Annotated in this window: 48 protein-coding genes, 2 tRNA genes and 1 pseudogene (1 of these 51 only partly in view); 16 read left to right on the top strand and 35 right to left on the bottom strand. The window is 65.1% G+C overall.

The window, feature by feature from the left end; translation table 11 throughout:
- From AXK11_RS03190 to AXK11_RS03170, 5 genes are all read right to left on the bottom strand, one after another.
- Positions 1-775 carry the 5' portion of an NAD(+)/NADH kinase gene (locus tag AXK11_RS03190; protein WP_068629251.1) on the bottom strand. Its footprint begins 68 nt before the window's first position, so 775 of the gene's 843 nt are visible here — the first part of the coding sequence; the start codon lies at positions 773-775; the stop codon falls past the left edge of the window.
- A gap of 144 nt (positions 776-919) precedes the next feature.
- The gene (locus AXK11_RS03185; RefSeq protein ID WP_231865741.1) at positions 920-1753 is read right to left on the bottom strand and encodes a TlyA family RNA methyltransferase; all 834 of its coding nucleotides are present in this window, start codon (positions 1751-1753) and stop codon (positions 920-922) included.
- Positions 1754-1797: 44 nt separating this feature from the next.
- Positions 1798-2367, bottom strand: coding sequence for a D-glycero-alpha-D-manno-heptose-1,7-bisphosphate 7-phosphatase (locus tag AXK11_RS03180; RefSeq protein WP_197456776.1), 570 nt, complete (start codon positions 2365-2367; stop codon positions 1798-1800).
- Between the two features lie 17 nt (positions 2368-2384).
- Positions 2385-3362 carry a bifunctional heptose 7-phosphate kinase/heptose 1-phosphate adenyltransferase gene (locus AXK11_RS03175; RefSeq protein ID WP_068629246.1) on the bottom strand — a complete coding sequence of 326 codons (978 nt, stop codon included), beginning with the start codon at positions 3360-3362 and terminating at the stop codon, positions 2385-2387.
- Positions 3359-4579 (bottom strand): M24 family metallopeptidase, encoded by a 1221-nt coding sequence (locus AXK11_RS03170; protein WP_231865740.1) that lies wholly within the window; start codon positions 4577-4579, stop codon positions 3359-3361. The genes AXK11_RS03175 and AXK11_RS03170 overlap by 4 nt, the downstream gene beginning before the upstream one ends.
- Positions 4580-4632: 53 nt before the next feature.
- Here AXK11_RS03170 and AXK11_RS03165 point away from each other — a divergent pair, with 53 nt between their 5' ends.
- Positions 4633-5190 carry a DUF192 domain-containing protein gene (locus tag AXK11_RS03165; RefSeq protein WP_231865739.1) on the top strand — a complete coding sequence of 186 codons (558 nt, stop codon included), beginning with the start codon at positions 4633-4635 and terminating at the stop codon, positions 5188-5190.
- Positions 5191-5570: 380 nt separating this feature from the next.
- Here AXK11_RS03165 and AXK11_RS03160 read toward each other — a convergent pair whose 3' ends face one another.
- From AXK11_RS03160 to AXK11_RS03150, 3 genes are all read right to left on the bottom strand, one after another.
- The gene (locus tag AXK11_RS03160; protein ID WP_068629245.1) at positions 5571-6029 is read right to left on the bottom strand and encodes a hypothetical protein; all 459 of its coding nucleotides are present in this window, start codon (positions 6027-6029) and stop codon (positions 5571-5573) included.
- A 133-nt stretch (positions 6030-6162) separates the two neighbouring features.
- Positions 6163-6459: a hypothetical protein gene (locus tag AXK11_RS03155; protein ID WP_068629243.1), complete on the bottom strand. Its 297-nt coding sequence runs from the start codon at positions 6457-6459 to the stop codon at positions 6163-6165.
- 40 nt (positions 6460-6499) lie between these two features.
- On the bottom strand, positions 6500-7222 hold the full coding sequence (locus AXK11_RS03150; RefSeq protein WP_068629241.1) for a DUF4412 domain-containing protein: 723 nt from the start codon (positions 7220-7222) through the stop codon (positions 6500-6502).
- 206 nt (positions 7223-7428) lie between these two features.
- Between AXK11_RS03150 and AXK11_RS03145 the strand changes: the two genes are divergently transcribed.
- On the top strand, positions 7429-7962 hold the full coding sequence (locus tag AXK11_RS03145; RefSeq protein WP_068629239.1) for a NanQ anomerase/TabA/YiaL family protein: 534 nt from the start codon (positions 7429-7431) through the stop codon (positions 7960-7962).
- A gap of 243 nt (positions 7963-8205) precedes the next feature.
- Here the strand turns inward: AXK11_RS03145 and AXK11_RS03140 are convergent, their stop codons facing one another.
- From AXK11_RS03140 to AXK11_RS03095, 10 genes and pseudogenes are all read right to left on the bottom strand, one after another.
- Entirely contained in the window at positions 8206-8652 is a 447-nt protein-coding gene (locus AXK11_RS03140; protein ID WP_068629237.1) for a DUF5069 domain-containing protein, read from the bottom strand.
- 449 nt (positions 8653-9101) lie between these two features.
- Positions 9102-10100, bottom strand: coding sequence for a glutamate--tRNA ligase family protein (locus AXK11_RS03135; protein ID WP_068629234.1), 999 nt, complete (start codon positions 10098-10100; stop codon positions 9102-9104).
- A 54-nt stretch (positions 10101-10154) separates the two neighbouring features.
- Positions 10155-12782, bottom strand: a complete 2628-nt coding sequence (locus AXK11_RS03130; RefSeq protein ID WP_068629232.1) for a BatD family protein — start codon at positions 12780-12782, stop codon at positions 10155-10157.
- Positions 12783-12860: 78 nt separating this feature from the next.
- Positions 12861-14897, bottom strand: coding sequence for a VWA domain-containing protein (locus tag AXK11_RS03125; RefSeq protein ID WP_068629231.1), 2037 nt, complete (start codon positions 14895-14897; stop codon positions 12861-12863).
- A gap of 22 nt (positions 14898-14919) precedes the next feature.
- Positions 14920-15993: a VWA domain-containing protein gene (locus AXK11_RS03120; RefSeq protein ID WP_082780814.1), complete on the bottom strand. Its 1074-nt coding sequence runs from the start codon at positions 15991-15993 to the stop codon at positions 14920-14922.
- A 39-nt stretch (positions 15994-16032) separates the two neighbouring features.
- Positions 16033-17187 carry a DUF58 domain-containing protein gene (locus tag AXK11_RS03115; RefSeq protein WP_082780813.1) on the bottom strand — a complete coding sequence of 385 codons (1155 nt, stop codon included), beginning with the start codon at positions 17185-17187 and terminating at the stop codon, positions 16033-16035.
- 33 nt (positions 17188-17220) lie between these two features.
- Positions 17221-18231: an AAA family ATPase gene (locus tag AXK11_RS03110; protein ID WP_068629229.1), complete on the bottom strand. Its 1011-nt coding sequence runs from the start codon at positions 18229-18231 to the stop codon at positions 17221-17223.
- A gap of 245 nt (positions 18232-18476) precedes the next feature.
- Positions 18477-18782: pseudogene (gene sugE, locus AXK11_RS03105) on the bottom strand (quaternary ammonium compound efflux SMR transporter SugE); the annotation flags it as partial.
- A 207-nt stretch (positions 18783-18989) separates the two neighbouring features.
- The gene (eno, locus tag AXK11_RS03100) at positions 18990-20291 is read right to left on the bottom strand and encodes a phosphopyruvate hydratase (RefSeq protein WP_068629225.1); all 1302 of its coding nucleotides are present in this window, start codon (positions 20289-20291) and stop codon (positions 18990-18992) included.
- 128 nt (positions 20292-20419) lie between these two features.
- A complete protein-coding gene (locus AXK11_RS03095) occupies positions 20420-22060 on the bottom strand; it encodes a mucoidy inhibitor MuiA family protein (RefSeq protein ID WP_068629223.1) in 1641 nt (546 codons plus the stop codon).
- Positions 22061-22640: 580 nt separating this feature from the next.
- Between AXK11_RS03095 and AXK11_RS03090 the strand changes: the two genes are divergently transcribed.
- Both AXK11_RS03090 and AXK11_RS03085 read left to right on the top strand, forming a co-directional pair.
- Positions 22641-22967, top strand: a complete 327-nt coding sequence (locus AXK11_RS03090; RefSeq protein ID WP_068629221.1) for a helix-turn-helix domain-containing protein — start codon at positions 22641-22643, stop codon at positions 22965-22967.
- Between the two features lie 74 nt (positions 22968-23041).
- A complete protein-coding gene (locus AXK11_RS03085) occupies positions 23042-23608 on the top strand; it encodes a PIN domain-containing protein (protein WP_197456775.1) in 567 nt (188 codons plus the stop codon).
- On the opposite strand, the gene AXK11_RS03080 is transcribed toward AXK11_RS03085, so the two are convergent.
- The gene (locus tag AXK11_RS03080) at positions 23605-23973 is read right to left on the bottom strand and encodes a hypothetical protein (protein ID WP_068629217.1); all 369 of its coding nucleotides are present in this window, start codon (positions 23971-23973) and stop codon (positions 23605-23607) included. The two genes, AXK11_RS03085 and AXK11_RS03080, sit on opposite strands and share 4 nt — an antisense overlap.
- Positions 23970-25580: an excinuclease ABC subunit UvrC gene (locus AXK11_RS03075; RefSeq protein ID WP_082780810.1), complete on the bottom strand. Its 1611-nt coding sequence runs from the start codon at positions 25578-25580 to the stop codon at positions 23970-23972. Before AXK11_RS03075 ends, AXK11_RS03080 begins: the two co-directional genes overlap by 4 nt.
- 109 nt (positions 25581-25689) lie before the next feature.
- Here AXK11_RS03075 and AXK11_RS03070 point away from each other — a divergent pair, with 109 nt between their 5' ends.
- Positions 25690-27009: a CinA family nicotinamide mononucleotide deamidase-related protein gene (locus AXK11_RS03070; protein ID WP_068629216.1), complete on the top strand. Its 1320-nt coding sequence runs from the start codon at positions 25690-25692 to the stop codon at positions 27007-27009.
- 193 nt (positions 27010-27202) lie between these two features.
- Positions 27203-28186: a glucosaminidase domain-containing protein gene (locus AXK11_RS03065; protein ID WP_082780809.1), complete on the top strand. Its 984-nt coding sequence runs from the start codon at positions 27203-27205 to the stop codon at positions 28184-28186.
- Positions 28187-28291: 105 nt separating this feature from the next.
- Here the strand turns inward: AXK11_RS03065 and AXK11_RS03060 are convergent, their stop codons facing one another.
- Positions 28292-29203 (bottom strand): phosphoribosylaminoimidazolesuccinocarboxamide synthase, encoded by a 912-nt coding sequence (locus tag AXK11_RS03060; protein WP_068629212.1) that lies wholly within the window; start codon positions 29201-29203, stop codon positions 28292-28294.
- A 293-nt stretch (positions 29204-29496) separates the two neighbouring features.
- On the opposite strand from AXK11_RS03060, the gene AXK11_RS03055 reads away from it, so the two are divergent.
- Complete coding sequence (locus tag AXK11_RS03055) at positions 29497-29676, top strand: hypothetical protein (RefSeq protein ID WP_068629209.1); 180 nt, start codon at positions 29497-29499, stop codon at positions 29674-29676.
- Positions 29677-29967: 291 nt separating this feature from the next.
- Here AXK11_RS03055 and AXK11_RS03050 read toward each other — a convergent pair whose 3' ends face one another.
- From AXK11_RS03050 to AXK11_RS03035, 4 genes are all read right to left on the bottom strand, one after another.
- Positions 29968-30438: an FKBP-type peptidyl-prolyl cis-trans isomerase gene (locus AXK11_RS03050; protein ID WP_068629208.1), complete on the bottom strand. Its 471-nt coding sequence runs from the start codon at positions 30436-30438 to the stop codon at positions 29968-29970.
- 79 nt (positions 30439-30517) lie between these two features.
- Positions 30518-31912 carry a DEAD/DEAH box helicase gene (locus AXK11_RS03045; protein WP_068629206.1) on the bottom strand — a complete coding sequence of 465 codons (1395 nt, stop codon included), beginning with the start codon at positions 31910-31912 and terminating at the stop codon, positions 30518-30520.
- Between the two features lie 239 nt (positions 31913-32151).
- A complete protein-coding gene (locus AXK11_RS03040) occupies positions 32152-32547 on the bottom strand; it encodes an RNA recognition motif domain-containing protein (protein ID WP_068629204.1) in 396 nt (131 codons plus the stop codon).
- A 363-nt stretch (positions 32548-32910) separates the two neighbouring features.
- Positions 32911-32987: transfer RNA gene (locus AXK11_RS03035), tRNA-Pro, on the bottom strand.
- Between the two features lie 270 nt (positions 32988-33257).
- Here AXK11_RS03035 and AXK11_RS03030 point away from each other — a divergent pair.
- The 6 genes from AXK11_RS03030 (at position 33258) to AXK11_RS03005 (ending at position 42001) form a co-directional block, all read left to right on the top strand.
- Positions 33258-34604 (top strand): porin, encoded by a 1347-nt coding sequence (locus AXK11_RS03030; protein ID WP_082780808.1) that lies wholly within the window; start codon positions 33258-33260, stop codon positions 34602-34604.
- 127 nt (positions 34605-34731) lie between these two features.
- Complete coding sequence (locus tag AXK11_RS03025) at positions 34732-35571, top strand: phosphate ABC transporter substrate-binding protein (RefSeq protein WP_082780807.1); 840 nt, start codon at positions 34732-34734, stop codon at positions 35569-35571.
- A gap of 83 nt (positions 35572-35654) precedes the next feature.
- Positions 35655-37187 carry a phosphate ABC transporter permease subunit PstC gene (pstC, locus tag AXK11_RS03020; RefSeq protein WP_068629202.1) on the top strand — a complete coding sequence of 511 codons (1533 nt, stop codon included), beginning with the start codon at positions 35655-35657 and terminating at the stop codon, positions 37185-37187.
- The gene (pstA, locus tag AXK11_RS03015) at positions 37187-38374 is read left to right on the top strand and encodes a phosphate ABC transporter permease PstA (RefSeq protein ID WP_231865738.1); all 1188 of its coding nucleotides are present in this window, start codon (positions 37187-37189) and stop codon (positions 38372-38374) included. The genes pstC and pstA overlap by 1 nt, the downstream gene beginning before the upstream one ends.
- Positions 38368-39297 (top strand): phosphate ABC transporter ATP-binding protein PstB, encoded by a 930-nt coding sequence (gene pstB / locus AXK11_RS03010; RefSeq protein WP_231865737.1) that lies wholly within the window; start codon positions 38368-38370, stop codon positions 39295-39297. The genes pstA and pstB overlap by 7 nt, the downstream gene beginning before the upstream one ends.
- 358 nt (positions 39298-39655) lie before the next feature.
- Positions 39656-42001 (top strand): TonB-dependent siderophore receptor, encoded by a 2346-nt coding sequence (locus tag AXK11_RS03005; protein ID WP_068629200.1) that lies wholly within the window; start codon positions 39656-39658, stop codon positions 41999-42001.
- A 99-nt stretch (positions 42002-42100) separates the two neighbouring features.
- Here AXK11_RS03005 and AXK11_RS03000 read toward each other — a convergent pair whose 3' ends face one another.
- The 4 genes from AXK11_RS03000 to AXK11_RS02985 form a co-directional block, all read right to left on the bottom strand.
- The gene (locus tag AXK11_RS03000) at positions 42101-43153 is read right to left on the bottom strand and encodes an inorganic phosphate transporter (protein ID WP_068629199.1); all 1053 of its coding nucleotides are present in this window, start codon (positions 43151-43153) and stop codon (positions 42101-42103) included.
- A 149-nt stretch (positions 43154-43302) separates the two neighbouring features.
- On the bottom strand, positions 43303-43944 hold the full coding sequence (locus AXK11_RS02995) for a DUF47 domain-containing protein (RefSeq protein ID WP_068629197.1): 642 nt from the start codon (positions 43942-43944) through the stop codon (positions 43303-43305).
- Positions 43945-44377: 433 nt separating this feature from the next.
- Positions 44378-45196, bottom strand: coding sequence for an ElyC/SanA/YdcF family protein (locus tag AXK11_RS02990; protein WP_068629195.1), 819 nt, complete (start codon positions 45194-45196; stop codon positions 44378-44380).
- An 86-nt stretch (positions 45197-45282) separates the two neighbouring features.
- Positions 45283-45359, bottom strand: a tRNA-His gene (locus tag AXK11_RS02985).
- 192 nt (positions 45360-45551) lie between these two features.
- On the opposite strand from AXK11_RS02985, the gene AXK11_RS02980 reads away from it, so the two are divergent.
- Entirely contained in the window at positions 45552-46349 is a 798-nt protein-coding gene (locus AXK11_RS02980; RefSeq protein WP_068629193.1) for an endonuclease/exonuclease/phosphatase family protein, read from the top strand.
- Between the two features lie 257 nt (positions 46350-46606).
- Here the strand turns inward: AXK11_RS02980 and AXK11_RS02975 are convergent, their stop codons facing one another.
- From AXK11_RS02975 to trpC, 5 genes are all read right to left on the bottom strand, one after another.
- On the bottom strand, positions 46607-47215 hold the full coding sequence (locus AXK11_RS02975; protein WP_082780806.1) for a PIN domain-containing protein: 609 nt from the start codon (positions 47213-47215) through the stop codon (positions 46607-46609).
- Positions 47205-47591 (bottom strand): helix-turn-helix domain-containing protein, encoded by a 387-nt coding sequence (locus AXK11_RS02970; protein WP_068629189.1) that lies wholly within the window; start codon positions 47589-47591, stop codon positions 47205-47207. The genes AXK11_RS02975 and AXK11_RS02970 overlap by 11 nt, the downstream gene beginning before the upstream one ends.
- 256 nt (positions 47592-47847) lie before the next feature.
- Entirely contained in the window at positions 47848-48657 is an 810-nt protein-coding gene (locus AXK11_RS02965; RefSeq protein WP_068629187.1) for a hypothetical protein, read from the bottom strand.
- A gap of 34 nt (positions 48658-48691) precedes the next feature.
- A complete protein-coding gene (locus AXK11_RS02960; RefSeq protein WP_068629185.1) occupies positions 48692-49693 on the bottom strand; it encodes a ribosomal RNA small subunit methyltransferase A in 1002 nt (333 codons plus the stop codon).
- Positions 49694-49697: 4 nt separating this feature from the next.
- Entirely contained in the window at positions 49698-50498 is an 801-nt protein-coding gene (trpC, locus tag AXK11_RS02955; RefSeq protein WP_068629288.1) for an indole-3-glycerol phosphate synthase TrpC, read from the bottom strand.
- Between the two features lie 107 nt (positions 50499-50605).
- Between trpC and AXK11_RS02950 the strand changes: the two genes are divergently transcribed.
- Positions 50606-51373, top strand: coding sequence for a MazG family protein (locus AXK11_RS02950; protein ID WP_068629183.1), 768 nt, complete (start codon positions 50606-50608; stop codon positions 51371-51373).
- Positions 51351-52304, top strand: coding sequence for a tyrosine-type recombinase/integrase (locus AXK11_RS02945; RefSeq protein WP_068629181.1), 954 nt, complete (start codon positions 51351-51353; stop codon positions 52302-52304). Before AXK11_RS02950 ends, AXK11_RS02945 begins: the two co-directional genes overlap by 23 nt.
- A 390-nt stretch (positions 52305-52694) precedes the next feature.
- Here AXK11_RS02945 and AXK11_RS02940 read toward each other — a convergent pair whose 3' ends face one another.
- Positions 52695-55187 carry a hypothetical protein gene (locus AXK11_RS02940; protein WP_156469170.1) on the bottom strand — a complete coding sequence of 831 codons (2493 nt, stop codon included), beginning with the start codon at positions 55185-55187 and terminating at the stop codon, positions 52695-52697.
- Positions 55188-55413: the final 226 nt, after the last annotated feature.

The raw sequence follows: 55413 nt of genomic DNA, 5'->3' as shown, positions 1-55413 counted from the left end.
AGTCGTCGCGGTGGGCGAGCGGGAGTTGCAGCTTGGAGAGGCAGATGTCGATGGGCGAGCCCATGCCGACGCGCAGGTCGAGCTGTCCATCCATGGCGACGAGCAGCGGGCAGTCTTGCGTGCGGTTGATCACGCGCAGCCGTACTTCCTGACGAAAGATGATGGAGCGGTTGCTCAGCGTATGCGGGCAGATGGGCGTCATGACGATGACGCCCGCATCGGGGTGGATGATCGGGCCGCCAGCAGAGAGGTTGTAGGCGGTGGAACCGGTGGCCGTGGAGAAGATGAGCCCGTCGCAGGTGTAGGTCGTGACGAGCTCGCCGTCGGCGCAGACTTCGAGCCGGACGATGCGCGAGTTGGCCTGGCTTTTGACAAGTACGTCGTTGAGGGCGAGGTCGTGCAGGCCCGGGCCGGTTGAGCAATCGAGCATGGCGCGGTGATCGACGTGGAAGCGGCCCGCGAGCAGCTCGGCGAAGAGCTGGCGCGCTTCGTCTGCCGAAAAGGTGGTGAGGAAGCCGAGGCTGCCCTGGTTGACGCCGATGAGCGGGACTTGCTCGCGAGCGGCCTCGCGGGCGGCGCCCAGCAGGGTGCCGTCGCCGCCGACCACGCAGCACGCGTCGCAGCCAGCCAGATAGCCGCGCGGGATCGGGCAGCGGGTCGTCTGCTTGAGGGCGACTCCGGCGGCGCGGGTGATCGCGACGAGCTCGCGGGCGACTTCGCTCGCGCCGTCTTTCTCCTTGTTAATGACGAAGGCGATTTTTCGTAAGGGCTTCATGGAGTCTTCGACTCTTTTATTTTGCGGGCCGCTCGTTGGTGGCCCGTCGGCGTGATTCGGGCTTGGGGGCGACTGGTTTATTTTGCGGCGTACGTGTTGGTGGAGGGGGGACCATCTCTCCAACGGACAAAGTCTCTGCGTGCTTCATGGTGTCGCGCGAGCGCGAAAGTCCGCGGCTCCCCGCCTCCGCAGGGCGAGGAGGAACTCGCGATTGCCATCGGCGCCTTTGATCGGCGAGTCGATGTGGCCGAGGAGCTCGGCGAGCGGCAGCTCGGCGAGCGCGAAGTCGCGCACGCGCTGGAGCGCGGCGTCTTGCACGGCGGGATCGCGGATGACGCCGCGGCCTTTATCGACCTCGGCTTTTCCTGCTTCGAACTGGGGTTTGACGAGCGCGACGAGCGGCCCGCCCGCGCGTAGGAAGGGCCACACTGCGGGGAGGACGGCGCACAGCGAGATGAAGGACAGGTCCATGACGATGGCGTCGAACTCGCTGCGCGGCAGGTCGCCAGCAGCGAGGTGGCGGGCGTTTACCTTTTCGAGGTTGGTCACGCGCGGGTCGGCGCGAAGTTTGGCGTGGAGCTGGGCGCGGCCCACATCGAGGCACACGGCCGTCGCCGCACCCGCTTGCAGCGCACAGTCGGTGAAGCCGCCGGTCGAGGCGCCAACGTCGAGGAGGTGCGCCCCGCGCAGATCAATCGCGAAGTGGGCGAGGGCCGCAGCGAGCTTCTCGCCGCCGCGGCTGACGAAGCGCGGGGGCTGCTCGACGCAGAGCTCGATGTCGCTCGCGACTTCTTTCCCGGGTTTGTCGAGCCGCGCGGTGCCGTGCAGGACGCGGCCACTCATGATCAGCGCCTTGGCCTGCGCACGTGAGGCCGCCAGCCCGCGCGCGACGAGGACTTCGTCGAGCCGTTGTTTTTTGGGAAAACGCGGCACGGCGTGAGGCGAGTCCGGGGCGGCCTGATCGGGTGGAGTGGGCATGGCGGGAGCCGTGGCGAGCGATGCGTTTGCGGTGAGCGGGTGCTTCATCGGTCGCGTGTGTGGTGCGCCGCGAGGCTGTTCACAAAGCCGAGCAAGTCGGCGTGCAGCGTGGCGGGGGCGGGCAACCGCGCGCGCCATTCGTCGAGGTTGTATTTTCCGGTGGCGACGGCGACGCTGTGAATCCCCGCGCGCAGGCCCGCTTCGATGTCGCTCTCGCGGTCGCCGACCATCCAGCACTGCTCGGGGGCGAGCGCGTATTTCGCGATCATTTCGAGGATGAAGCGCGGCGAGGGCTTTCTAAAAACCTGGTTCGCGCGCGGGCTGTCTTCCGGCTCGCTGTGGGCCTCCGGCGCGATGCAGATTTCGGTAAACAGCTCGGGGCCGAGGTCGAGGAGCTCGAGCATCCGGCGGTTGCAGGCATGGACATCGGCCAGCGTGTAGTAGCCGCGGCCGATGCCGGATTGATTGGTAAAAAGGAAAAGCCGGTAGCCGCGCGATTGCGCCTCGTGCAGCGCAGCGCGCGCGCCCGGGATCAGCTCCACTCCCGCAGGATCGGCGAGGTAGTCCTTGTCGTAAATGATCGTGCCGTCCCGATCCAGAAACAGGGTTTTCACTGTGCCCATGGTGCGGATCAACGCGGCGTGGCGAGGGTACGAAGCTCGGCGGCGGTGACTGGAGCCGTGCCGAGCTTACCGACGACGATGCCCGCAGCGGTGTTGGCGAAGTGTGCGGCGTCCTCCAGCACGGCCCCCGCACTCAGCGCGAGCACGAGGCTGGCGAGCGCGGTATCGCCTGCACCGGAGACATCGAAAACCTCGCGTGCGGCGGTCGGTATCGTGCGGGTGATTTTACCGCCCGTGCTGAGCAGCAGGCCGTCTTCGCCGAGCGTGATGACGAGGTGGCGCGTACCGTGCGCGCGGTGGATGCGGCGGCAGATTTCCTCCGCCGGATAAGGCTCGTGCGGGGCGGGCTCCAGTCCGGCGAGCTCGTAGGATTCGCGGCGGTTGGGCGTGATGAGGTCGAGGTCGCGAAACTTGAGTCTGCGCTTCGGCTTGGGGTCGAGCGCGACGAACTTTCCGGCGGCGCGTGCGAGCTGGCTGACCTTGGCCACGAGCGCATCGGTGAGGATGCCCTTGGCGTAGTCGCTCAGGATGATGGCATCGGCTGCGGCGATCTCCTCGCGCAGGAGTGCCTCGGCAGTTTTGGCCGGAAATTGATAGGCGGCGGGCGGCGACTCGCGGTCGAGGCGGCAGAGCTGCTGGCGCTGCACGAGGACGCGGGTTTTCAGGATGGTGCTGCCGCTGCCCGGAGTGGGCAGCAGGGTGATCCGGTGTTCGCCGAGGATCTGGCGCAGCCGCTGTCCGGCGTCGTCGTCGCTCACAAACCCGGCCAGCGTGCAGGTGGCACCGAGCGAGGCGATGTTGAGCGCGACGTTGGCCGCGCCGCCTGCCGTCCAGGTGTCGCGCGCGATGTCCACGACGGGCACTGGTGCCTCGGGCGAGATCCGCGTGGCGTCGCCCCAGATGTAGTGGTCGAGCATCACGTCGCCGATGACGAGGATGCGCCGCGCGGCGATTTTTTTGAGCAGAGGGCCGAGCGTTTTGATCATCGGATTTCCCAATCGTAAGGGTGCGAGGACAGGAGCTTCGCTCCGCGTGCGCCGACTTGTACGACGTCTTCGATCCGGCAGCCGCCGAGGCCCGGGTAGTAGAGGCCGGGCTCCACGGTGATGACGCTGCCTTGCTTGAGCGTGTAGGGCTGGGTGTTGACGCGCGGGGCTTCGTGGACGGCCAGCCCGACGCCGTGGCCGGTGCCGTGGAAAAAGCCGACCGAGCCTTTGGCGCTGCGCCTGGTCTCATAACCGGCAGCGGCAAAGGTGTCTAAAACTCGCTGGTGAACCTGGGCTCCATCGACGCCCGCGCGCACGGTCGCGATGCCTGCGCGCTGGGCCTCGGCGACGGTGGCGACGAGGCGGCGCTGCGCTTCGGAGGCGCGGCCCTTCAGGTAGGTGCGCGTCATGTCGCCCCAGTAGCCGGTCTTCATGACGCGCGGGAAGATATCGACGATGATGAGCTCGTGCGCGCGCAGCGGGCCGTGGCCGCACTCGTGCGGGTCGCAAGCCTGGTCGCCGCCCGCTGCGATCACGTCGTCGGCGCGGCCACCCTCGTTCAAAATCGCGGCTCGAATCGCGAGTTGCAGCCGCTCGGAGCTGAGCGGCTGGTTTTCAAAAATGAGCTGCTGGCCGCGGATTTTTGCGCGGCGCAGGATGTCTTCGACCACGCTGAAGCCCACGGAGCTGAGCCGGTTCCCCTCGCGGATGGCAGCGGCCTCCTTGGGCGTCTTGATTTCGCGCTCGGGGAAGAGCGGCCCCTCGGCAATGTCGATCTGGAGGCCGAGCTCGCGCAGTTTTACGAAGAGGCCAGCGGGAAACTCGCTGCTGACGCGGAAGCCGGAGAGCCGCTTCGCCTTGGCGAGCGTGGCAATGATCTCGGCAGGCCCCGGCGGTATGGCGCGCCCGGGAAACGCTTTCCACGCTCGCTCGACCCATTCTTCGAGCGGGAGGACTTCGTCGAAGCAGCGGGATTTTTTTACGCGGCCAAACTCCAGTGCGCTTTGGACAGTGCAGCGCTTGCCAGCGGCCTCGAAGGCGATGAAGGGATCGTGCACCTGGACGCCACGGCTGAAGTAGAGCTGGTCGGCACTGGTGCCGGTATCGGTGTAGAGCAGCGCGGGGAGCGGGGAGCTCGCGCGTGCGCGCACTTGTTTTTTCCGCGCGGCTGCGGGTTGTGGTTTGGTGGCGATGGCAGGCGCGCGAGTCGTGGTCACGTTGGGAGAACGGGGGTTGATTGTGGCAGTGGGGGCGATTAGCCACCGCGCTTGTGAAAAACGCAAATCTGGTTTCGACCCTCGGCTTTTTGTGCGCGGCTTTGCTGTCCGTGATTTGGGGAGGCTGCAACGGGAGCGAGTCCGGCGCGGGTGTGGCTGCCCCAAAGACGGCCAGCGATTGGTTTACGATTTCCGTCGGCGAGCACCCGCTGCGGCTGCAACTGGCGGTCACTCCCTCGGAGATGCAGCGGGGGCTGATGGAGCGTCGCGAGCTGGGCGCAGACGAGGGCATGCTCTTCGTTTACCTGCGGCCCGACCAGGTGTCGTTCTGGATGCGCAACACGCCGCTGCCACTGGACATCGGTTTCTTTGATGCCGAGGGCGTTTTGCGCGAGGTGTACCCGCTGCACCCGTTCGACGAGCGGCCCGTCACTTCGCGCAGTCGCCGCCTGCAATTCGCCTTGGAGGTAAACCGCGGGTGGTTCAAGGCCCACGGCCTCGGCCCCGGCGCACAGCTCGACTTGCAGGCGCTGACTACCGCACTGCACGAGCGCGATTTCCCGCTAAAACAATTCGGCCTCGGCGACGGCAACGACGCTGCGGCCAAGTAAAGAGGCGAAGACTCCACTACGCGTGGGGCGGCAGGCGGTGCCTGCACCCATTTACTGTGCGGTTTGTGTATCGGGCCGAAGGCCCGACACACAAACCGCACAGTTGAAGGCAGCCCGACCTCCGGTCGGGCCGGAGAGATTAACCCGTAAACCTTCTCTTTGTGCCCAAATGGGTGACCGCTTCATTCGCATTTGATGCTTCTTCTCCTGTCGCAACGCGACAGGGAGAGCGAAATTTGCGATTTTGTTCGGGCGCGTAGCGCACGGGCAAAATCGCAAATTAAATGGCACGTGGCGCCCCGCCACCGCTCCACGCGCAGTGGGGTCTTCGACCCGTTTATTGGGCACGGCCTCGTTGGGCCGTGTCCCCGATCGTTCACCTAGAAGTGTTCGGTCTCGACTACTTCTTTGGGGATCTGGTTGTCGGTGCGGACGACGAGGACGGGGGTCCTCGTTTTCACCCAGGTGTTGTATTCCTTGAAGTGTTTGGCGGGGACGTTTTCGAGCGTTTCGCCGATGGTGGAGACGGGCAGCAGGCTGCCTTTTTTCGTATCGTTAAAGTCGTAGGCGGCGCGGCAGACGCGCTCGGGCGTGGTGCCGACGTTGTCCTCTTCGGGGATTTGCAGTACCCAGCCCACGAAGTCGTCCTTGGGGAGTTTTTGCTCGGGGTCGGAGACGAGGATGACGAACTGCTTCTTAATCGGTGGCGGCTTTTCCTCCTCACCCGGATCGGGCTGCACGGCGAGTCGCAACTCATCCATCACGCGGCGCAGCAGGGTGGGCTCCAGCTCGTTCTTCTTCAGAATTTCGGCGACTTTGTTGACGTCAATTTTGGGCATCTTGGGCGGAACGTTCTTGGGGCGCCAGGGGCGATAGCAAGGCTCTCTTGTTTGAGCGCACGGATTGTCCCTCGATTGGCCGCTTGTTGGCGCATCACCGAAAGGACAGGGGCGGGGCCCCTGGCTTTGGGGCTTATAGGGGCGACTTTGGTTTGTGGTTGGAGCGGCCGGAGATGCGGCCGGGGCCCGTGCGCTTGCTGAGCTGTACGATCTCCTCGAACTGCTTTTGCGTGAGGAGCCGCCGCGGGAGCCGGCGCTCGGCCTCGGCGATAAGCCGCTCCCGGTCTTCGTCATTGGGCTCGTGCGGCTCCCAAGGCGTGTGGTGGCCCTGATGCCGTGCCCACTCGATATTGCCGCCGTGGACGACGACGCGGACTTCGTATTTGCCGAGATCGGGGTCTCGGCTCCACCAGCCAAATCGGGCACTCATGCTAGAGGGGTAAGGGGCGCCGGTCGGTGCCGTCCAGCCGTCAGTGCTTGCCGAGGAGTCCTTCGATGAGGCCGCCCATCTGAAACTTTCGGTAACCGGCTGGCGGGGCGAAGAGCGTGTCCGGCTGCTCGCCTGGCTCCACGCTTAGCGTCTCTATCGTGAGTGTGTTTTTACTGCCCGGGAGGCTTTGCACGCGCAGCGGGAAAAAGCCCTTGCCCACGAGGGCAGCGATCCACTCGGGGTGAAACTTGGCCTCGGCATCGGGTGGCAGCCCCAGTCCCATGAAGCTGCCGAGCTGCTCCGTGGCCCAGACCTCGAAGCGGTCGTCCTGGTTTTGCACAAGGTATTTGGCGCAGCGGTAGCCGAGGATTTTTTGGTGTTCGCGGGTCTTTGTGATCGAGATCTGCTCGACGCTTTGACCGAGGGCAAACTCGGCGCTGTTCTCCAGCGACATCGAGACGTAGAGCGGCTGGCCGGGCAGCAGGACGAACACTTCGTCCTTAACGAGATCAACGATGGCGGTGGCCTGCGCGGTTTCGCTGATCTGAAACTCGGTGTGCAGGCGCGAGCCCTTCACGCTGTAGTTGAGCACATGCGTGCCGACCTGGTCATGGGTCAGCCGGACGGTCGCCTTGCCCTCAAACTGTTTGGCCGCTGCCTTGCCCTTGCTGGGCTTTGTGGCGGGCGCCTGGGCGATTGCCGTTCCTGAAAACGGCAGGCAGAGCAAGGCGGCCAGGCTGAAAAGGCGGATGAGTTTTTGCATGAAATGAAAGGCTGCGGGCGGGTTTTGTGCAGGAGACAGGGCAGGGGCCGAGTGGGCGTCAATGCGCGGCTGGCTCCGTAGAAAAATGGAGGGCGCTGCGTAGGTGTGGCGACTTCTTCTGGCGGCAGAAGGAGTGAAGGTGACTAGCGTAGTCGAGTGTGGCATCTCGCTTGCGCCCCGGTGCGGCGCCCCGCACTTAGTGGGCGATGGCTGTCTTTGGTTCCCTTGATATCGTGCGCGAACAAACCGTGGGTTGGGCGGGCTTTGCGGAAGCTTTTCGCTACGTCGAGTCGCTGTTTCGCGAAGACAGCGAAGCGCGTGCGCAGCTCTTCGCGCTACAGAGCGGCGAGTCGCAGCGGCAGGAGCTGGCGGGCGGTGTCTTTGCGATTGCGCAGGTCTACGAGCCGCGCGAGCGCTACGGCGTCTTCGAGTCGCACCGCCGTTACCACGATATTCAGGTAATCGTCGCGGGCGAAGAACGGGCCGAAGTGGCCGACATCGAGAAACTGGGCCTTACCCAACCCTACGATGCGGAGAAGGACTTCGCGCTCTACGCGGACACGGCACTCGGCAGCGGGCTGCGGCTACGCGCGGGGGATGTGGCCGTCTTCGCGCCGCGCGACGGGCACATGCCCGGCATCCGCGCATCGTCGGGGGCTGCGGCTGCGGCGCCCGCGAATCCCGAGCGGGTTTACAAGGTCGTCGTCAAAGTGCCGGTATCCGACGCGGACGCGGTCTAAACGACAAAGGGCAAGGGGGCGACGGGAGGTGCGGGGCAGCGCGAGCCCTGCGACTGGTCACGGCGGCTCGCCCCGTCGCCCGCATTTTCGCACCGCGTCGAGGCGCGCACCGTTTTACGGCCAACAAAAAAGCGGGCAATCCGCCGGAGGGCAGGCCCGCTTGCGAAGAGGGAGGGCGCCCGGGCGGCGCGACGGTGAAGTAAATCCCCGCCGCCGCCCAATGGCACCGGTGAGCGCCAGAGCTTACGCCTTGCCGCCGAAGGAGACGTAGTCGTCGAGGTCGATCAAGTCGGCGAAGTTGCGGATGTCTTCGCGCTTGGGCGCAACTTCCTTGAGCGCGCCGGCAAACCACGCGAGACCGTCCGAGCTGCCCGGGCCGACTTCGATCACCCAGTCCGACCACGCCTTGATCTCGAAGGGCTGGCGGCCGCTCTTCTCGTTGATCCAGGCGAGCATCTCGGAGTCGCTTTTCCCGGTGGCGAGCTGCGCCTTGAACTCGTCGGCATTGATCCCGGCAAAGCCGAAAAAGAGCTGATCGAGGGGCGAGTTAAACTGGTAGGAGCCCAGCGTGTTCGCATTGGCGGCGCGGCCCTTGTCGAGCAAGCGCGGCAGGTGTACATAGCCGCCGAGCTTGGCGCGCATGCTGCGCGGGGGGTGTTGAGTGAGATCAGGTGCAGATAGATTAATCATGATAGGAGTAATATAAGTGTGAGAGCGCGGACAGTGACCACCCCGCCCCACTTGTCAAAGAGGTTGGAGCCCCCCCTCGACGAGGCCCCAACGAGGGCCTCGCAAAATGAAACGGTCAACGACCGCCACTGCGCGTGGGGCGGCAGGCGGTGCCTGCACCCATTTACTGTGCGGCTTGCTGTCGGGCGTTCCGCCCGACGAACAAGCCGCACAGTTGAATGAACTCCCTAAGCGGAGCTCAGGTGAGAGTTTAACCCGTAAACTTTTTGGCCGCGCCCAAATGGGTTTCCGCTTCATCCGCAATTCAGGCTCCTTCCCCTGTCGTGAAACGACAGGGAGGAGGTCCTGTTAAATTTGCGATTTTGTTCGGGCGCGCAGCGCACGCAGCAAAATCGCAAATTTAATGGAAGTGGCGCCCCGCCACCGCCCCACGCGCAGTGGGAGGGAAATCAGTGCGCCCGCAGGGGGCGGGAGGCGTGGCGTTTGGCGAGGCGGTGGCCGTTTTCGTCGCGGACGAGGTCGCAGTGGTAGAAGGCCGGAGGGCTGGCACCGAGTGCGCGGTAGAGCAGCAGTTGGCGAAAGGTGGAGGGCAGCAGATCGGCACCGCGGACGACCTCGGTGATGCCCATTGCAATGTCGTCTACGACGCAGGCGAGCTGGTAGCTGGGCAGGTCGTCCTTGCGCCAGACGAGGAAGTCACCGAAGTCGCGCCCCACGGTGGCGTGTTGCTCGCCCTGCGCAGAGTCACGAAAGCTCAACGATGCGCCATCGGGTGTGAGGAAGCGCCAGTTGCAGCGGATGGGCTCGTGTCGTGGCGGAAGGGGGAAAGCCGACGCGACGGCTACGCGAGCAGGCGAGTCCGCGTCGCGCTGCAAATCGGTGAAAGCCGCAGCGACCGCGGGCGGGCGAAATGCCGCGGGGAAGAGCGGCTCGTGATCCTGGACGTCCGCGGCCGATCCGATAGCGGAGCGCAGCTCTGGAGGCGAGACCGGGGCGAGCGGGAGCGGCATGCCTGCGTGCTCGTCGCGTTTCCCACCTTGCCGGGCGGCCCGGCTTTGGGCATATTCGCGAATTTCGCGGCGGGTGCGTGTGCAGGGGTAGATGAGGCCCGCGGCGTGGAGTTGCTCCAGAGCCTGGCGGTAGAGCGTGAGCCGCTGGCTCTGGATGACGATGGGCTCTTCCCAGTCGAGGCCGAGCCAGCGCAGGTCTTCGATTGCGGCTCGGGTGAACTCGGGGCGGCAGCGCTTGCGGTCGAGATCGTCGATCCGCAAAAACAGTTTTCCGCGACGAGCCGACAAGGTTGGCTCGCCAATAAAAGGGGCTGTGACCCCGCGTGCGCGTTGTGCGGCCAGCGAAAAAGTGTGCGCGTGGCCGCGGTGCAGGTAGCCGGTGGGCGAGGGCGCGAGGCGTCCGCGGTAGCCGCTGCGACTCTGGGCGTCTGCGCTCATCGGTTGTTCTGATGGTGGCGGACGAGTGGGACGTCGTGTGCGCAGTGGGCGCGTCTAGTCGCCCCTCCCGTCCCTCCCGCTCTCGGCGGACTGCGGCGGCGTTTCCCAGAGCGGCACAAGCTCGCTGTTTCTCACCCAGCCGCTTTGGCCATTGGCAAAGCGCAGCCGGGCCCAGCCGAGGAAGTGGCCCTCGGCGATACCGATGACACCGGCGGCCAGCGGTGCGGTTTGCTGCTCGGTATCGGCTTCGGTGGGGATCGAGTAGAGCTGGCCCGCGCGCCAGACGAGCGCGGCTTGGGGCTGGGCGGCGAGGCCGTAGCTTGCGCGGCCTGCGAGTGCGGTGGCGGCGAGGAGGAGGCCGCACAGGGCGAGCGCGAGTGCGGGCGCTTTTACGCTGAGGCGGACGAGGCCGTAGCCGCGCAGGAGCGGGAGCAACAGGCCGAGCGCCACCGCACTGCTGCCAACGACGAGCGCGCATTCCCAGCCGCCGGGCGAGGCGAGGCGGGCGAGCTGGCTGCGCGGGCCCTCGCGCAGCACGGGGCGCAGCTCTTCGGGCGAGTAGCCTGCCTTTGAGTACGCGCCCGCGAGGTTCCAGCGGACATTGGGCTCGCGCGGATTTTGGACAAAGGCGGCGGTGGCCTGTGCGGCAGCGGCGGCCCACTGTTCTTGCTGCGCCAGCGCGAGAGCGAGGTTGTGGCGGGCGGCCCAGTCGCGCGGCTGCGCGGCGACCGCAGCCTGCCAGAGGGCGGCGGCAGCGTCGAAATCGCCCCCCGCGTAAGCCTGGTGTGCGGTGTCTCTGGCGGCACTTGAGGAGTCTGCATTTTCGCTACGGGTGGGTTCGCGCGGATTTGAAGGGGGCGCTTTCCCCGCCTGCGCCTGGAGCGGCTGCGCGAGGACAAGCGCGAGGGCCAAGCTGAAGAGCCAGGGGCAGAGATTTTGTTTTCGCAGGGCGCGGGCCCATGCGGTGCCGGGGATTGTGAGTACAGCGAGTGCGGCTTCGGCGCGGGCGAGCCAATCGCTGGGCAGCGGCGTTTGCGCTCGGTAGAGGCTTTGCTCGGCCTCGGCCCACAGGCTCTGCCAGCCGTCGCTATCGGGGAGCTGTGCAGCGGGCGGCAGTGCGTGACTGAGTCCGTGAGCTTTGGCCGCGTGTTGTTGCCAGTCGATCAGTAGGGCCGCGTCGCTCGGGTTTTGGCGCAGTGCGGCCAGCGTGGTGGCGAGCTGTGCGCGTGCCTCGCGGCGCGGGCGCAGCGGGTCGAGCCGGTGGGCGCGGCGCAGCGCGAGCGCGAGCCAGGCGGCGCCGAGCAAGCCGAAGGGCGCGAGCGCGCGGGCGGTGAGTGCAGTAGTTGAGCGGGTGGGCGCGCGCACGACATGGCTGCCGTCAATCGGCCCCTGAAGCAGGCCCTCGGGCGGGGGAGCGCTTCCGGGAAGCGCGGGGAGTGGGCCCGGGCTGTCGGGCCCGCTGGTGGGCGGCGTGAGTGCTGCGGCTGAGCTGCCGGCGGCCTGCGCAGGGCTCGACGGTGCTACGGTGTTGCCGGCCGCAGTCGCCGCGGTTACGGTGAGCGTGGTCGCGGGGATGGAGTGGGCGCGGTAGCTGCCCGTTTCGACGTCAAAGGTGTGGAGCTCGTAGGGGCCGAGCGTGTAAGTGCCCGGGCGCGTGGGGATGAGGACGACGTCCTCGGTCAACGTGCCGTCGAAGAGTTGGCCGTCTTTGTGGCTGTGCTTGGCGGGGGGCTGGATCGCCTGAAAATCGCTGGAGACGCTGCGCGGCGGCAGGCCGCTGATCTCGGGCCAGTTCCCCGTGCCGGAGAGTTCGAGCGTCCACGTGATGGGCTCGCCGACGCTGGCGCTCTGCGGGACGACCGTAGACTTGAGCTCAAAGTCGCCCACGCCGCCGATAAATCGGGCGGGGGCCGGAAGCGGGAGCGGCTGGATATGGAGCTCGGGCTGATCGGTGCTGAGGCTGACTTGCTCAATGCGCGGTTGCTGGAAAAAACCGAAGCCGACTGTGCCGAGGTTCAGGTTGACGAGCTGGCGCACGGGCGAGAGCCGCAGCGTGCCGGGCGCCCTGGCGTAGGCGCGGGTGCGAAAGGCGACCTGGAGCCGCACCTCGCCCGCGCGGTTGGCCTCGATGGCGCTGGGCTCGCTCCAGTCTTCGGCGACGAGGGGCGAGGGCTCCCACTGGATCTGGTCGCCGAAGTTGCTGAAGCTGCGGCGGGCGACGTCAATCGAGTAGACGAGCGGGAAAACCTCTCCCGCCCAGACTGTGGTTTTGCGGGGCGTGAGGCGGGCCTTGATGTCGCTCTCGGGCCCGGGCTGCACGGTGCCGGTGGTGTAGGGCGGCACGCTGAGCAGGCCCTTGTCGGTCTGCACGTCGAAGTCGGGGATTGCGACTTGGCCCGGCACGGTGATTTGCAAGCGGTAGCTGAGAACGAGCGAGCTGGTGCGCGAAAAGTTGATGACCTGCACCTGTGTGGACTGGCCGCGGTAGTGAAAGCTGGCCTCGGAGAGGGCGGGCAGCTCGGGCGCGGCCTCGGGCTTGCAGTTTTCAAAAACGAGCTGGATGTCGGCCGGATCGCCCGTGCCTGCGTCGCTCCAGAATACGCGCTGGGCAAGGGCGCTGCTCGCCATTGCGAAGCAGAGGATCAGAGCGGCGAACGCGGGGGGGATTCGGAGGCTGGGCATGTGGTTTTCCTGAACGTGAGGGGCGAGGGAGCGGAGGGCCGGTGCGGGTGCGGGAGGGGCGTGAAGGAGGTTGGCGTGTCACCAGTCTTTCTTCGGGCGGCCGGAGTTCTCTTGGGGCGCGTCGTCATTCATCATCTGGAAGAGCTGGGCGGGGGAGTCATCGTTGCGGATCTTTTGAAGCTTTTGCAGAGGCACGCTGAGTGCGGGGTCTTGAGCATCGGGCGCGGCGGCGTCTTTGGGCTGGGTGCCGCCGACCTGTTGGGTCTGCCCCTGCGGAGCGGGGGGCTGCGCTGGTGGTGACGGCTGCGGCTCGGGCTGGGCTGCATCTTGCTGCATGTCGCCAAAGGCCGATTCGCCTGCGCGGGGTTGCTCCGCTTGCTGGGGCGGCTGCTGCTGCGATTGTTGTGAGCCGGAGTGTGGCGCGTCGCTGTCGGGCGAAGAGTTGGGCTGCGGCGCGGACTGTTGTTCGGAGCCCTGCTGCGCGTCTTGCGGACTCTGCGAGCCTTGTGAGCTCTGGTCGTTTGACTCGCTACCAGAGTCCGACGGCGGCGATTGATCCTGCGAGCTTCCCTGCTGTCTTTGTTGCTCCTGTGAGTCGTTTTGCGCGTCGGGGTTTTGCGGCGGCTGTTGTTGCGGTTGCTCTTGTTCTTGTTCGGGCGGCGTAGCGAGCAGGGCTTCGAGCTCGCGGCGCAGCGCGGGCCAATCTGCCGTTTGCGGGTCAAGCGCTTCGCCGAGCCGGGTCGCGCGCAGCGCATCTCGCACGGGGCCCGGCGGTACGGGGTGTTGCTCGCTCTGGAGTTTTTGCCCCCAAGTTACGGTTTCGCGGGCGAGCTCGGCCCAATCGCGCCCGGTGGGCGCAGCGGCCTTGGTGGAGAGGCGGCTCACGATTTTCCCGAGCGCGGAGAGCTCGGGGGCAGCGTGGTCGACCTCGTTCCCCACATTTTGCGCGGGGGCCTTTGCCGTAGTTAAAAACAGCAGGAGCCCGAGCAGCGCAGCCACAGATATGCGGGCTGCGGATCTGGGGCCGGTGTTCCGAGGCTCTGCGAGCCTGTGGAGCGTGAGCTCTCGCGGGCGCGGATGTGCGGGGAACTCCAGCCAGAAACTGAGCGCGAGGAAGAGCAGCGCGGGCGCCAGTGCCCATTGGTAGCGGTCGATGAGACGCTGCACCTGCGTATCGCTAAACTGACCGCGCTGGCCTTGCTCGACGGTTTCGCGAATGAGCGCGGCGAGGTCGAGCCAGGTACTGGCATCGCGGTAGAGCCCGCCGGTGCTTTCGGCGAGCTGGCGCAGGGTGGCGGGCTCAAGCCGCGAGAGGACGACGGCGCCGCGCTCGTCCTTGACGTAGCCGCCGCTGCCGTCGGGCAGCATGGCGCCGCCAGCCGTACCGATGCCGAGCGCGATTGTGCGAATGCCGCGTTTCTTCAACGCGTCGAGCCTGTGTTGCCAGGTGTCGTCGGTGGACTCGCCGTCGCTCAGGACGATGAGGAAGCGGTCGGTGGCAGGCGTGTCGCCAAAGGCTTCGAGCGCCGTGTCGAGCAGAGCGCGGTAGTTGGTGCCGCCCTCGGGCAGGGTGTCGGGGCCGAGCTCGGGCAGAAACTCGCGCAGGATCTCGTAGTCGGCGCTCAGCGGGCTTTGGAGAAAGGCCGTGCCGGAGAAGAGGACGAGGCCCACGCGCTCGCCCGCGAGCCGCTCCAGCAGGCTGCTGATGAGGAGCTTGGCGCGGATCAGGCGCGTGGGCTTGATGTCCTCGGCGAGCATTGAGCGGGAGAGGTCGAGGGCGATCAGTACCTCGCGCGATTGCTCAAAGACGGGGATCTCGCGCTCGCCGTATTGGGGCCGCGCGAGGGCCACGATGCCGAGCGCGAGCCCGAGGGTGAGCAGCGGGCGGGCCGCCTTTATTTTGGTGAAAAATGACGGCGGCTTCGCGGGTGCGGCATTGTGGGCTGCGTCGCCATGCTCGCGCGGTGTCAGCTTCAGGTGCCGCGCGCTGGCTTCGGCGCGCTGGATCTTCGGGTGGGCCACGGCCGCTGCGCGCCCGCGCCGCGCGAGCTCCCAAACCAGAAGCGCGGCGGGGATGAGTAAGAGAAAGAGTCGCTGCGGGGCGTAGAACTCCATGCGTCGTCGTTGGCGTTTCGGGTTAAGCGATGGGGCGGCGGGTGGAGAGCGCCGCGAGCAGGAGCGCGCCGAGGCCGAGTGCTGCGGGCCACCAGAATAGCTCGCGCGTGAGCAGGTAGCTCGTGGCCTGAAACTCGATCTTTCGGGCTCTGTCGATCTCGGCAAAGGCATCCCGGATCGTGCTGCTCCTGTCGGCGCGGAAGTAGCGGCCACCCGTGAGCTGGGCGATCGTTTGCAGCGAGTCTTCGTCGAGGTCGGAGATCACCTGGCGCATGCCCACGGTGTTCCCCTGCGCGTCGAGTACGGGCATGGGGACGAGCCCGTTGCGGCCTGCGCCAATCGTGTAAACGGGGATGCCGCGCGCGCGGGCGATTTGTGCGGCTTGCTCGGGGCTGAGCGCGCCACGGTTGTTGGCGCCATCGGTGAGCAGGACAACGAAGGCGCCCTGACGCTGGCCGTCATCGGCCATGCGCGCGCTTTGCTCCAGCCGCGTGAGTGCGATGCCGAGCCCGTCGCCGATGGCGGTGCCGTCTTCGATCAGCCCGATTTTCAGACGCCCCGTCTGCCGCGCCAGCCAGTCGTGATCAAAGGTGAGCGGCGCCATCGTGTAGGCGCGACCCGCGAAGACGACGATGCCGATCCGGTCGCTGCGCCGCTCATTTATAAACGCCTGTATGACGGGCTTGATCGCCTGGAGCCGGTTGATCCGTGCGCCGCGCGACTCGTAGTCCTCGGCGAGCATCGAGCCGGACAGATCGATCGCCAGCATGATGTCGTAGCCGCGCGTGTTGACCTCGTGGCGGCCTTCGATGCGTTGCGGGCGGGCGAGCGCCACGACGAGTGCGGCGAGTCCGAGTGCCGCCAGCCCCACGGGCCAGCGCGGCGCGGCGCGCTGCGAGGGCCGAGCCCAAGCCGCAGAAAAGGGGATGATGAGGACGGGCACACGCCGCCGCCCGCGCAGCCAGAAAACGAGCGGGAGCAGCAGCAGCGCGAGAAACCACCAGGGCGTCGCAAAGCGAAAGCTGCTGCCCAGCGCCGCGAGCGGCAGCGGCGGTGCGAGGCTCAGGAGTGTGTGCGTGGCGGTGGCGAGCAGCATGCGGGCAAGTGGCGCGGCAAGATGGGACTCCGGCGACTGCTAGTGGGGGAGGCGCATCCGCGCGTGGAAGAAGCGTACGAGCGCGCCGAGCTGATCGTCCTCGGTGGAGACGGCGAGCCGGTTATGCGCCGCGGGGAACAGCGCCGCCCAAGCCTCTTCGCGCTCGCGCTGCCAGGTAGCGTGGGCCGCGCGCGCGGCGGGTGAGTCTTCCAGCGTGACGAGGCGGCCTGCGAGCGGGTCGTAGGCGGCGAGCGTCGCGCCGCTTGGCAGCCCGCCGAGCAGTCCGCCCCTCCCTCCACCGCCGAGCTCGGCGGGGAAGCGGCGCTCCCAAGGATCATCCACGCGAAAGCCCATCGTCTGGAAGCGGCGTTGGATGACGGGCCAGCCCTCGGGCTGCGCACGCGGGGCGAAGTCGCCGAGCCAGACGAGCACGCTATGCTTGGGGACGGCGCGCGAGCGGTTGATCTGGCGCAGGGCCGTGCCAAGCGCGCCCAGTGTGCCGGCGGCTTCCGTGGCGTGGCCACTCGCTGCGGTCGGAGGCGGAAGGGCAAGGAGCTGGGCCGCGCTGTGGAGGATGGCGCCGCGCCCGCGTACCGGTGCGCGAAAGTGGAGCCGGGGCGTGCCGCTGGCGTCCAATGCGCTGTGGATGAAGCCCACGCGGTCGCGGTTGACCGCGCCGAGCAGCATCAGCAGTCCGGCCAGCTCAAGCAGGGCCTCGCGCTTGGTTTTCGAGCCGGAGCCGAAGTTCAGGCTGGGGCTGTCCTCAAAAAGAAGCAGCAGCGTGAGCTCGCGCTCTTCGACGAATTTTTTCCGGTAGGGCTCGCCGAGCCGCGCAGTGACGTTCCAGTCGATGTCGCGCACGTCGTCGCCGAATTCGTAGCGGACGACTTGGTCAAACTCCATGCCGCGCCCGCGAAAGGCCGAGCGGTACTCGCCGCTGAGCACGTTTTCCACCGCATGGCGCACGCGCCACTCCAGACGCCGCAGGATGGCTGCTGCGCTTTCGATCTGGCCAAGGCGGGAGGGGCGGGAGGGCGGCCCTTCGAGCGTTTTTTTGGTAGAAGGTGACGAGGGCTCGCCACTTGGCGTGTGCTGCGCACCTCGTCCGCTCGTTGGCGACGCGTCCGTTTGCACTGAGGCCGCGCGCCGCTGTGCGGCCGACAGGTGGGGAGTGGCTCTGCTATGGGCAGGCATCAGCGTGGGGGGAGCCGTCGTGGGAAACTGCGTTTAGCGGCTGGCCTCGCTCGGGATCGGGCTGCGCTCAATGATTTGCGCAATAAGCGCGTCAGCGGTGATGTCCTCGGCCTCAGCCTCGTAGGTGAGCCCCACCCGGTGGCGCAGCACGTCGGGCGCGATCTCCTGGACGAGCGCGGGCGTCAGAAAGTCTTGACCGCGCAGGCAGGCGAGCGCCTTGCCCGCCTGATAGAGCGCGAGCGAGGCGCGCGGCGAGGCGCCGAACTCCAGAGGGCGAAGGCCCTTTTTATGGGGGGCATCGTCGGCAGCCGCGCCTGCCTGTCCATCGGCGTGGCCCGCGAGCGCGCGGGTCGCGCGGACGAGCGAGAGGATGTAGGCCTGGACGGCGGGGGCGACGTGGACGGCGTCGACCTGCGGGCGCAGCGCGAGGAGCTCTTCGCCGCTGGAGACGGGGCTGAGCTCGGGCTGGCGCGCGACTTGGCCCCAGCGCTGCATCATGGCGCTTTCCTCATCGGCACTGGGATAGTCGACGAGGAGCTTTAAAAGGAATCGATCGGTCTGCGCTTCGGGGAGCGGGTAGGTGCCTTCCTGCTCGACGGGGTTTTGCGTCGCCATGACGAAGAAGGGCCGCGGCAGCGGGTGCGTGCCGCCGCCGATTGTGACCTGGTGTTCCTGCATGGCTTCGAGCAGCGCGCTTTGGACTTTGGCGGGTGCGCGGTTGATCTCATCGGCGAGGACGAGGTTCGCGAAGATCGGGCCGCGGTGCGCGCTGAACTCCCCCGTCTTGGGCTGGAAAACCATCGTGCCGACCACGTCGCTGGGGAGCAGGTCGGGCGTGAACTGGACGCGCTCAAACTGGACGCCCAACGCGGTGCCCAGCGATTTGACGAGCAGCGTCTTCGCCAGCCCGGGCATGCCTTCGAGGAGCACGTGCCCGTTGGCGAGCAGGGCCACGAGGAGCCGCTCAATGATGGCGTCTTGGCCGATGACGGTTTTGGCGATTTCGTCGCGCAGTTTCTTGGACCAGGTGGGACCAGTAAGCATGGGTAAAGGGATGGGGAGGAAGGGCTCGTTAATTTAGCGCGTACCCGCTGCTCGCGCGTCAACTGGTATCCAAACGGGCACCGCTTCTGTAGTGCGCGGGTGTTGGGCGTGCGTGCGCGGCTTCGCGGCTTGTTTTACCGGGCGGGACTTTGGGCGACTTGCCCGGTGGCCGCGTGCCGAGCGGAAGAGGCAGGCGGAAGGGGCGGGAGGGCGGTTCCTCCGGCCTCGTCTCCCGAGCGGCTAAAGACCTTCAGGCCGATTACTCCGCCGAGGATCAGCGAGACGCAGATGAGCCGCGCCGCGTCGCGCGGCTCGCCCAGCCACAGCATGCCAAAAAGGACTGCGCCGACTGCGCCAATCCCCGTCCACACCGCGTAGGCGGTGCCGACGGGCAGCTCGCGCATGGCGAGTGCGAGCAGGTAGAAGCTCACGCCCATGAAGCCGATGGTGTAGACGCTCGGCCACAGCCGCGTGAAGCCCTCCGTCTGCTTCATGCCCAGTGCCCAGACGACTTCGAAAATGCCAGCGATGATTAGGTAAATCCATGCCATGATGAGTATACCTGTCGTTGGGAAAACTTCGGACAGACAACGAAGCGGTTAACGTGTGTGGCGCAGCGCGCCGTCGGGAAAAACGGGAGCCGCTGCGCCGTGTGAAATGAGCGAAAAAAGACGCGGTGCGAGCAGGCACCGCGTCAAGAAAAAGGGGCTGCTGCCCCCGCCTGCGGAGCCCGCGTTGGGCTCCGCCAAATCAAGGGCTCAGAGCCGTCCGGCGTAGATCGCAGTCGAGCCCAGCTCCTCCTCGATACGCAGGAGCTGGTTGTACTTGGCGACGCGGTCGCTGCGCGAGGCCGAGCCCGTCTTGATCTGGCCCGCATTGGTGGCCACGGCGATGTCCGCAATCGTGGTGTCCTCGGTCTCGCCCGAGCGGTGCGAGATGACCGCCGTGTAGCGGTTCTTGTGCGCGAGCTCCACCGCGTCGAGCGTCTCGGTCAGCGAGCCGATCTGGTTCACCTTTACGAGGATCGAGTTGGCCGTACCGGTGCGGATGCCCTTGCGCAGAAACTCGACGTTGGTGACGAAGAGGTCGTCGCCCACGAGCTGCACCTTGTCGCCGATGGCGTCGGTGAGCTTCTTCCACGTGGGCCAGTCGTTCTCGGCGCAGCCATCCTCGATCGAGTCGATCGGGTACTTGGCGACCAGCTCCTGATAGTAGGCGACGAGCTCCTCACCCGTGAGGCTGCGGCCATCGGACTTTTTGAAAACGTAGCGCTTGGCCTTCGCGTCGTAGAACTCCGAGGAGGCGACGTCGAGGGCCAGCGTGATGTCCTTGCCCAGCTTGTAGCCCGCGGCCTTCACCGCAGCGGCGATTGCGTCGAGCGCGGCACTGGCGCTGGCGAGCTTGGGCGCGAAGCCGCCCTCGTCGCCCACCGCAGTGGAGAGCCCCTTGTCGTGGAGGACTTTCTTGAGGTGGTGGAACACCTCGGCTCCGGCGCGCAGCGCCTCGGCGAAAGTGTCGAAGTTTACCGGCCGGATCATGAACTCCTGAAAATCAATCGGCGCGTCGCTGTGGGCGCCGCCGTTCATGATGTTCATCATCGGCACGGGCAGGACTTTGGCATTGGGGCCGCCGAGGTATTTGTAGAGCGGCTGGCCGAGCGCTGCAGCGGCCGCGTGGGCAGTCGCGAGCGAGACGCCGAGGATGGCGTTGGCGCCGAGCTTCGACTTGGTGGCGGTGCCGTCGAGCGCGAGCATGGCGCGGTCGATGCCGACCTGGTCGGTCGCGTCGTAGCCGATCAGCTCGGGCGCGATGATGTTTTTCACGTTGGCGACGGCGGTCTGCACGCCCTTGCCCAGATAGCGGCTCTTGGCGGCCCCTTTGGCGCCCTTTACCGAGCCGTCGCGCAGCTCCAGCGCCTCGTGCTCACCGGTGGAGGCACCGGAGGGAACGGCTGCGCGGCCGAGGGTGCCGTCGGCCAGCGTTACATCGACCTCTACGGTCGGGTTTCCACGAGAGTCGATGATCTCGCGCGCGGTGATGGAAGATACGGTAGTAGGCATGTGAGCGGGCGAGTAGAGGCACTCCGCCTCCCCCCGCCAAGAAAGAATAAGGCGCTAGCCACACCAGGCTCGGTCCGGTTGCGGTGACCTCGACCAATTCGCGCGCGGCTTGCGCCAATTGGTGCGCGCTAGAGCCCGCTGACGCTGAGCCCCTGCGGGTACTCGATGCTGAATTTGAGCGGGAGCTCGCGAGTCTCGCCGGGCGCGAGGTCGAGCGCCCATTCGAGCAGCCCCTCGGCATCGGGCTTGGCGTCGCGCGCTGCGGGAGCCTGCACTTTCACGCTGATCTTTTCGTTGCGCGAGACGGGCACTTGATCGCTCACGATGAGGTGCACCGGCCCGGCCTTGTTGTTTTTGACCGTGATCAAGTACTCGTAGCTGTTGCGCGTGCTCCTGGTCATGAGCCCGACCTGCTCGGTAAACCGGCGCGTTTGCTTGTGTGTGATGGCGATCCCCTCGTCGGCCCCGAGTGCGAGGTTGAATGCGTCGCCCGGGCTCGTGTGCTCCAGGCGGCTACTGGCGACAAAGCCGTGGTCGACGAAGACGCTCATTTTCCCCGGGAGCAGCGGGTAGTCGCTGGTGTTGCGGACACTGGCGTCGAGGAACGCAGTGGGCAGCCGCTTGGGCGTGGCCCGATAGGCGAGCTCGGCTTCCAGATCAAGCGTGGTGACCGAGATCTTTTTCGCGGAGTTATCGCTGGGGATCGTGGCGGGCGCCTCGACCTGAAAAGTGGCCACGCTGGCGGAGCGGTCGACTTGAGCCTCGGCGTAATCGGCGGAGACGAGGTCAAAGGTCATCCGCGCCTGAGCCGCTGCCGGTGCCGGACTGGCGAGGAGCTCTGCCTGGCGCGCGAGCGGGCGGATGCCCGGGGGCGAGTCTGACTCTTCGGCGAGCAGGTCGAGCGGCCAGGGGCTGAGCTTGGGCGCGTGGCCGCCGAGCGAGGGGCGAGCAGTCGAGAGAGTGAGGGCGACGTTTTCCCAGTCCTCGCCGGTACTCTGGCGGACCTGAGCGTAGTAGCCGAGCTCTACGCGGTTATCGGCGGTGAACACGCGAGCATCGTAGCTGGGCCGCCAACCCGCGTGTGGAGTGGTGTAGCGCAGCTCGATGTCGAGGTCGCCGGCGTGGCTCGCCTGCACGCGCAGGGTGGCGGTCTTCACGCTGCGGCGCGGCGATACTGGCGGGAGCTCGTCGAGCTGGTGCTGCTGCGCGCTGATCTGCTCTTCGAGCACGGCGAGCTCGCGGTCGAGCGCTTGCAGGGCGGCGTTGAGCTTCTCGGTCTCGGCCTTTCCGTAGGCGAGGGTTTCCTGCACTTCGGCGAGCTTCGGGCGCTCGGCTTTTTCAACGCCCGAGGCGATGCTTACCGCGCTGTTCTGGAGCCGCTCAATAAGGTCGCGCTGCGTTTTGATGAGCGCGGCGCGGTCGCTCAGGCTGCGCTTCTCTTCGCGCAGGCTGGTGAGTTGCTCTTCGAGCGCGGCGCGGCGCGGGTCGGGCGTGGCGGCGACGAAGTGCTCGCGCGTACTGATGTCGAGAATCGTTGCGGTGGCGGTGCCGTTGCCGCTGGCCTGCAGCGAGTCGTCGAGCAGACTCGCGGGCAGTCCTTCAATGAGGAGCTCGTTAATGCCCTCGTGCAGCTCGGCGCGTGCACTGCGGGTGACGATGGCGCGGTCGTTGTAAACCGTGACGGCGCGGATGGTCGAGTCTAGCGCTGCCGCAGCGAGCGCGGGGATCGCTGCAAACAGCAGCGTGGGGATCAGGAGTAGGCGTTTCATAAAAAGCAGTAGGGCTGAGAGCCAGAGAGCTACGCTTTGTTCCATACTGCGAGCGCAGTATTACGCATACCTTGCGCGCATCCTGCATTTTTTTGGGGGCGCGGACACTGCGGCGCCCAACGAGTGCGCCACAAGGTGAGATGTAAGACGGGGCGAAGACGCGCGGCCAACGAGCCGCGCGCATAATGAAAGAGTCGAAGACTCCCCTACGCGGGTGGCGGCAGGCGGTGCCTGCACCCATTTACTGTGCGGCTTGCGGGTTGTGCGTTCCGCACAACCACGCAAGCCGCACAGTAGAAAGGTCCCGATCTTGAGTCGGTGATTTACCGGCAAATCGTTTCATCTCGCCTCAATGGGTATGCGCGTCATCCGCATTTGATGCCTCATCCCCTGTCGTGAAACGACAGGGGGAGTTTCCGTTAAATTTGCGATTTTGTTCGGGCGCAAAGCGCACGGGTAAAATCGCAAATTGAATGGCACGTGGCGCCCCGCCACCGCTCCACGCGTAGTGGTGGAAACGTCTCCTTGCGGGCTGGGTTGGGTGTGCTAGCTTTCGCGCACTGAAAGGAAAGGAATTGCCATGCCACTTGCCCAAACTGCGACTGCCGAGCTGCCGCCACCTTCCCGCACCGTTGATGTGGGTGAGCTGATCGATCCATCCAGGGAGAGCTTCTCCATCGCCGAGGCTGCTGCCATTGTGGATCACCAGGAAAACGTGATGTACCTGCTATGCCGGGAAGGTGTGGTTCCTACCTATGAGGTAGATGGCGAGTTGCGGATCAAACGGGCCGACCTGATCGCCTACTATCGTGAGGAAACCAAGATCCGTGAGCGTCTTAGACGAGATCCTTTCATTCAGGCCATGAACGCGCTCAACGATGAGCTCATGGATGCGGGGCTTTACTGAGAAACGAAAGTCATGGCCCAACACTCCAGGTGATTGCCGAACTCCACAGCCATCTGCTTGGGCTTCCCCGGTCCGTGTTTGATGCCTGTGTGTTGGCGAATCAGAAGGTCATTAACTTGTTACTCACTTTGGCGAGGGCTGAGGGCTCCCTGTTTACACCGCTTTGGAGTGAGCAGATTATTGAGGAAACCTACCGCACGCATACGGGGCCTCTAAACTGGAATCTGCAATTTGCGCGGAGCTTTCGGGCGGCACTGCTGCGGAACTTTCCCGAAAGTTTGGTGAGCGGCTACGAGCAGTGGATCGGGCAATGTACGAACGACGAAAAAGACCGTCATGTGCTTGCCTGTGCGATTGAGGGAGGAGCGGGCGTGATCGTAACCTACAACCTGCGCGATTTCGGTGACGAGCATCTCTCGCCCTGGAGAGTCCGCGCGCTGCATCCACAGGACTTCCTGCTGGAGCTTTACACAAAGTTGCCGAACCGCGTGATGGGAGGGCTAAAAGGGGTAGCGCAAAACCGATCCTGGAAGCTCGGTCGCGAAGTGACCGTGGAAGAGGAGCTCGCCGCACTTGCGCCCTTTGTCCCCAAGTTTTCCCAAGCCCTGCTCGCTGTACTGAAGCGCAGGCCCCGCGCCTAGTTTGGGCGCGCCTTCGGGCGTTTTTTGAGTGGCGGGGTGATGCCGATGCGCGGGTCGCGGGCGCGGATGCGGGAGACGAGCCACTGCGCATCGCGCTCAAAGCTGTCGGCGCTTTCGGGCAGGTAGAGCCATTTGCCGAGCTGGGGGTGCGGGGCGAGTGCGGGGCAGTCGGCGATGAGCTGCGGCTGCGCGCCGAGCTCCATCGGCACGCAGATCCCGCGCCAGGGCTCTGCGCGGTCGGCGAGATAGAGCACCATGCGGCCATCGAGGTAGACGGCCAGGCCGCTGAACATGGAGCGGACGAGCAGGGTGGGCTCGTCTTCGAGTGGCTCAAGGAGCCAGCGGTGCCGGTTGGGAGCTTTCATTGGAGTGCGGCGGATAGAGCGACGAAGTGGGCGGCGCGGGCAGGCGGCTTGCGGGCGCGGCCCCTTTTATTGGGGGCGGCAGTGTTGTTGTCACTGCCGTCAGCCGGCTGGGTTTCACGACCGGGATTTAGCGTGTAATGAATTTTCTGGGCGAAGCTGGGGCCGATGCCGGGCGCGGCAGCGAGGGCGGCGAGCGGTGCGGCGCGGAGCCGGTCGATGGAGCCGAAGTGGGCGAGGAGGGCGGCTTTGCGCTTGGGGCCGAGGCCGGAGATGTCGTCGAGGGCCGACTCGCGGATTTTGCGCGAGCGCAGGTCGGCGTTGTAGGTGTTGGCGAAGCGGTGGGCTTCGTCGCGGAGGCGTTGGAGGAGGTTTAGCGCGGGGTCGTTTAGCGAGAGGTTGAGAGGCGGGCGTTCGTCGGCGAAGAGGATCGTCTCGTGTTTTTTGGCCAGGCCGATGAGGGGCGGCGGCGTGAGGTCGATTGCGGCAAAGGCCTTGAGCGCTGCGCCGATCTGGCCGCGGCCGCCGTCGATCACGACGAGGTCGGGGAGGGGGCGACCTTCGCTGGCGAGCCGGTGGTAGCGGCGGGCGACGACTTCGTGCATGGCGCGGAAGTCGTCGTTGCCGATGAAGCTTTTTATCCGGTAGCGGCGGTAGCGGTCGGTGTCGGGGCGGCCGTGGCTGAAGTGCACCATCGAGGCGACGACGAGCGTGCCCGAGATGTGGGAGATATCGAAGCACTCCATGTGCTCGGGCGGCGTGGGCAGCGCGAGAGCGGCCTGCAGGGCGCGGAGTGCCTCGGCGCTGCTGGTGTCGCTGGTCGGGAGCAGGCGGCTGTGCGTCGTGCGCTCGAAGCGGCGCGAGGGCTCCAGCGTGGCGGCCAGCGCGGTGATGAGGTCGCGCAGCCGCGCGGCTTTCTCGAAGTCGAGTGCCGCGGCGGCGGCCTGCATATCGCTGCGCAGCCTGGCGAGCCATTCGCGCGACTTGCCTTCGAGGAACTCGCAGGCGGCCTCGACGCGGGTGCGGTAGTCCTTGGCGGTGAGGATGTTTTCGTGGCCGTAGATTTCCTGGCGCACGTCGTCGTAGAGCCGCCAGCGGCCATCGGGGAGTCGGGCGGGGCTGGCATCGGCGAGGAGGATGCCGAATTGGCGGCGCATTTGCGCGAGCGTGGTGCGCAGCGGGCCGGACTGCGCGAAGGGGCCGAAGTAGCGCGAGTGCTTGTCTTTGCGCAGCCGCGTGAGGACGAAGCGGGGGAGCGGCTGGCTGAGGTCAACGCGGACGAGCAGGAAGCGTTTATCGTCGGTAAAGTCGGTGTTGTAGCGGGGCTTCCACTGCTTGATGAGGCGGCCTTCGAGGAGCAGCGCCTCGGGCTCGGAGCGCACTTCGATTGTTTCCACATCGTGGATGAGCGGGATGAGCGAGCGGATCTTGGGCTGCTCGATCATGCGGGCGCGGCCGCGTTGAAAGTAGGAGGACACGCGCTTCTTCAGGCTCTTGGCCTTGCCGACGTAGAGGATGGTGCCGAGCCGGTCTTTCATCAGGTACACGCCGGGGCGGTCGGGCAGGGCGCGGACTTTCTCTTTCAGCGTGATGGGGGCGTCGTCGCTCATGCGCGTTTTGTTTTAGCGGGGAGGGAGGGGGGGATGAGGAGTGCTTTTGCCGGGCGCGTTGGAGACTGGCATTTTGCCGGGCTTTGCCTAGCCTGCTCGCGCTCTATCCATGCCTGCCGCCGATTCCAGCACCAATACCAAGGCCCTCACGCAACGGCGTTTCGAACTGATCACGCTCGGCGACGAGTTGCTGCTCGGCCTGACGGCAAACAGCCACCTGACGTTTATCGGCGCGCAACTGGGGCGGCGCGGTGTGCAGCTCGCACGCAACGTGACGATCACCGACGAGGCGGCGGAGATCGAGCGGCAGTTTCGCGAGAGCTGGGCGAGTGCCGATGTGATCATCACGACCGGCGGACTGGGGCCGACTTGCGACGACCGGACGCGCGAGGTGATCGCCGGCGTGCTCGGGCAGGCGCTCGTGTTTGAGCCGGAGATCGAGGCGGCGATCAAGGAGCGGTTTAACCGCCTGGGGCTGCGCACGCTGCCGCCGAATAACCTGAAGCAGGCGTACCGCTTCGAGCGTGGCGAGGTTTTGCCCAATGCGCACGGGACGGCACCGGGGCTCTGGGTGGAGCAGGAGGGGCGGATCTTGTGCATGCTGCCCGGGCCGCCCAACGAGCTGCAGCCGATGTTTACCGACCAGGTGCTCCCGCGCCTGGCGGCACGCGGGCTGCTGCTGGAGGGCGAGGCTTATGTGCAACTGCGTACGGCGGGCATCGGCGAGTCGGAGCTCGAAGCGCGGCTACAGCCCGTGTTTGACCGCTACGGCGGCGGGCGCGAGGGCGGCGCGCTGAGCGTGGCGTTTTGCGCGCATGCGGGGCAGGTCGATTGCCGCTTGAGCTCGCCGGGCGGTGCGCTGGCGGGGGGGGATTTGAGCGCAATCGCGGAGGAGTGCGCAGGGCTCCTCGGCGAGGATTTTATGTGCTACGGCGATGCCTCCATGGCGAAGGTATGTGTCGACCTGCTGCGCAGTCAGGAGCAGTCGCTGGCTGTGGCCGAGGCGGGGACTGGCGGGCTGCTCGCGAGCGCGTTTGGCGATATTTGCGGCGTGGCAAAGTGCTTCGCCGGCGGGGTCGTGTGCAACAGTAACGAGGCGAAGGTCGCTCTGCTGGACTGCCCGGAGTGCCTGATCTCGCAGCACGGGGCGGTCAGCGCGTCGTGCGCGGTCGCGCTGGCAATCGGCGTGGCCGAGCACTTGTGCACCGATTACGCGCTGTCGATCACGGCATTTTCGGGCGCGCCTTGCGCCGATGCGCGGGGCAGCGAGGTGGGGACACTCTTCGTCGGGCTACATGCGCCGCACGGTGTGTGGGCTAAAAAGCTGAGCTACCCGGGCCCGCCCCAAACAATCAAAACACGCGCCGTAAACGCGGCGCTGGATTGGCTGCGCCGCGAACTTCTCCGCAGCGGTAGCCGGGGTCGTTGACCCCCTTTTTTGGCGGCGCACTCGTTGGTGCGCCGTTTGAGTTGTTGATCCTCTCTTTTATCGGCGATTTTTTTGGCGGCGAGTCGTTGCCTCGCCGTCCCGTTCAAGGTGGGGTTGGCTTGCGCGGGCGGACCCGTTGGTTCGCCGTTCGACCAAGGGGCTATAGCTCAGGGTTTGGGAGGGCTCACTTCAAATGCTGCCAAATGGTATTCGTATTTCTCAAGTGCACGAGTGGTGGCGGGGGCAGCCGTTGCCGCAGAAGTGCCGTATGGTGGCGGTGGGCCTGGTCGTGATCCTGCTCGGCTTGGGCCTGCTGTTTCTTCCGGAGCAGCCACGCGGCGGAGAATCGGGCGGCCGTGGCTTGCCGGACTTTTCGCGTTATGCGGATGGCGCTGCGCGCAAGGATGCGTTTCTCAGTTACCTGCTGCCGCTCGTGCAGGCGGCGAATGGGGAGATTGCGCGCGACCGTGAGCGGCTCCTGCAAATCCGCTGCGCGCTCGCGAGGCAACGCGGGCCCACGGCCCCAGCGGGCGAGCCCGCCTTTTCGACGGACGTTTCCCCAAAGCCTCTGCCCGAACCTGCGGCGCTGGCAGCTCTCCCGATGAGTGGAGCTGATGTGCGTTGGCTGTGGGGGCTGGCGCGAGATTACGCGCTCGCGCTTCCCGCCGAGGAGGCCACAGCGCAGACGGAAGAACGCACCGCTGCGCCGCCAGCCGAAATTGACTTGGGCTTTATTGATCAATTGCTGCTGCGCGTCGATACGCTGCCGCCCTCGCTGGTGCTCGCGCAGGCGGCCATCGAATCGGCCTGGGGGACTTCGCGTTTCGCGCGACAGGGGAACAACCTTTTCGGCCTGCGTAGTTACGATGGTCGCGGCCTTGTGCCTCGCCGCCGAGCTGCGGGGGCCAGGTTTCGCGTGGCGATTTATGCGAGTCCGCGCGACTCGGTGCGTGCGTACTTCCAGACGCTTAACACGCAGCCCGCCTACCATCGACTTTGGGCACTCCGTGCCGAGGCGCGGCGGAGCGGGCAGCCGCTCTCCGGGCTGCGGCTAGCCGATGGGCTGAGCGCGTACTCTGAACGCGGCGAAGCCTACGTGCGCCAGGTCAAAGCACTGATTCGAGACAACCCGCTCGACAGAATCGAAGCGAGTGAGAGCCCACAGTCCGCCCCATGAGAATGGCGCTGTATGGGGCCTGACGAGCCGTCAACGAGCGGCTCGCAAAATAAAAAGGGTCTGCGACCCCGCCCTACAGCGCAGTGCCACAAACCGGTTCGCCTCTTAGCCGAGGAGCTTTTCGAGCGCGGCGAGGTACTTTTGCTGGGTGCGGCGGATGACTTCGACGGGCAGCCGCGGCGGAGGCGACTGCGGATCCCACTCGATTGCGACGAGGTGGTCGCGGATGAATTGCTTGTCGTAGCTCGGGGGCGAGATACCGACGCGGTAGCGGTCTGCGGGCCAGTAGCGCGAGGAGTCGGGCGTGAGGACTTCGTCGATCAGAAAAAGCTGGCCGCTGTCATCGGTGCCAAACTCAAACTTCGAGTCGGCCAGGATCAGGCCCGCCGCAGCGGCGCGGGTCGCACCAAATTCGTAGAGCGCGAGGCTCGCTGCTTTGACCTTCGCACAGAGCGCGTCGCCCAGGATCGCGGCGGCGCGGGCTTCGTCGATCGGCTCGTCGCTCTGCCCCTTTAGCGCCTTGGTGGTCGGCGTGAAGAGCGGGGCGGGGAGCTGCTCTGCCTGGCGCAGACCCGCGGGCAGGGTGATGCCGCACAGCGTGCCATCTTTTTGATACGCATTCCAGCCGCCGCCGATCAGATAGCCGCGCGTGACGCACTCGACGGGCAGCGGGTGCAGCTTGCGCACGATCATGCTGCGTAGTTGCAGGTCGCGATCATGGAGCCCGCGCCGCGCAAACTCGCCTGCCTGATCGGGGAGCAAGTGATTGGTGATGATGCCGCTGGTTTGGGCAAACCACCACAGGCTCATCTGGGTGAGGATGATGCCCTTGCCCGGAATGCCGTCGGGCAGGATGGCGTCGAAGGCCGAGAGGCGGTCGCTGGCGACCAGAAGCAACGCGTCGCCGAGGTCGAATATCTCGCGCACTTTTCCGGAGGCGATGCGCGGGAAGGGCAGGTCGGGGGAGTCAGTGCGAGCCTGCGAAGGCAGGGCCGCGGCGATCTCGGCGTAAGTCATGGTATGTGGATGTGTGTGCCCAAGGTGTTTTCAGATCGGCGCGCCGCGCGCGAAGGAATTTTCAACCCTTCCGCACGTTTTTTTGACATACCTCCAAAAAAACAGGGCGCGCGGTGATGGGAGGGATCGTTCGGATTGCGCTCCAATCGCGGATTTTCGCTCGCCGAGAGGGGGGGCTTTGGCCTGACTCCCGGCCCCATATGCTAGCGAAATCGCGCCTCATTTTTGCCTCTCTCCTGCTCCTTGTTGTGCCTGCTTTGCTTTCTGGCTGCCTTGGCTTTCGGAAAAAAAGAGTGGCCCGTGAGAAATCGATCCCGACCGCAGTTGAGCAGACGCTCAAGACTCGCTGGGTCGAGAAACGGGTCGCCGAGCTCGTGGCCCAAGGGCTGAGTGCCCAAGCCGCCGAGCAGCAGGCAGGTGCCGAGTTTCGCGCGAAGTACAGCTTTACCAAAGAGGCAAAAGCAGGGCGGTAGGCCCCCCCGGCTGGATGCAGGCGGCCCTACGCGGGCGGCGGTGGCGGGTCGCCACTTCCATTTAATTTGCGATTTTGCCACGTGCGCTTCGCGCCCGAACAAAATCGCAAATTTACATGAACTCCCCCCTGTCGTTTCACGACAGGGGAAGGCGCATTCAAATGCGAATGAAGCGGAGAGCTGGGCTTTTCCAACTGAGTGTCGTGTGTGTGTTGCGCGGAACGCGCAACACACACACGACACTCAGTAAATGGGAGCAGGCACTGCCTGCCGCCCCACGCGTAGTGGTACTCAGTTCTTCTCGGCCGAGAGGAGTTGTATTGTAAAAACGAGCGTGGTGTTGGGCGGAATTTTTGGCGACTGGCCGCGCGTGCCGTAGGCGAGCTCGGGGGGGATGATGACCAGCCATTTATCGCCCGGGCGCATCAGTTGGATAATCTGATCCCAGCCCTGGATGACCTGGCCGCGCCCGAGCCGGAATTTGAAGGGCTTCTCCGCATCAATCGTTTGGTCGAAGGTGTCGCCGTTGATGAAGCGGCCGATGTAGAGCACCGACACCATTTGCCCGCGCCTGGCGGTCTGGCCGCTGCCTTCCTCAACGACGACGTAGCGGATGCCCGTGTTGGAGATCTTTGCATCGGGGAAGTTTTGCTCCACCCACTCAAGGTCTTCGGGCGGGAGCTTTTCGCGCTGCGCATGCAGGTGCAGCGGTGCGAGGGCGAGGCAGGCGAGCAAGAGCAGCGATGCGATGTGGCGAGACATGGTAGGCTGGGGAGTTAGTAAAATACGGCCCGAGTTCACGGACTTTTTTCAGATTTGGCAGGTAGCAGCCAGCAGTCCGTTAGCGGCTGCTGCGATTTCTTTGCGCTGTACCGCTGGAGCGGCTGCGCCCGCGACCGCCGCCGCTCGCACTGCGATTGGCGCCTGGCCCGCTGCGGCTGCCACTGCGGCCACCGTCATTGCTGCGGTGCCCTTGCGCCGAGCGTGTGCTGGCGCCGCTGCCCCGCCTGGCGTCGTTGCGGAAGTGGCCTTGGCGTGGGCTGCCTTCGTTTTCGGGCTTGGGCTCGTAGGGGCCGTAGGGGAAGCCTTCGAGGCGCAGCTCGGGGATGCGCGCACCGATGAAGCGCTGGATGTCGCGGATGTCTTTTTCGTTTTCCGGTGTGACGATGGTGAAGGCGTCGCCGACGGCCTGGGCGCGGCCCGTGCGGCCGATGCGGTGCACGTAGTCTTCGGGCTTCTCGGGCACGTCGTAGTTGATGACGTGGGAGACGCCCGCGACGTCGATGCCACGCGCGGCGATATCGGTCGCGACCATGACTTCGTACTTGCCGGACTTGAAGCCCGCGAGGGCTTCGATGCGCTGGTTCTGCGAGCGGTTGGCGTGGAGGACGGCCACGGAGTGGTTGGCCGTGCGCAGCTTGCGCGCGATTTTATCGGCCCCGTGTTTGGTGCGCGAAAACACGAGCACGCTGTCAAAGTCCGTGCGCTCGAGCAGGGCGAGCAGCAGGTCGAACTTTTGCGCGTAGCCGACCGGGTACAGCGCGTGCTTGACCGAGTCGTTTACAGAGCGATCCACCCCGATGGCGACGCGCGCCGGGTCGCGCAGCGCGAAGGAGGCGATGGCTTGAATCTCGGGCGGCACGGTGGCCGAGAAGAGCAGCGTTTGCCGCTCGCTGGGGCAGCGCCCGATGATGTCGCGCACGGCGGGCAGGAAGCCCATGTCGAGCATGTGGTCGACTTCGTCCAGAACCAGGGTCGTGAGGCCCTGCAAGCTGAGTGAGCCGTCCTTCAGGAAATCCATGAGGCGGCCGGGCGTGGCCACGATGATGTCCACACCGCGCGCGAGCTCGCGGCGCTGGTGGCCGTAGCCTACGCCGCCGAAAACCGCGAGCATGCGCAGGTCGGTGTAGCGGGCGAAATCGCGAAACGAGGTCTCCACCTGTGCGGCGAGCTCGCGGGTCGGCTCCAGAACGAGGACGCGCGGTCCGGACGCGCGGCTCGCATTTTTGCCGCCCGCTGCGGACGAGGCCGCGGTCGCGGCGTTGAGGAGCTTGTCGAGGATCGGCAGCGCAAAGGCCGCCGTCTTGCCGGTACCGGTTTGCGCAGAGCCGATGAGGTCGCCGCCCTCGAGTACGACCGGAATCGCGCGTAGCTGGATGGGCGTGGGCTCGGAGTAGCCGGCGGATTGGATGCCCCGAAGGATCGGCGCAGAAAGATTGAGTGCTTTAAATGGCATGAAAAGTCGGGCGCAGGCTTGGGCTGCTTTTGGCGGCGGAGCGTGGGTTAAATGGGCCCGCCTTTTTTTTAACTGGATAAACAGAGAAGGGAGAATGGGCCCAGCGTGCAGACTCGCGCGCGGCACCATCCCGGGGGAGGCGATCAGATAGATCGTCCAGAGACAAAAAACGGAGCCCGAAGGGGCTCCGTCGCGTTGAAAAATGGGCTGATTTATCGGCTGCCCGGGCGCGGGCGCTTTTAGTAGCGGTCGCGTCCACGGTCGCGGTCACGCCCGCCTCCGTAGCCACCGCGATCACGGTCACGGCCACCGCCGTAGCCACCACCACCGCCGCCACCGAAGCCGCGTCCACCACCGCCGAAGCCGCCGCCAGCGGGGCGCTCTTCCTTGGGGCGGGCCTCGTTTACCGTCAACTGACGGCCATCGAAGTCGCTGCCATTGAGTTTTTCGGCGGCCGCTTTGGCCTCTTCGGCAGTGCCCATCGTGACGAATGCGAAGCCGCGGGGGCGGCCACTCATGCGATCCATCGCGACATAGACGTCGGTAACATCGCCGAATTGCGCGAAGTGTGCGCGCAGGTCGTCTTCATTGGCTTTGAAGGGGAGGTTGCCGACATACAGTTTGGAGTTGCTCATCTGATGATTCGTAGATCTTCGCGTCCGCTGCCAGTTCTGTTCCCACCGTGGGTTTCGAAATCATCACTAGAGCCCTTGCTCTGCTAACGACTCACCAGATCCTGTCACCTAACGTTTTTTCTATCGAGGGCGGCGACAAAGTCAGACAGTGGCCGCCTCGGCAAGCCCGAATTCGCGAGTTTGGCAAGGGCTGTAAATTCAACCCGCCACCGCCCCGTATTGTTCAGCCATCCTGCAAGAGCGGGCGCGTAGGAGCGCAGCACTTGAATACCTGTTAAAACTGGAAGCCCTCGATGATCCCTAACGTGTGGGCCGAGCCGCATGCGGTTGTCTCTCAGGAAAACGCCATCCTCCCTCTGAGCCTGGTCGGGGTGGGGAGATTCGAACTCCCGGCCTCTACGTCCCGAACGTAGCGCTCTACCAGGCTAAGCTACACCCCGATTGCTCCAGTCCCCTTGAGGAGGGAGCGGCACCAAAAGGAGCCATCGTGGCAACCGCAACTGCAAATTTACCCGCGAAGGGAGGATTCTTCCCCCGTTGATCAGAGAAGCTTCCTGCTGGGCGAGTGTGAGTGCGGCCGCTTTATTTGGTGCGTCCCTGTGTGTGGGGAGCGTTTGTGGCGGGATTGTGACCTGGGAGACGCGGGTTTGTAACACAAAGGGGCGATTGTCGGGAGCGTAGCCCGAGGGTTTCGGGCGCACACGCTTCCCATGAATACTCCCTTCACCCAGTTCCCGAACACGACCAATGCTGCGCGCGCGCCGCGTTGTTTTTCTTATCGCCCCTTCTTAAGGGGCTTGGCGGTGGCCGCACTCCTCTGCGGCGTTTTTCTCGCTTCGTCACCTATCGTCCTTGCCAAGGATAGCGGTGCTTTAATTGAGCTCCTCGTTCGCAAGGGGATTCTCACTTCGCAGGAGGCGGAGGAGGTGCGCGCGGACTTGCTGCGCGAGGCCGCCGAGCCACCCGCACTTGCGACGGCAGGGAGCAGCCTTACCACGCGGCTGCGCGTGAGCGGCCGGCTTCAGGCGCAGTTTGCCTCGATCGGCACCGACATCGCGGGCACGAGTGCGGATCCGGCTGCGACGAATCACTTTTTCGCGCGGCGGCTCTACCTCACGGCGCGCGCCGACTTGGGGCCGAGCTGGAACAGCAACCTGACCTACGATTTCGCGGGCGGGCTTTTCGATGCGGCCTGGGTACAGTACAAGGGGCGCGCCTTCAGCGTCGATCTGGGGCTGCGCAAGGTAAACCTGGGGCTGGAGGAGCGCACGTCTTCGGGCAGCTTGCTGGCGATTGAGCGCTCGGGCGTTACCCGCTATTTCGTCGAGGAAAACAATGGCCGCCGTCTCGGTGCGGGCAGTTACCGCGTTGGCGTGTTCGTCGATGGGAAATCGCCGTCCGGCAAATTTTTCTACGGCGCGGCGATCACCAACCCCGAGCGTGCGGTAAACTCGGGCGCGGCGGCCTCGGCGGGCAACGGCTCGCGCAACCAATTTGCGCTGTGGGCCAATGCGGGTTTCAGCGGGCGCCTCGGCGAGGCGCTTGGCGGCGGCTCGATTGTGCTCGGTGCGGGGGCGGGCTACTTGCCCGATCAAGGCGGGCGGCCTACTGGCACGGGCAACGACCTCGCGGTGTACACGGTTTACGCGGATTTGCGCGGACTGGCGGGCGGGAGGCTCGGGCTCGCTGCCGAGCTGCTCGGCGCGGATGTCGAGCGCGGCGTCTCTGCCACGCGCGATGCGCAGCCCTGGGGCTACTGGGTGCAGCCGAGCTTGAAGCTCAGCGAGCCGTTCGAGCTGGTCGCCCGCTACAGCGCGCTCGATTCCGACGGGCGTGGCGTGAGCCTCTCCGACGGCGTGCGCTCAGCCCCGGGCGGTGGCACGCACGACAAGCTGCGCGAGCTCTTCTTTGGCGGTAACTGGTACCTGCGCGGCAACGACCTGAAGCTCCAGCTCGGCTACGTCTACGGCGAATCGCGCGGCGCAGTGGCGGGTGGCAGCTCGGCGGGCAAGGCCAAGTCGCAGGGCGTCCGCTCGCAGCTCCAGCTCAATTTTTAAACGGGCGGCGGCGGCACTGCGCCGTGCGCGGCACTGCCGCGCTGCCGCGCCCACTTTCACGAACGCACGTGTTCGTTTCCTCCCACCACTTCCCCCCGAAAAAAAATCCTTCGTTTTTCTCCACATCATGAAAACCCGATTCCTCCACGGCCTGCGGCCGATCATCACCACGGGCCTTGCGCTCGTGTTTGGCACTGCGCTGCACGCGCAGAAGCTCGTCATCAAAGGCTCCGATACACTCGGCGCGAAGCTCGTGCCCGTCCTCGCCGAGGATTACCGCGCGCTGCATCCGGACGTCTCTTTCGAGATCGCCGCCGAAGGCTCTTCGACCGGGCTTGCCGCGCTGATCGGTGGTACGGCGGACATCGGCATGTCGTCGCGCCGCGCGCGCGCCAACGAGCAAGCCAACGGCGTGGCAAAGGGCGTGACCCTGCGCCCGCTCGTCGTCTGCTACGATGGGATCGCGCTCATCGTAAACGAGGCTAACCCGCTGGACTCGCTCACCAAGCGGCAGGTCGAGCAAATCTTCACGGGCGACGTGCGCGACTGGGCGGCACTCGGCGGCGGCGCGGCCTCGGCGGGCCCGATCTCGGTCTACACGCGCAACACCGCCTCGGGCACTTACGCGGACTTTAAAGACCTCGCGATGAAGAAGCGCGACTACGCGCCCACCTCGCAGAAGCTCGCCGGTAACGAGCAGATCGTCTCCGAAGTCGCGCACAATCGCAACGGCATCGGCTACGTGGGGCTCGCCTACATCGGTGCGCCCGGGATCAAGGTCGTCGCGATCGAGGGCACGCGCCCGAGCAAGGAAAGCGTGCTCGCCAAGGCGTACCCCTACGCGCGGCCCAATTTTCTCTACACCAACGGCGAGCCCGAGGGCGAGGCCGCCCGCTTCATCGACTACGTGTTGAGCGAGGCCGGGCAGCAGCGCGTCGAGGAAATCGGCTTCGTGCCTGTGCGCTGAAGCGCCCGGACACGAATGCGCGAACTGCGAAAGTTTTCCTGAAAACGAACCGCACACCTGACCGCACAAAAATTTCGGCCGCCATGCCTCACCGCTTGCCCTCAGAAAACTCGCCCGACTTTAGCATCCGCCAGCGTCACCGCCGTATTTTCGGCCTGACGCGGGAGGATGCGATCCGGGCCTTTTTTGGCGGGCATGCGGTCGTGGCGGTCGTCGTTTTGGCGCTGATCACGCTCTTCTTGTTTCGCGAAGGCATCGGGTTTTTCGCGCAGCAGCGCGAGTCCTTCACCCGGTACCGTCAGTCGGGTCAGGAGCTGGTCGATCTGCTCCGCGAACAAGATCGGGCGCACGCCGCGCTGGGCCGCGAGCTCGGCGAGCTGCGCTTGCGTATGGGGGCAGCGGGGGCGGCGGAGTTTGCCGATTACGAAGAGCGCTTCGCCGATGCGGCCCTGCCGCTGCGCGAGCTGGCAGGCGAGCTCGGGGATATCGCCCTCGAGGCGAAGGAAAGTGCCACTGCGGCCACCCGTCTGGAAACTGTGGCGCAGCTCGTCGCGCAGTATCCGCAAATCGAGAAAACCTTTGTCGAGCTGGCTGCGGAGGTGAACACACTCGCTGCGGAGTGGGGCAAACTCACCGAGGCATCTCCGGCGGCGAACCTGGGCGCGGGCGCCGCCCCCAAAAATGGGCCACCCGCTCGGGCGCGCGAAATGGTTTACGCCCAAAAACGGCTCCGCGCCTACGTGGCGGCGTTGCCAGTCGCGCTCGAAGAAATTCGCTCCTGGTCGGCCACGCGGCCCGTCTCGCAGTGGCAGGTGGTTAAAAGTTTTTTCTTCGGCCCGCAGTGGCTGACGGCGAGTTTCTGGCAGGATTTTTATGGGGTCGTCCCGCTGTTCACCGGCTCGCTTCTGGTGTCGGCGATTGCGCTGTGCCTGGCCGTGCCGCTGGGGCTCGGCGCGGCGGTTTACGTGAGCCAGATCGCAACCGCGCGCGAGCGACGGCTGATCAAGCCTGTGATCGAATTTATCGCGGCGATTCCGTCCGTCGTGCTCGGCCTTTTCGGCATCGTGGTGCTCGGGCAGCTCTTGCGCAGCCTCTCGCAAGTGCCGTGGCTGGCCTGGGTGCCGGGCTTTCCTTATGCGGAGCGGCTCAACGCGCTGACCGCCGGCTGCCTGCTCGCGCTGATCGCGGTGCCGACGATTTTTACGCTGGCGGAAGACGCGCTGGGGAATGTGCCGCGCGCGTTTAAGGAGGGCTCCTGCGCGCTCGGCGCCAGCCCGATGCAGACGACCTGGCGGGTGATCGTGCCGAGCTCGCTTTCGGGGCTCTGTTCGGCGGTGTTGCTGGGTCTCGGCCGCGTGATCGGAGAGACGATGGTTGTCCTGCTCTGCGCGGGAAACCGGATCGCGATTCCTGACTTTACGGCGGGGCTCGGCGCGGCGGTGCAGCCGGTGCATACGATGACCGGGATCATCGCCCAGGAGATGGGAGAGGTCGTGCCCGGAACGATCCACTACCGCGCGCTTTTCATGGTGGGGCTGCTGCTCTTCCTGATCGCGCTCGCGCTCAACTATACCGCGCAGCGCCTGCTCGCACGCTACCGCTTGCCCACACTGTGATGACGATGAAAGCACAACTGATGGGCGGCGGCGAAAAGTCGTTTGGGCGGGGCAGCGCTGCTGTTGAGCGCGTTTCCGAAAATCGGCGCGCGGCTGCGACCAATCCCTTTTCGACGACTGCGGATGGCGCAGCTTCGCGAGCGCGGCGCTGGCTTGAGCGCAGCTCGGTGGGGCTGTTGCGCGCAGCGACTTATGTGGTGCTGTGCTGTGGGCTGGCGGTGTTTGGCGACATCGCGCTAAAGGGCTCGCGCACGGTTTTTCGCGCCGAGTGGCCTTTTGTGAACGTGGAGTTTCTCACGCAGGCACCGGAGTCGCTGCATGTGTTTGAATACGCAGGCGAATCGCGCGAGATGGGCGACCGCGAGTTTCGCGCCTTTGCCGCGAGCGAGCGTGCGCGTGCCGTCGCCGCGGAGGAGGAGGGGCGCAAGGGGCGGGCGGCTCCTCCCGCCGAACCGCTGCGCTCGCAGAGCTATGTTTATGCGGCGGGCGGGATCTGGCCTTGCATTGTGGGCACGGTGCTACTGGTCACCGGAGCGATGGGAATCGCGCTCGTGCTCGGCGTAGGCGCGGCGATTTTTCTGAGCGAGTACGCGAGGGAAGGGCGCGCGCTGCGGCTGATCCGGCTGAGCATCCTCAATCTGGCAGGCGTGCCCTCCATCGTTTTCGGCCTCTTCGGCTTCGCGCTTTTTGTGAATTTCTTTGGCTGGAATGTCTCGCTGCTCGCGGGCTGGTGCACGCTGGCGGTGATGGTACTGCCGGTGGTGATCACTGCCGCCGAGGAGGCGCTAAAGGCAGTGCCGCGCGGGCTGCGCGAAGGCTCGCTCGCACTCGGCGCGACGCCTTGGCAGACGATCCGCCGCGCCGTGCTGCCCTGCGCGCTGCCGGGGATTTTTACCTCGTCGATTTTGGGAATCGCGCGCGTGGCCGGGGAGACCGCGCCGATCATGTTTACCGCGGCCTATGTGGTGCGCGACAAGCTGCCCTGGGAGGTCGAGCGGATCAGCGACTTCGTTTTTCAGGGCGTGATGGCGCTGCCCTACCACATTTACGTGGTCGCCACAAAAATCCCGCAAAACGAGTACAGCAGCCGCGTGCAATACGGCACCGCCTTTGTGTTTCTGGGCGTCGTGGGGCTGCTCGCGCTCAGCTCACTGCTCCTGCGCAACCGATTTAAAACATCATGGTAACCATAGAAAACCTCACTCCTTCCCGGGGGCTCGCGAACCGGCTGTTGGAGACCCACTTCATGCGCAGCGCGGTGGTGCACCCGACGCTAGGCACCCGCGCGGGCGCCATTGTTGAGCGGCCACCGGTGCTGCGTGTGGCCCCCGGGCGCACGGCCCCGGTGCACGCGCCGACCGCAATCGAGGTGGAGCATCTCGACTTCGCCTATGGCGCAAAGCAGGCGCTCTTCGATATCAACCTCGCGCTTCCGGCGCGACAGGTGACGGCCTTCATCGGCCCCTCCGGTTGCGGTAAAACGACGCTCCTGCGCTGCTTTAACCGGATGAACGATCTGGTCGATGTGGCGCGGCTCACGCGCGGGCAAATCCGCATCCACGGAGCGGACATCAACGCGGCCGAGGTTGACCCGATCCTGCTGCGCAAGCGCGTGGGCATGGTTTTCCAAAAGTCGAATCCCTTCCCCAAATCGATTTATGAAAACGTGGCCTACGGACTGCGGATTCAGGGCCAGCGCCGCCGCGCAGTGCTCGATGCGGCGGTGGAGCAGGCCCTGCGCTCGGCCGCACTTTGGGACGAGGTGAAAGATCGTCTGGGCGATTCGGGGCTCGCGCTCTCGGGCGGTCAACAACAGCGGCTGTGCATCGCGCGCGCGCTCGCCGTCGAGCCGCAAGTCCTGCTGATGGATGAGCCCTGCGCGGCACTCGACCCGATCGCCACCGCCAAAATTGAGGAGCTGATCGGCGAGCTGAAGCGCCGCTACACAATCGTGATCGTCACGCACTCGATGCAGCAGGCACAGCGCTGCTCGGATCAGACCTGTTTCTTCTACATGGGCCACCTCGTCGAAAGCGGTGCCACCCGCCAAATCTTCACGCAGCCGACCGACCCGCAAACCGCCGCCTACATCAACGGCCACTTCGGCTGAGGTCGGTGAACCTCAGCCATTCTGTTTGGCCCCCTGATTGCCTTCGGCAATGTCGGGGAAGGGATTTGTTTCGGCGGTTCTGGTGACGGGGCAGGGCGCCGAGGCTACGCACGCTTGCGCGACACGGGGGAGCACGTAGCTCATTCTGCCCTGCTCGCGCCGGGGCCGCGTTGAGTAATTTAGCTGGGTTGGCGGATCGGATAGAGGGGAGCTTGAGGAATTTTGGGGTGATCCTGACGTTCGGTTTGCAAAAGCAGTTTTTTGAGGGATACGCGGTGAGAGAACGGGGGCCTTCGTGATCAAACACGGGAGCTACTGTACCAATAAACCCCACAACCCCAACCCCACCCCAAACCCTATGAAAACCCGAAACACCGGCCGCTTTTTTGCGGGCCTGTTAGCGGCTGTGACTTGCACGGCCACCGCACAGACTACCGCGCCCAATCCCGCCGTCGCGGATGAAGAGCCCGTCCGCTTGCCCGTCTTCGACATTTCCTCCGAGCGTGCCAATGCCTACCGGGCCGTTGACTCCATGTCGGGCTCCCGGATTCGCCAGGCACTCATCGATACTCCGGCGACGATCAACGTCGTGACCAGCGACTTTATAAAGGACATCGGCGCCGTCTCCATGATCGATGCCACCCAATACATTTCGGGTGTGGGGCACGGTTATTTATCTGGCGCGAGCGGTATTGCCGACCGGCAGGTGATCCGTGGCTTCCAGCTCTCTGGCCGTTCCATCGATAACTTTGCGACGATTGGCTCCTTTCAGAGCAACCTGGACCCCGCGCTTATTGAGCGGATTGAGATCGTGAAGGGCCCCAACGCCATTCTTGCCCCGACGGGAAACCCGGGAGGCTCAGTGAATGTTATAACTAAGGCCCCACAGTTCGAGGCTTCCCAGGTTGCCGTGCTCGAACTTGCCGAAGAGTTGGGCAACCGGCTCAGTGTTGATAGCACTGGCCCCCTGCCGGGTACCGACCGTTTTGCCTACCGCGTCACGTCCGGATACCAAGATGCGCACTCCTTCGTACCTGGCAAAATTCTCAACAAAAACGTAAATCCGCAGGTCGTCTGGGCCATCTCGCCGACTACCCAGCTCAAGCTGAAAGGCTTCCTGATTAACTGGGAAGCCAGGGGAGCGGCAGTAAGTCCTGCTACTTTGCATGTCGGCCCGGAGGTGAGCGACGGCGGGACCGCCTCGCTGGACTCGATTGTCCCCGGCTTTGGTTACGACGAATCCAATACGAAACCGGATTGGATTTTGCGCGATAACAAGGTTCGTCGAGCCACTTTGGAGTTTACTACCTCGCTTACCGATCAAATCAGCATGCGGCTGGCTGCGCTGCGCCACTATTCACACTCAATTGTTTTTGAGGAAGGCAGCTCGATCACTGGAAGCCCAGACCAGGCCAGCCGTTACAACCCGATGACGGGGCGTTATACACCGAACCATACCTGGGGGCTCCTTGATGATACGCTCGACTACGATGAGGCGACAAATCCCTACGTCTCGACCTCGTCCCCTCAGGTCGACCCTTCCGGCATCAGTATCGCTTTTCAGCCCAGCCTTCTGAACGACTACAACAATGAAACCCACTACCAGGCGGACTTTGCCGGGAACTTTGAAATCGGTGGGGCAGGCTCCGATGCGCTGGTCACGATTAAAACGGTTGCTGGCGGCTCTCACTCGCGGGCAACCAGCGAAACCCGCCGCCGCACGGCGTTTGGTTGGTCGGGGACTCTTGTCCTGGCGGATCCCGATACCATGCCCGCACGGCCTGTCTCCGCGGACTTTTCACCGTCCCTTGAGCTTTCCCAGCACAATACAAAAACCTGGGCTTACGCTTACGCGCAGCTCGGCTTCCTCGGGGAGCGGTTACTGATCAACGGCGGCATTTCCCGTCTCTGGCTCGATTACTTCACCAGAAATCATCTCGGAGGGAGCACAACTCGCCTGAAGGGAGATGCGGACAGCCCCTTTTACGCTGCACTGTTTAAAGTCACGCCGTATGCCTCGGTTTATTACAGCCACTCGACCAACGCCGACGGTACGCTCTTTGGCGGCGACGTGCGTTTCCAGAAAGGCGAGCAGGATGAGGTCGGGGTAAAGCTCGAGTGGTTTGAGCGGCGGCTATCGATTACGGCCTCCTGGTTCGATCTCTCGCAGAATAACTATCCGATCATAAACACGGCTCCCGAGACGGGCTTTGATCCTGATCGGCCACAGTTCGTCTTTTCGGATTTTACCAACGAGGGCTTCGAGCTCGATGTCGTAGGTGGCCTTACTCCGAGCCTCACCGTAATCGCCAGCTACACGGATATGAAACTGCGCGATGGTTACGGGCGGCAGCGGAGGAATATTTCAGATGAAATACTCAATGGTCTGCTCAAATACAGTTTTCTGAGCGGGCCTGCGAAGGGGCTGAATCTATTTGCCGGATTTAATCATGTGGGAAAGCACCCCGGGGAAAACCCCGCCGTAGATGTTACCCCGCGTGGCATCGTAACGCAGACCAGCTTCTACATGCCGGAACGTACGATCTACAACGTAGGGGCGAGCTACGATTACCGCTCCCTGCGCTTCCAGCTCAACGTGGATAACCTCACCGACAAGAAAACGCTTTGGCAGCCCAATGGCAGGTTTGGTGTGAGCCCATTTCCCGGGCGCAACGTGCGCTTCACCATGACCTATGGTTTCTAAGCTCTCTCTTCCAGCCGCCCCGCTTCCCGATGAGTGCGCGGGGCGGCTCGCTCCCCTTGAGCGAGCGTGAGCGGCAGGGGGCGGCCTTCGACCGTCCCCTTATTTCAGCAGTTTCTCGATGCCGTAGCCGAGCAGGCCGGTGATTGGCAGGGTGAGCACCCAGGCCCAGACGATGCGCTCGACGAGGCCCCACTTCACCGCGCTGAAGCGTTTCGAGCTGCCGACACCCATAATCGAGGTGGTGATGACGTGGGTCGTCGAAATGGGAATGCCGAGCGTGGAGGCGCCGTGAATCACGAGCGCGGCAGTGGTCTCGGCAGCGAAGCCGTGGATGGTCTGGAGCTTTACCATCTTGTGCCCCATCGTGCGGATGATGCGCCAGCCGCCCGCCGCAGTGCCCGCGGCCATCGTGAGCGCGCAGACGATCATCACCCAGCGGTGAACGGTAAATTCGGGCGTTTCCAGAAATGAGGCCCACGCGGGCAGCCCTTCAAAGATACCGGCCTGTGTGCCGGTGAAGAGCGCGAGCGTGATGATGCCCATCGTTTTTTGCGCGTCGTTTGAGCCGTGGCTGTAGCCCATGAAGCCCGCGCTGACGAGCTGCGCCTTGCCAAAGATCAGGCCGATGAGTCGCGGCCTGAGTTTTTTCAGCAGGGCGAGGAGCAGGTACATGAGCCCGGCGCCGAGCAGGAACCCGCAAAACGGCGAGGTGACCATCGGCAGCACGATCTTGGGCCACAGGCCGCCGTGGCTGCCGTCTTCGGCGATGATGTGCCAGTGCAGGACGTTCCAATTGCCATCGGACGCAGTGAGCGCCGCGCCACAGAGCCCGCCGACGAGCGCGTGGCTGGAGCTGGAGGGCAGCCCGAGCCACCAGGTGAAGAGGTTCCACACGATGGCGGCGAGCAGCGCGCTCAGCACCGTGCTCATGTCGATGACGTTGGTATCGACCAGGCCGCGGCCAATCGTGGTCGCAACGGCTGTCCCCATCAGTGCGCCGACCAGATTCCAGAAGGCGGCCCAGACGACGGCCTGGCGCGGCGTGAGGACCTTGGTCGACACGACGGTGGCGATGGAGTTCGCCGTATCGTGAAAGCCGTTGATGTATTCGAAGATGAGCGCGGCCAGCAAAACGAGCACGAACAGCGTCATGGAAAAATGGGCCAGAGGTTAGGCGCGCTGTGGCGCACGAGTGGGCAGAGGGAGGAGAGGCAGCAGCAGCAAGGCAGCATTCGCGTGGCGTTTTCGGGCGGGCAGCGGGGGGATGCGCGGCGCATCGGGCGGGCGGACCTCGGGCGTCATCACGAGTGCTTGAGGACGATCTGCACAACGATGTTTCCGGCGTTGCGGCAGGAGTCGACCGACTGCTCGGCGAGCTCGTAAATCTCCTGCAAGATGACGAGCTCCTTCGCATCGTAGGGCCCGCGGTAGAGCTCTTTCAGCAGGTCAAACATGACGCGGTCGGCCTCGCCTTCGGCGTAGTGGAGCCGGTCGGTCGCGGGGCGGATTTTCTCCAGATTCGTGCCGCTGCGCAGTTGGCGCACCATCACGACGACGGCTTCGACGGCGAGCTTGAGCAGCTCGGACTGGCGCTGGAATGCGCTGTGCGGCACGCGGCCCGGGTAGATCGAGAGCCGCTCGACCATTTTTTCGACCGACTTGGGGATGCGGTACAGGGCGACCGAGAGCGCCTCGATGTCTTCGCGCTCCAGCGGTGTCACGAAGGTGCGGCTGAGCTCCTCCAGGACGAGGTTGCGGATGCGCTTTTCGGCGCGCCGGCTCTGCATGAACTCGTCCAGATTTTCGGGCGCCTTGCCCGTCTTGTAGAGCTGTTCGAGGTAGCCTTCCAGCAGCGAGACGCTGGCCTTGGCCTCGTCTGCCCCCGCCTCTAGCAGGTCGTAAAACTTGTCGTCTTTGCCGAAGAGTTTTTTGAGCGAAAACATGTGCTTGGGCCGCAGAGTTGGAGGGATAACGGGAAGTGCGGCGAGTCTGATTTTTCCCGCCACTACACGCGGTGTGCGGAGAGTGGGAGGCGAGGCTCTACGCGGGCGGCGACAGGCGGTGCCTGCACCCATTTACTGTGCGGCTTGTTTGTCGGGCAGAAGGCCCGACAAACAAGCCGCACAGTAAGAGGATACCCGACCTCCGGTCGGGTCGGAGATTTAACCCTTTAACTTTTTCGCCGCGCCCCAATGGGTTCCCGCTTCATCCGCGATTCAGGCTCCTTCTCCTGTCGCGAAGCGACAGGGAGGCTAATTTGGGAATCGTGTTCCGCCGCACAGCGGCGGGGCCGATTCCCAAATTCAATGGCACGTGGCGCCCCGCCACCGCGGCCCGCGTAGGGCAGCCTTAAGGGCCCCCACGCGCAGTGGTGCGTCAGTCAGTGCGCCCGCGCAGCCGCGCCCAGAGGGTGCCCAGCCGTTCGTAGATGCCGCCCGTGCTGTTGCCCAGTCCGCTGATGTCGGCGGTCCACTCGTGCCAGCGGAATTTGGCGTTGGGGCGGATCTTGTAACCGGCGGGGCAGGCGAGGGCGTGCAGTCCGGCCTTTTGCGCGTAGCCCATGATACGCGGCATGTGCGAGGCGGAGCTTACGAGTGCCAGTGGCATATCGCCATAGAGTGCGTGCAGTGCGGCGACCTCGCCCTCGGTGTCGCGCGCCGCAGTGATCAGCCGCATCCGCTCGGGGGCGATGCCGAGAGACTCGGCGGCGCGGGCGAGGGCGGCCGCGGCCGTCTCGCTCTCCGGTGCGTCCTGTTCGTAGGCCGGGCCGGTCAAGATGAGTAGCGCATCGGGTAGCAGGCGCGCGAGTCGCACGCCTTCGACGAGCCGCGCCAGCCCCACCTCGCTGAGCCGCGACGTGGCGGGCAGCCAGGGCGTATTGGAAACGCCGCCCGCGAAGACAACGATGGCGCGGCACTCGGCCAGCGCGGCCGGGAGCGGCTCGCCGGGGGCGAGCTCGGGGATCGCGGCGTAGCGGGTTTCCAGCGGCTGGAGCAGCGCAATGCCGACTTGCTTGTGGCTGAGGACGAGCAGCAGGAGGATCCCCGCGCTGAGGCTGATTTTCCCCAATGTCCCAAAACCTTTGCGCCTGGTCAGGCTGCACAGCGCGCCGCCCAGGAGCATGAGCAAGAGGCTAAGTTGCAGCGGGAGCAGGAAGTAGGTGACCACTTTTTTTAGCAAAAACAGGAACTGCATGGGGCTGTGCGTGCGTAAAGTGTGCGTGTGTTCTGGTCTCGTCTCCCGCAAAAAAACGGCCCTCGCGAAGGAGGGCAGCTCGGGGGTGGGGCGGCCAACGGGACTCGAACCCGCGACCCCTTGAATCACAATCAAGTGCTCTAACCAACTGAGCTATGGCCGCCGCAAAAAAGAGGCGCGGACGCTCGCGAGCACTTCGCGACCTGTCAACTCTTGGTTTCGGAACTTGTACGCGGGGCGGACGAGGGGCGGCCTTGCGTGCTGTCGCCCGGTCGGGCGGTTTTGCGCTGCGCAGCAGCGGGCGGCTGATTGGGATCGCCGCGCTCGGGGCGCCCGCGCTAGATCTGCGCGCGGCATGCAGCAGCAACGCTTGCGGATCCTCACCTTTAATATCGCCCACGGTCGCGGGCTGGCGCCCATCCAGGGGCTGACGCTGCGCCGCAAGCTGCGCACAAACCTCCGCCGGATCGCGCGGCTGATCCTCAAGCTCTCACCCGACATCGTGGCGCTGCAAGAGATCGACCAGCATTCGCGCTGGGCGGGAAACTTTGACCAGCTCGAATACCTGCGGATGCACACCGGCTACCCGCATGCCGTCTTCGGCATCAACAACCACCGCGAGGGCCTCCTCAACCTGAGCTACGGAAATGCCTTTCTCTCCAAACTGCCGGTTCTGGACTGGGAGAGCCGGGCCTTTGGCACGCGCCGTGTCGGCGAAAAAGGCTTCCTGTACGCGGAGTTCGACTGCGGCGGGGGAGGGCGGCTACCGCTGCTCAATATGCACCTGCACTACCGCTCGCGCGTGCGGCGCTTCCGCCAGATCGAGCAGGTCATGGACTACGTGGCGGCCAAGCACTTCGACTGCGGCGCGCAGTGGGCGCTGCTGCCAATCGTGTGCGGCGACTTGAACAACGCCGCGCACCTGCCCGATGCCACAGCCCAGCTCCTACGCTATTTTTCGCTGCACGGCCACTACTCGCTGCACCCGCAAGGCGGCTTCACCTTCCCCTCCGCACTGCCTAGCCGCGGCCTCGACTTCATCTTCCTGCCGCCGGGCTGTGCCGAAGTCCGCTGCGAAATCGTCCCCAGCTACCTGAGCGACCACCGCCCCGTGTGGGTCGACTTCGCCCTCGCGCGCAACCAGGTAAGCTGATCCAGCCGCGGCTCGCCCAAAAGAAGAGTCGAAGCCGACGGCGCACCAACGAGTGCGCCGCAAAGTGAACGGGTCGAAGACTCCCCTGACCCCGCGGGGCGGTGGCGGGGCGCCACGTGCCATTCAATTTGGGAATCGGCCTCGTCGCTAAGCGACGAAGCACGATTCCCAAATTTACATGAACTCCCCCAGTCGCGAAGCAACTCGCCTCCCATGAAGCGGGGCTGCGACCCCGAGCCCCCAATGAGGGGGGCGCGTTAGCGCAATACCGCGTTGCTCTCGGCGAGCAGCGCTTTGGAAAACTCGGGAACGAAAGGTGCGAGTGCCCTCAGCTCGTCCTGGATGGTGAATTTGCGCCCGAGTTTTTGTGAGTGGTTACGTACAACCCGTTCGAGAGCATCTGCTATTTGCTCATGGTCCTGCCCATGCAGCCCGAGCAGGTAGTCCTGTGGGTGGAGCGCTCGGGTGTGCCATGGGGCTAGGTCCCTCGAGGCGAAGTCGCGTAGGTTGTAGGTAAGGATAACCCGCGCCTTGGCCTCAATCGCACAGGCCAAAACGTGACGGTCTTTTTCGTGATTCGTACAATGAGGAATCCACTTTTCGTAGCCGCTCACCAAGCTGGTCGGAAACTGGGCCAAGACTGCTGCCTGGAAACCGCGAGCAATCCGGGGCTCCCAGTGCAGTTTCTGAGTATGCGTGCGGTAGGTCTCTTCAAGAATTTGAGAAGACCAACGGGGGGAAATCAGCCCCAACTCAGCCAAAGTGAGTAACAGATCAACAACCGCGTAATTCGCCAAAACACAGGCGTCGATCACCACATACAAAAGTGCCCGCCCTTGATGAGAACTGCTGGGTTTAGCGATCACCGGAAGATTGGGCCATGGCCTCTGGAGGCGCCTCCCAGTAAAGCCCCTGTTTTATGAGAGCATCGGTAACCTCATCCAGTGCTTTGAGGGCGGGCGAGCGATCCCAGTGATCGAAGCGGGCCTGCCGTCTTCGGCGGTAGGCGGTAAAATCGGACAGAGTGATGTAGCGTTCGCCATTTACCTCATGACTGGGGATGGAGCCGTGGCGGCAGAGCGAGCGAAGTATCCACTCTTCCTGGTCGAGAAGTCGTGCGGCTTCGGCGACGGAAAGCGTCTCCTTGGCCAGGTCAGGCTGTGGCCGCTTGGGAGCGGGCCGCAGCTTGCGGCTGGTAGCGGTTGACGAGGCCGCCGGCTTGGCAATTTGGGCAGTGAGCATCGCGGGTGTTCCTTTCCTTTTTGTACGGAGAGTTAGGTAAGGCCGCCCCGCTCGCAACCCGTAAACCCTTTTGCCGCGCCCCGATGGGTTTCCCGCTTCATCCGCGTTTGATGCTCCTTCCCCTGTCGCAACGCGACAGGGAGGCAAATTTGGGAATCGTGCTTCGCCGCGAAGCGGCGGAGCCGATTCCCAAATTCAATGGCACGTGGCGCCCCGCCACCGCCCCACGCGAAGTGGAGGCCTCACCCCGCAGGCTTCATTTTGTTGCATGGGCGCGGGGGGAAGTACCAGTGGCGCCGGCAAACTGCATGGAGTGGAGCAGGGCGGTGAGGCGCTGGCTGAGCAGGGCGTTTTCTTCTTCGGGGGTTTTTTGGTAATTTCGGCTGTGGAGGCGTTCGCTCAGCTCGATGCTTAAAACGTAGACGACGCCGTTTTGAGCAAAGATCAGGTTGCCGCGTTTGGCGACGGGCGGGCGGCCTTCCCGGGCGGCGCGAGCGTCGGCGAAGGGCGTGCCAAACATGCTGCCGCCGGGCAGCAGCGTGAAGCAGAAGACCGCGCCTCCCGCTTCGTCATCCGGGACTGCGCCCTTGGTTGTTCCTGCGTTTCTTCTGGTTTCGCTCCCCGATTTTTCCGCAGCGCCCACTCCCTCTGCCGCGCTGAGCAGCCCGGGCTCGAAGCGCGTCGTCTCAATTTGCGAGCCGGGGAACATTTTCTCGAAGTCGGGCATCACGAGCATCGCGAAGAATGCCGTGAGGTATTGCTCGCGCTCGGTGGTCGCGAGCTCCCAGCGCTGCGTGGCGTCGAGGACGAAGGCGCCGATGCTCACATGCGTCGAATAGTCGTCGCGAAAGACGACCACATTTCCCGTGTCGGAGATGCTGCCGCCGAGCTCCGGCAGCACAGGGATTTTTACGCGGTAGAGCCCGCCGGGCGCGATGTAGTGGTCGCGCTCGATCGTGCCGAGCAGGCCGGTGGAAGGTCGGTTTGCCTCGGGCTGGGCAGGGGCCGTGCTAGGGAAACACAGCAGCGAAATGAGGGCGAGGAGGAGTGGGGATAAGCGCGCCATCGTGGTCGGGAGACTAGGGGGATCTCCCCGAGTTTCAAGAGGCCACGTAGGGCGCCAATTTTTCCCAAAGCGCGACAGGGACTTGCTCGGGGCGCGTTTGAGCCGAAAAGCCCGCCGCCTCCAGCTCGGCGAGCCAACCCTGCCCGCCGTCGGGGAGCTTTCCGCGGAGCAGGCTGCCCAATTGCTTACGCCGTTGCTGGAAACAGGCGCGAATCACTTGCTGTGTTTTCAGGGAAAAGCGGAAGGGCCGCACACGGCGCACGAGGTGGAGCAGGCAGGAATCCACGTCGGGCCGCGGATAAAAACAGCTACCCGACACGCGGTGCCCGGGCGCGACCTCGTAGGCGGACTGGAGGAAAATGGAAACCGCGCCAAATGCCTTGGTGCCGGGCTGCGCGGCGTAACGCTCGGCCGCTTCCAGCTGGAGCATGAGCACCATCCGGCTGGGGAGTGGTGCTGCTCCGCCGGGGCGCTGATTTTGCGCGCTGCCAGCCAACGGAGGCTCAGCTTCAGGCGACTGCGAGGGGAGCCCCGCATTGAGCACGCCGACCATCCACGGCGTGGAAATCGCGTAGGGCAGGTTGGCGACGATTTTGAAGTCAAGTGGCTGCGCCGCCGCGCCATCTGGTTGTACCGCGATTTCTGGGCCGCTCACCCATTCGGGCGAATTCTTTGGATCAAGGGGTAAATCCAGATTCTTAAAAATTTGGGATAAGCCTGCGAGCGGCTGTTCCACGGCATCGCCCTCCATCAGGTGGAGCCGAGCCGAGCCGCCCAGCTCCTGTGCGAGATACGCGTAAAGCTGCGGGTCTTTTTCGATGGCCCAGACTTCAGCTCCTGCGTCGAGCAGCGCGCGCGTGAGCGTGCCCAGGCCTGGGCCGATCTCGACCACGCGGTCACCGCTCGCGAGTCGGGCGAGCTCCAGCGATTTTCGCACGATATTGCCATCGACCAAAAAATTTTGGCCCAGGAAACGCTTCGGGCTGTGGCCGAGCCTCCCGAGCAAGTCGCGCGTCGCTGAGTAGCTGAGCGGCATCTCTTCAGGCGGTGGCGAGCGACTGGAGCAGCGCGCGCGGATCGGCCGCGCGCATGAGCGCCTCGCCGACGAGTATCGCATGGGCTCCGGCGCTGCGGGCTCGCGCCGCATCGGCAGGCGCGGCAATCCCGCTTTCGCTGACGGCGATCACGTCTTTGGGGAAGCGCGGGATGAGCCGTTCACTGAAACCGAGGTCAGTCTTGAAGACGGCCAGATCGCGATTGTTTACGCCGATGATCTGTGCGCCGTGCGCCAACGCGCGGGCGAGCTCGGCCTCTTCATGAATCTCAAACAGCGCATCGAGGCCTGCCGCGCGGGCGGCCGCGTACAGCGTGCTGATCGTCGGATCGTCGAGAGCGCGCACGATGATCAAGATCGCGCTCGCTCCGGCAGCGCGCGCTTCGTGCACCTGTAGCGGGTGCAGCATGAAGTCCTTGCGCAGGCAGGGCAGCGGCGCGGGCGTCGCGGCGAGCAGTGCGGTGACCTCGCGCAAATCGTCGAGCGAGCCGCCGAAGTAGTGCGAATCGGTGAGCACCGACAGCGCGCTCGCACCGGCGGCTTGGTAGCGGCGGGCTTGCTCGGGCGCGCTGGCGCCAGCGGCGATTGCGCCTGCCGAGGGCGAGCGCCGCTTGATCTCGGCAATCACGGCGAGCTGCCCGTCCGCGCGCCTCAGCGCTTCGGCAAAGGAGGGCGGGCGGGGCAGCGAGGCGTCGAGCTCGCGCAACTCGGCGGGCGAGACTTCGCGCAGGCGCGGGGCGATCTCGCGCTGCTTGTGCGCCATGATTTCGGTCAACTTGTCGGACATGGCGGGAGTGCCGCAAAGTGCCGCTGGCGGCGCAAGGTCGGGTTTTGTCTTTGCGGTTTTTTGCAAAACTGGGGCGAGATCCTCGCTCACCGATTTTACACACAACCATGAGCCAAGCATTTGACGAATTGCGCCACACAGTGGCCCGCCTGCGCGGCCCGGGCGGCTGTCCCTGGGATCAGGAGCAAACCCATGAGTCGCTGGTGCGCTGCCTGATCGACGAGGTCAGCGAGCTGATCGAGACCATCGACCAGGCGGACATGCCGCACATGCGCGAAGAGCTCGGCGACGTGTTGCTCCAGGTCGTGTTTCACGCGCAGTTGGCCGAGGAGGCGGGGCACTTCGACCTCGACGCAGTCGCGCGCGAACTGAACGAGAAACTCATCCGGCGGCACCCCCATGTGTTTGGCGCGGCAAATGCGGATGGAGCCGCCGGAGGCTACGGGCCCCTGATCGACAGCGCCGAAAAAGTGCTCACGCAGTGGGAGGCGATCAAGGCGCAGGAAAAGGCAGCGCGCCAAAATGAGGCAGGCGGCTCTTCGCCGGACGCCGCGAGCGGTGCGGCTGCCGGTCAACGCGCCCCGGCCGAGCCGCTCTTCAAGTCGCTGCCGCCACGGCTGCCCGCGCTGCTCTTCGCGGAGAATGTGTGGAAACAATGCCGCAAAAAGGAGCTCGGCACGCGGCTGCCCTCGGTTGACCGCGAGGCCGTCTCGACGCGCGCGGCTGGGCTCACCGAAGCTGAGCTCGGGCGGGCGCTTTTCGAGCTCAGCGCGGCAGCGCAGCAAGCGGGGCTCAACCCCGAAGATGCCTTGCGCCGCTGGACAAACCGCCTCATCGCCGAGGCCGAAGCCTGTGCCCGGACGCCCCGCAGATAGGCCGCGCGTGCCCGAAGCGGTACTTCGCGAGTGGTGGCTGCCCTTTGCCGATTATCTGGAGGGCGAGCGGCGCTACTCGCCGCTCACCTTGCGCAACTACCGGATCTCCTTTGAGGATTTTTACGGGTGGCTGCACGCGGCGGGCCTGTGGACGGCGGCGGGGCTCGACGGCCTGAACCCGCGCGACATGCGCGACTTTGTGATTGAGGCGCAGCACCGCTACAGCGCGCGCACGCTGCACAACCACGTCTCGGGGCTGCGCTCGTTGATCCGATTCTGGATGCGGCGGGAGCGCATCCGCCGCGATCCGTTCCTCGGGCTCCCGCTGCCCAAGTTCAGCAAGGCGCTGCCCCGATTTCTCACCGAAGAGCAGATGAAGCGCCTGCTGCTCGGGCCACAGCGGCTACTCGAAAACGGCGCAGTGGACGCGTTTACGGCATGGCGCGACCGGCTGGTGATGGAGCTGCTCTACGGCGCGGGACTGCGCGTGAGCGAGCTCGTGAACCTCGACTACGGGATGATCGACATGAGCGCAGGTGTGGCCCGCATCGTCGGCAAGGGGCGCAAGGAGCGGCTCTGCCCGATCGGTACGCTCGCGCTCGCCGTGCTGAAAAAATTTCGCAACGACTTCGCCACCCACAACGCAGGGGCGAGCGATCCGGTGGTGATCAGCGAAAAATTCCAGCGGCTGAGCGCCGCGCAGATTCGTCAGGTGCTGCGGCGCTACCTCGTGCTGGCCGATCTGCCGAGCGACATCACGCCACACAAGCTGCGCCACAGCTACGCCACACACTTGCTCAACGCCGGAGCCGACTTGCGGCTCGTCCAGGAACTGCTCGGCCACGCGCAGCTCACCACCACCCAAGTGTACACGCATGTGAGCATCGCCCGCCTGCAAGAGATCTACGCCAAAGCCCACCCCCGCTCCTAGCGGACTTGGCGATATTTCCCACTGCGCGTGGAAGCGGGAGGGCGGCCCTACGCGGGCAGCGGTGGCGTGGCGCCACGTGCCATTCAATTTGCGATTTTGCCGCGTGCGCTTCGCGCCCGAACAAAATCGCAAATTTAACGGGGCATCCTCCTGTTGCTTCGCAACAGGGGAAGGAGCCTGAATCGCAAATGAAGTGGGAAACCCATTGGGGCGCTGCGAAAAAGTTTACGGGTTAAACTCCCATTTGAGCTCCGGTCAGGGATTTTATTCAACTGTACGGCTTGTTCGTCGGGCGGAACGCCCGACAGCAAGCCGCACAGTAAATGGGAGCGGGCACTGCCCGCCGCCCCACGCGTAGTGGGGGTCGTTGGCCGCGCGTCGCAGACCTGCTTATTGGCGGAGGTCTACTCGTGTGCTGGCGCTGTTGAAGTGTTCGTCGAGGACGATGATTTCGACAGCGGTCGCCGTGCCGAGCTGCGCGGGGCTGAGCTCCAGGGCAAAGCCCTCTTCACGGCCGTCGAGGATGCCGTCGAGCGGGTGCGAAACGGTGTAGCGCGTGCCGTTATTGAGGTGAAACTCTGCGCCGCGCAACAGCGAGAGCGCATCGCGGGCCTGCACCGTCAGCGTGAGCCCGCCTGCTTCGGTGCGCTCAAGCTGGGTGTGGAGGATCTCGGGCGGGCTGCGGTCGACCACGAAATCGTCGGTAGAAAACGAAATGCTGAGCCGCTGCGGGGCGGGGCGCGGCGCGGTCTCGCGCACATCGAGTCGGGTGCGGTAGCGGCCTTCGGGAAGCGGGGCAGTGTCGAAAATCGCAAAGCGGTTTTCCGAGTCCACGAGCACGGGCTCCCACTGCGCGTCGGCGTCATCCTCGGGCCCGTGGATGGAGAGCGTACTCAGGAGCACATCGCCGTTGGCATCGCTCAAGTCCCAGATGATTACGCGCGAGCTGCGATACAGCGGCGTATCGGCGGCGGTGGCGAGATCGTCGCGGTAGCCGATCTTGGCGGCCTCGGCGGCTTTGCGCAGCGTGTCGGCGCTGTTGCGGGCATTGCTCGGCGGCAGCACGGTGAAGCTGCTGAGCTGCGGGTGCTGGTTTTGCGGGAGGCTGTAGAGTCGGGCACCGCTAACCTCAAATGCGGGGACCCGGGCGCTCAGCCGGAGCTGCACGTAGCGCCCGCGAAGCGGCGTGGGCGGCGGGGCGCCCTCCGGCTGCGCGCCGTTGTTCTCCGCTGCGTACCAGGCCGGATCGTCGCTGTGGCGGATCGCCTCGTGCCACTCGCCCCAGCCTTCGAGCGGATCGCTGCTGTAGCTGCTGCGCATCTCCACTCGTAACCCCATGTTGGCGGGGACAGAGAGCTGCCCTCCCGCCCCTCCCGCCCCCACGCGCAGCGCGCCGAGCTCGGCGGGGCCGCCCAGGTCGATCCGCCGCGTTGTCGCGACAAGCTCGGCATTGGCATCACGCGCCCAGCTCATCCGCTCCAGCGAGGCGGGGTTATTGCCGATCAGGAGAAAGTCACTGCCACCGTGAGGCAGTGGCACGATGGCGTTGACCTGGGAGGCGCGCGCTCCGGCAAAGAGCAGGTTGCGGCGTTGCTGCGGATCGTAGCCGAGGAGCTCGCCCTCGTCGCCCGCGGTGATGAGGACGTAGTCGCCGTGCCGCGCGAGCTGGAAAAAGCCGATCCCCACGCGGCTGAAAACCGTTTGCGGAAAGCCATCTTTCGGAAACCAGACGAGGCGCGAGCTGCCGCCAAATTTTTCCGCACCGGGTGCGGTCGGGGGCAGGGCGGCTCGGGTTTCGCCATCGCTGCGGCTGCCGCCCGCCGAGCCTCCTTCTTCGCTGCTGCCGCTGTCATCGCCCGAGTCCCCGCTCTCGTCGGAACCGGAAGAGGAGTCGGTGCTCGTGGGCACTGAGGAGCGCAGCGAGCCGCCGCCACTGCTGCTGCTGTCGAGGCGTTGGCGGCGCTGGGTGTCGCCTCGCGTGATCGCCGCGTAAAAACCATCGTCCCAGCCGAGCAGCGTGGTGACTTCGGCGTTGTTGTTTTCCGCCAGGACGCGCGGCGAGCCGCCGCTTGCGGGGAATTCATAGACATTTCCCTTTGGGGCGGAGCCCGCGATTACGCGGCCATCGGCGAGCCGCAGGAGGCTGCGCAAGTTTTCGTCGCGCACGCTGCCCCAGAGCGTGAAGCCGCGCTCGGCCAGCGCGGCCTCATCGTCTGCGGGGAGCTTTTCGAGGCCGATGCCCGACGCGCGAAATTTCGCGAGATCGACTTTGTAGATCCGTGCGGGTGCGCCCGTGGCGACGAGGACTTCCGTGTTTTTGGCAGTGGGGGCCGCCTGGTCGAGGGCTGGCGCATGAACGCTGATCGCAAGGATCGAGCCGACGGGCAGGGCGCTGCGCGCGATGACCTGGCCATCCTGCACCAAGCTGAGCGCACCCTCGGGTGAGCTGCCTGCGAGGAGGCCGCCGTCGGGCAGCGTGGCGAGCGCGAGCAGGTGCGAGTCGTGCGGCAGCGTGATCGTCTCGGCTGGAATGAGCGGCGCCTCGCTGTCTGCCGCGGCTAAGTGATACGAGAGCAGTTTCCCTGCGGGCCCTGTGCCGAGGAAGAGCGTGCCGCCTGTTTCGGCCGCGCTCCAGAGCAGGTCTGCATCGAGCGGCAAGTCGAGCGGACTCACGCGCGGGCCGCTGACGAGCGCGCCATCGGAGCGGGCAGCGAGCCCGTCGAGGCTTCGGCTCGGCACGTCGCGATAAAAATTAACCTCGCGCGAGGTGGAGAGCGTCTGGGCAGAGGCCGGGTCGCCGAGGCTGAAGAGAGTGACGAACAGGCCGAGTGCGGCGCGGGAGAGGTGTGAGCGGCGAAAGGAAGAGCAGGGAAGGGATTTCATGCAGGAGTAGAACGGAGCGGAAACAAAGTAGGCGAACAGGGCAAGGCGTGTGTCGCGCAATTAGGGACTGTTACTTATTTACTGAGTATCAAGATTCTTTCGGGACTTTCGTACTCAGTGAGGATTTGTGACTAACTGATTTCTATTAATTATACTGAGATGCTCTAAGTATCAATCGGAACTTGTTAATCATGACTAATCGTAAATTGCTTCAACTGGGGTTTCC

This window comes from Cephaloticoccus primus (genome assembly GCF_001580015.1).
GTDB lineage: Bacteria > Verrucomicrobiota > Verrucomicrobiia > Opitutales > Opitutaceae > Cephaloticoccus > Cephaloticoccus primus.
The sequence above is the reverse complement of the archived record's forward strand: the minus strand, read 5'-3'. Positions and strand labels throughout refer to the sequence as shown.

What these genes read in the sequence shown, in the direction of transcription:
- AXK11_RS03185 (WP_231865741.1), bottom strand. Translation starts at nt 1,753, where the DNA reads ATGCCCACTCCACCCGATCAGGCCGCCCCGGACTCGCCTCACGCCGTG.
- AXK11_RS03175 (WP_068629246.1), bottom strand. Translation starts at nt 3,362, where the DNA reads ATGATCAAAACGCTCGGCCCTCTGCTCAAAAAAATCGCCGCGCGGCGC.
- AXK11_RS03160 (WP_068629245.1), bottom strand. Translation starts at nt 6,029, where the DNA reads ATGCCCAAAATTGACGTCAACAAAGTCGCCGAAATTCTGAAGAAGAAC.
- AXK11_RS03155 (WP_068629243.1), bottom strand. Translation starts at nt 6,459, where the DNA reads ATGAGTGCCCGATTTGGCTGGTGGAGCCGAGACCCCGATCTCGGCAAA.
- AXK11_RS03150 (WP_068629241.1), bottom strand. Translation starts at nt 7,222, where the DNA reads ATGCAAAAACTCATCCGCCTTTTCAGCCTGGCCGCCTTGCTCTGCCTG.
- AXK11_RS03145 (WP_068629239.1), top strand. Translation starts at nt 7,429, where the DNA reads ATGGCTGTCTTTGGTTCCCTTGATATCGTGCGCGAACAAACCGTGGGT.
- AXK11_RS03140 (WP_068629237.1), bottom strand. Translation starts at nt 8,652, where the DNA reads ATGATTAATCTATCTGCACCTGATCTCACTCAACACCCCCCGCGCAGC.
- AXK11_RS03135 (WP_068629234.1), bottom strand. Translation starts at nt 10,100, where the DNA reads ATGAGCGCAGACGCCCAGAGTCGCAGCGGCTACCGCGGACGCCTCGCG.
- AXK11_RS03130 (WP_068629232.1), bottom strand. Translation starts at nt 12,782, where the DNA reads ATGCCCAGCCTCCGAATCCCCCCCGCGTTCGCCGCTCTGATCCTCTGC.
- AXK11_RS03125 (WP_068629231.1), bottom strand. Translation starts at nt 14,897, where the DNA reads ATGGAGTTCTACGCCCCGCAGCGACTCTTTCTCTTACTCATCCCCGCC.
- AXK11_RS03120 (WP_082780814.1), bottom strand. Translation starts at nt 15,993, where the DNA reads ATGCTGCTCGCCACCGCCACGCACACACTCCTGAGCCTCGCACCGCCG.
- AXK11_RS03115 (WP_082780813.1), bottom strand. Translation starts at nt 17,187, where the DNA reads ATGCCTGCCCATAGCAGAGCCACTCCCCACCTGTCGGCCGCACAGCGG.
- AXK11_RS03110 (WP_068629229.1), bottom strand. Translation starts at nt 18,231, where the DNA reads ATGCTTACTGGTCCCACCTGGTCCAAGAAACTGCGCGACGAAATCGCC.
- eno (WP_068629225.1), bottom strand. Translation starts at nt 20,291, where the DNA reads ATGCCTACTACCGTATCTTCCATCACCGCGCGCGAGATCATCGACTCT.
- AXK11_RS03095 (WP_068629223.1), bottom strand. Translation starts at nt 22,060, where the DNA reads ATGAAACGCCTACTCCTGATCCCCACGCTGCTGTTTGCAGCGATCCCC.
- AXK11_RS03090 (WP_068629221.1), top strand. Translation starts at nt 22,641, where the DNA reads ATGCCACTTGCCCAAACTGCGACTGCCGAGCTGCCGCCACCTTCCCGC.
- AXK11_RS03080 (WP_068629217.1), bottom strand. Translation starts at nt 23,973, where the DNA reads ATGAAAGCTCCCAACCGGCACCGCTGGCTCCTTGAGCCACTCGAAGAC.
- AXK11_RS03075 (WP_082780810.1), bottom strand. Translation starts at nt 25,580, where the DNA reads ATGAGCGACGACGCCCCCATCACGCTGAAAGAGAAAGTCCGCGCCCTG.
- AXK11_RS03070 (WP_068629216.1), top strand. Translation starts at nt 25,690, where the DNA reads ATGCCTGCCGCCGATTCCAGCACCAATACCAAGGCCCTCACGCAACGG.
- AXK11_RS03065 (WP_082780809.1), top strand. Translation starts at nt 27,203, where the DNA reads ATGCTGCCAAATGGTATTCGTATTTCTCAAGTGCACGAGTGGTGGCGG.
- AXK11_RS03060 (WP_068629212.1), bottom strand. Translation starts at nt 29,203, where the DNA reads ATGACTTACGCCGAGATCGCCGCGGCCCTGCCTTCGCAGGCTCGCACT.
- AXK11_RS03050 (WP_068629208.1), bottom strand. Translation starts at nt 30,438, where the DNA reads ATGTCTCGCCACATCGCATCGCTGCTCTTGCTCGCCTGCCTCGCCCTC.
- AXK11_RS03045 (WP_068629206.1), bottom strand. Translation starts at nt 31,912, where the DNA reads ATGCCATTTAAAGCACTCAATCTTTCTGCGCCGATCCTTCGGGGCATC.
- AXK11_RS03040 (WP_068629204.1), bottom strand. Translation starts at nt 32,547, where the DNA reads ATGAGCAACTCCAAACTGTATGTCGGCAACCTCCCCTTCAAAGCCAAT.
- AXK11_RS03030 (WP_082780808.1), top strand. Translation starts at nt 33,258, where the DNA reads ATGAATACTCCCTTCACCCAGTTCCCGAACACGACCAATGCTGCGCGC.
- AXK11_RS03025 (WP_082780807.1), top strand. Translation starts at nt 34,732, where the DNA reads ATGAAAACCCGATTCCTCCACGGCCTGCGGCCGATCATCACCACGGGC.
- pstC (WP_068629202.1), top strand. Translation starts at nt 35,655, where the DNA reads ATGCCTCACCGCTTGCCCTCAGAAAACTCGCCCGACTTTAGCATCCGC.
- pstA (WP_231865738.1), top strand. Translation starts at nt 37,187, where the DNA reads ATGACGATGAAAGCACAACTGATGGGCGGCGGCGAAAAGTCGTTTGGG.
- pstB (WP_231865737.1), top strand. Translation starts at nt 38,368, where the DNA reads ATGGTAACCATAGAAAACCTCACTCCTTCCCGGGGGCTCGCGAACCGG.
- AXK11_RS03005 (WP_068629200.1), top strand. Translation starts at nt 39,656, where the DNA reads ATGAAAACCCGAAACACCGGCCGCTTTTTTGCGGGCCTGTTAGCGGCT.
- AXK11_RS03000 (WP_068629199.1), bottom strand. Translation starts at nt 43,153, where the DNA reads ATGACGCTGTTCGTGCTCGTTTTGCTGGCCGCGCTCATCTTCGAATAC.
- AXK11_RS02995 (WP_068629197.1), bottom strand. Translation starts at nt 43,944, where the DNA reads ATGTTTTCGCTCAAAAAACTCTTCGGCAAAGACGACAAGTTTTACGAC.
- AXK11_RS02990 (WP_068629195.1), bottom strand. Translation starts at nt 45,196, where the DNA reads ATGCAGTTCCTGTTTTTGCTAAAAAAAGTGGTCACCTACTTCCTGCTC.
- AXK11_RS02980 (WP_068629193.1), top strand. Translation starts at nt 45,552, where the DNA reads ATGCAGCAGCAACGCTTGCGGATCCTCACCTTTAATATCGCCCACGGT.
- AXK11_RS02970 (WP_068629189.1), bottom strand. Translation starts at nt 47,591, where the DNA reads ATGCTCACTGCCCAAATTGCCAAGCCGGCGGCCTCGTCAACCGCTACC.
- AXK11_RS02965 (WP_068629187.1), bottom strand. Translation starts at nt 48,657, where the DNA reads ATGGCGCGCTTATCCCCACTCCTCCTCGCCCTCATTTCGCTGCTGTGT.
- AXK11_RS02960 (WP_068629185.1), bottom strand. Translation starts at nt 49,693, where the DNA reads ATGCCGCTCAGCTACTCAGCGACGCGCGACTTGCTCGGGAGGCTCGGC.
- trpC (WP_068629288.1), bottom strand. Translation starts at nt 50,498, where the DNA reads ATGTCCGACAAGTTGACCGAAATCATGGCGCACAAGCAGCGCGAGATC.
- AXK11_RS02950 (WP_068629183.1), top strand. Translation starts at nt 50,606, where the DNA reads ATGAGCCAAGCATTTGACGAATTGCGCCACACAGTGGCCCGCCTGCGC.
- AXK11_RS02940 (WP_156469170.1), bottom strand. Translation starts at nt 55,187, where the DNA reads ATGAAATCCCTTCCCTGCTCTTCCTTTCGCCGCTCACACCTCTCCCGC.